General features: G+C 74.3%; 43 protein-coding genes (2 of these 43 cut by a window edge). 24 read left to right on the top strand and 19 right to left on the bottom strand.

Going from position 1 to position 57,671, the window contains the following annotated elements; translation table 11 throughout:
* Together ACFY0X_RS10485 and ACFY0X_RS10480 are read left to right on the top strand one after the other, a co-directional pair.
* Nucleotides 1-467, top strand: the 3' portion of a protein-coding gene (locus ACFY0X_RS10485; RefSeq protein WP_387751710.1) for a S26 family signal peptidase. 82 nt of this gene lie to the left of the window's left edge; 467 of the gene's 549 nt are visible here — the last part of the coding sequence; the start codon falls outside the window, past its left edge; it ends in the stop codon at nt 465-467.
* Between the two features lie 155 nt (nt 468-622).
* Nucleotides 623-1,567 (top strand): DUF5995 family protein, encoded by a 945-nt coding sequence (locus tag ACFY0X_RS10480; protein WP_387751707.1) that lies wholly within the window; start codon nt 623-625, stop codon nt 1,565-1,567.
* Here the strand turns inward: ACFY0X_RS10480 and ACFY0X_RS10475 are convergent.
* On the bottom strand, nt 1,528-2,967 hold the full coding sequence (locus tag ACFY0X_RS10475; RefSeq protein ID WP_387751704.1) for a GuaB1 family IMP dehydrogenase-related protein: 1,440 nt from the start codon (nt 2,965-2,967) through the stop codon (nt 1,528-1,530). The two genes, ACFY0X_RS10480 and ACFY0X_RS10475, sit on opposite strands and share 40 nt — an antisense overlap.
* A 318-nt stretch (nt 2,968-3,285) precedes the next feature.
* Between ACFY0X_RS10475 and ACFY0X_RS10470 the strand changes: the two genes are divergently transcribed.
* From ACFY0X_RS10470 to ACFY0X_RS10460, 3 genes are all read left to right on the top strand, one after another.
* Nucleotides 3,286-4,788, top strand: coding sequence for an SDR family NAD(P)-dependent oxidoreductase (locus ACFY0X_RS10470; RefSeq protein ID WP_387751929.1), 1,503 nt, complete (start codon nt 3,286-3,288; stop codon nt 4,786-4,788).
* Between the two features lie 21 nt (nt 4,789-4,809).
* Complete coding sequence (locus ACFY0X_RS10465) at nt 4,810-5,271, top strand: NUDIX hydrolase (RefSeq protein ID WP_387751701.1); 462 nt, start codon at nt 4,810-4,812, stop codon at nt 5,269-5,271.
* Nucleotides 5,272-5,674: 403 nt separating this feature from the next.
* Entirely contained in the window at nt 5,675-6,352 is a 678-nt protein-coding gene (locus ACFY0X_RS10460; protein WP_387751699.1) for a hypothetical protein, read from the top strand.
* 123 nt (nt 6,353-6,475) lie between these two features.
* Here the strand turns inward: ACFY0X_RS10460 and ACFY0X_RS10455 are convergent, their stop codons facing one another.
* Both ACFY0X_RS10455 and ACFY0X_RS10450 read right to left on the bottom strand, forming a co-directional pair.
* On the bottom strand, nt 6,476-7,147 hold the full coding sequence (locus ACFY0X_RS10455; RefSeq protein ID WP_387751696.1) for a YoaK family protein: 672 nt from the start codon (nt 7,145-7,147) through the stop codon (nt 6,476-6,478).
* A gap of 94 nt (nt 7,148-7,241) precedes the next feature.
* Nucleotides 7,242-7,976: an MgtC/SapB family protein gene (locus tag ACFY0X_RS10450; protein WP_387751693.1), complete on the bottom strand. Its 735-nt coding sequence runs from the start codon at nt 7,974-7,976 to the stop codon at nt 7,242-7,244.
* 455 nt (nt 7,977-8,431) lie between these two features.
* On the opposite strand from ACFY0X_RS10450, the gene ACFY0X_RS10445 reads away from it, so the two are divergent.
* The 3 genes from ACFY0X_RS10445 to ACFY0X_RS10435 all read left to right on the top strand — a co-directional run bounded on the left by ACFY0X_RS10445 (nt 8,432) and on the right by ACFY0X_RS10435 (nt 12,536).
* Entirely contained in the window at nt 8,432-9,202 is a 771-nt protein-coding gene (locus ACFY0X_RS10445) for an ABC transporter ATP-binding protein (protein WP_387751690.1), read from the top strand.
* A complete protein-coding gene (locus ACFY0X_RS10440; protein WP_387751687.1) occupies nt 9,199-11,937 on the top strand; it encodes an FtsX-like permease family protein in 2,739 nt (912 codons plus the stop codon). The genes ACFY0X_RS10445 and ACFY0X_RS10440 overlap by 4 nt, the downstream gene beginning before the upstream one ends.
* A 227-nt stretch (nt 11,938-12,164) precedes the next feature.
* On the top strand, nt 12,165-12,536 hold the full coding sequence (locus tag ACFY0X_RS10435; protein ID WP_387751684.1) for a BlaI/MecI/CopY family transcriptional regulator: 372 nt from the start codon (nt 12,165-12,167) through the stop codon (nt 12,534-12,536).
* A gap of 182 nt (nt 12,537-12,718) precedes the next feature.
* Here ACFY0X_RS10435 and ACFY0X_RS10430 read toward each other — a convergent pair whose 3' ends face one another.
* From ACFY0X_RS10430 to ACFY0X_RS10420, 3 genes are all read right to left on the bottom strand, one after another.
* Nucleotides 12,719-13,738, bottom strand: coding sequence for an acetamidase/formamidase family protein (locus ACFY0X_RS10430; protein WP_387751682.1), 1,020 nt, complete (start codon nt 13,736-13,738; stop codon nt 12,719-12,721).
* Nucleotides 13,735-15,258 carry an APC family permease gene (locus tag ACFY0X_RS10425; protein WP_387751679.1) on the bottom strand — a complete coding sequence of 508 codons (1,524 nt, stop codon included), beginning with the start codon at nt 15,256-15,258 and terminating at the stop codon, nt 13,735-13,737. Before ACFY0X_RS10425 ends, ACFY0X_RS10430 begins: the two co-directional genes overlap by 4 nt.
* Before the next feature lie 156 nt (nt 15,259-15,414).
* Nucleotides 15,415-16,491: an ABC transporter substrate-binding protein gene (locus tag ACFY0X_RS10420; RefSeq protein ID WP_387751677.1), complete on the bottom strand. Its 1,077-nt coding sequence runs from the start codon at nt 16,489-16,491 to the stop codon at nt 15,415-15,417.
* 56 nt (nt 16,492-16,547) lie between these two features.
* On the opposite strand from ACFY0X_RS10420, the gene ACFY0X_RS10415 reads away from it, so the two are divergent.
* Entirely contained in the window at nt 16,548-17,051 is a 504-nt protein-coding gene (locus ACFY0X_RS10415; RefSeq protein ID WP_387751674.1) for a MarR family winged helix-turn-helix transcriptional regulator, read from the top strand.
* A gap of 97 nt (nt 17,052-17,148) precedes the next feature.
* Here ACFY0X_RS10415 and ACFY0X_RS10410 read toward each other — a convergent pair whose 3' ends face one another.
* On the bottom strand, nt 17,149-18,234 hold the full coding sequence (locus tag ACFY0X_RS10410; RefSeq protein ID WP_387751671.1) for an NlpC/P60 family protein: 1,086 nt from the start codon (nt 18,232-18,234) through the stop codon (nt 17,149-17,151).
* A 449-nt stretch (nt 18,235-18,683) separates the two neighbouring features.
* Between ACFY0X_RS10410 and mutA the strand changes: the two genes are divergently transcribed.
* Genes mutA through meaB form a run of 3 tightly spaced genes read left to right on the top strand, consistent with a single transcriptional unit; the run spans nt 18,684 to nt 23,752 of the window.
* Entirely contained in the window at nt 18,684-20,552 is a 1,869-nt protein-coding gene (gene mutA / locus ACFY0X_RS10405; RefSeq protein WP_387751669.1) for a methylmalonyl-CoA mutase small subunit, read from the top strand.
* Nucleotides 20,549-22,753 carry a methylmalonyl-CoA mutase gene (gene scpA, locus ACFY0X_RS10400; RefSeq protein ID WP_387751667.1) on the top strand — a complete coding sequence of 735 codons (2,205 nt, stop codon included), beginning with the start codon at nt 20,549-20,551 and terminating at the stop codon, nt 22,751-22,753. Before mutA ends, scpA begins: the two co-directional genes overlap by 4 nt.
* A 12-nt stretch (nt 22,754-22,765) precedes the next feature.
* On the top strand, nt 22,766-23,752 hold the full coding sequence (meaB, locus tag ACFY0X_RS10395; protein ID WP_387751665.1) for a methylmalonyl Co-A mutase-associated GTPase MeaB: 987 nt from the start codon (nt 22,766-22,768) through the stop codon (nt 23,750-23,752).
* Nucleotides 23,753-23,808: 56 nt separating this feature from the next.
* On the opposite strand, the gene ACFY0X_RS10390 is transcribed toward meaB, so the two are convergent.
* Together ACFY0X_RS10390 and ACFY0X_RS10385 are read right to left on the bottom strand one after the other, a co-directional pair.
* Nucleotides 23,809-24,849: a glycosyltransferase family 2 protein gene (locus ACFY0X_RS10390; protein WP_387751662.1), complete on the bottom strand. Its 1,041-nt coding sequence runs from the start codon at nt 24,847-24,849 to the stop codon at nt 23,809-23,811.
* 249 nt (nt 24,850-25,098) lie between these two features.
* Nucleotides 25,099-25,701 carry a superoxide dismutase gene (locus ACFY0X_RS10385; RefSeq protein WP_387751659.1) on the bottom strand — a complete coding sequence of 201 codons (603 nt, stop codon included), beginning with the start codon at nt 25,699-25,701 and terminating at the stop codon, nt 25,099-25,101.
* A 163-nt stretch (nt 25,702-25,864) separates the two neighbouring features.
* On the opposite strand from ACFY0X_RS10385, the gene tsaD reads away from it, so the two are divergent.
* The 4 genes from tsaD to ACFY0X_RS10365 all read left to right on the top strand — a co-directional run bounded on the left by tsaD (nt 25,865) and on the right by ACFY0X_RS10365 (nt 32,042).
* Nucleotides 25,865-26,908: a tRNA (adenosine(37)-N6)-threonylcarbamoyltransferase complex transferase subunit TsaD gene (tsaD, locus tag ACFY0X_RS10380; RefSeq protein WP_387751656.1), complete on the top strand. Its 1,044-nt coding sequence runs from the start codon at nt 25,865-25,867 to the stop codon at nt 26,906-26,908.
* Nucleotides 26,909-27,105: 197 nt separating this feature from the next.
* A complete protein-coding gene (locus ACFY0X_RS10375; RefSeq protein ID WP_387751654.1) occupies nt 27,106-29,379 on the top strand; it encodes a M9 family metallopeptidase in 2,274 nt (757 codons plus the stop codon).
* A gap of 528 nt (nt 29,380-29,907) precedes the next feature.
* Nucleotides 29,908-30,954: a cytochrome P450 gene (locus ACFY0X_RS10370; protein ID WP_387751651.1), complete on the top strand. Its 1,047-nt coding sequence runs from the start codon at nt 29,908-29,910 to the stop codon at nt 30,952-30,954.
* A gap of 80 nt (nt 30,955-31,034) precedes the next feature.
* Nucleotides 31,035-32,042 carry a JmjC domain-containing protein gene (locus ACFY0X_RS10365; protein WP_387751648.1) on the top strand — a complete coding sequence of 336 codons (1,008 nt, stop codon included), beginning with the start codon at nt 31,035-31,037 and terminating at the stop codon, nt 32,040-32,042.
* Between the two features lie 12 nt (nt 32,043-32,054).
* Here the strand turns inward: ACFY0X_RS10365 and ACFY0X_RS10360 are convergent, their stop codons facing one another.
* Entirely contained in the window at nt 32,055-34,016 is a 1,962-nt protein-coding gene (locus ACFY0X_RS10360; RefSeq protein ID WP_387751645.1) for an ATP-binding cassette domain-containing protein, read from the bottom strand.
* Between the two features lie 352 nt (nt 34,017-34,368).
* Here ACFY0X_RS10360 and ACFY0X_RS10355 point away from each other — a divergent pair, with 352 nt between their 5' ends.
* Complete coding sequence (locus ACFY0X_RS10355) at nt 34,369-34,914, top strand: hypothetical protein (RefSeq protein WP_387751642.1); 546 nt, start codon at nt 34,369-34,371, stop codon at nt 34,912-34,914.
* Between the two features lie 55 nt (nt 34,915-34,969).
* Here the strand turns inward: ACFY0X_RS10355 and katG are convergent, their stop codons facing one another.
* Nucleotides 34,970-37,207: a catalase/peroxidase HPI gene (katG, locus tag ACFY0X_RS10350; RefSeq protein ID WP_387751639.1), complete on the bottom strand. Its 2,238-nt coding sequence runs from the start codon at nt 37,205-37,207 to the stop codon at nt 34,970-34,972.
* A gap of 286 nt (nt 37,208-37,493) precedes the next feature.
* Here katG and ACFY0X_RS10345 point away from each other — a divergent pair, with 286 nt between their 5' ends.
* Together ACFY0X_RS10345 and ACFY0X_RS10340 are read left to right on the top strand one after the other, a co-directional pair.
* Nucleotides 37,494-37,907 carry a Fur family transcriptional regulator gene (locus ACFY0X_RS10345; RefSeq protein ID WP_387751636.1) on the top strand — a complete coding sequence of 138 codons (414 nt, stop codon included), beginning with the start codon at nt 37,494-37,496 and terminating at the stop codon, nt 37,905-37,907.
* A gap of 105 nt (nt 37,908-38,012) precedes the next feature.
* Complete coding sequence (locus tag ACFY0X_RS10340; RefSeq protein WP_387751633.1) at nt 38,013-38,633, top strand: L-threonylcarbamoyladenylate synthase; 621 nt, start codon at nt 38,013-38,015, stop codon at nt 38,631-38,633.
* A gap of 68 nt (nt 38,634-38,701) precedes the next feature.
* On the opposite strand, the gene ACFY0X_RS10335 is transcribed toward ACFY0X_RS10340, so the two are convergent.
* Complete coding sequence (locus tag ACFY0X_RS10335) at nt 38,702-41,446, bottom strand: helix-turn-helix transcriptional regulator (RefSeq protein ID WP_387751631.1); 2,745 nt, start codon at nt 41,444-41,446, stop codon at nt 38,702-38,704.
* A gap of 257 nt (nt 41,447-41,703) precedes the next feature.
* Here ACFY0X_RS10335 and ACFY0X_RS10330 point away from each other — a divergent pair, with 257 nt between their 5' ends.
* Nucleotides 41,704-42,660, top strand: coding sequence for a helix-turn-helix domain-containing protein (locus ACFY0X_RS10330; protein WP_387751628.1), 957 nt, complete (start codon nt 41,704-41,706; stop codon nt 42,658-42,660).
* Between the two features lie 73 nt (nt 42,661-42,733).
* Here the strand turns inward: ACFY0X_RS10330 and ACFY0X_RS10325 are convergent, their stop codons facing one another.
* A complete protein-coding gene (locus ACFY0X_RS10325) occupies nt 42,734-44,074 on the bottom strand; it encodes a cytochrome P450 (RefSeq protein WP_387751625.1) in 1,341 nt (446 codons plus the stop codon).
* 329 nt (nt 44,075-44,403) lie between these two features.
* On the opposite strand from ACFY0X_RS10325, the gene ACFY0X_RS10320 reads away from it, so the two are divergent.
* On the top strand, nt 44,404-48,336 hold the full coding sequence (locus ACFY0X_RS10320; RefSeq protein WP_387751622.1) for a hypothetical protein: 3,933 nt from the start codon (nt 44,404-44,406) through the stop codon (nt 48,334-48,336).
* A 198-nt stretch (nt 48,337-48,534) separates the two neighbouring features.
* Nucleotides 48,535-50,538, top strand: coding sequence for a tetratricopeptide repeat protein (locus tag ACFY0X_RS10315; protein WP_387751620.1), 2,004 nt, complete (start codon nt 48,535-48,537; stop codon nt 50,536-50,538).
* Here ACFY0X_RS10315 and ACFY0X_RS10310 read toward each other — a convergent pair.
* Both ACFY0X_RS10310 and ACFY0X_RS10305 read right to left on the bottom strand, forming a co-directional pair.
* Nucleotides 50,466-51,302 carry a helix-turn-helix domain-containing protein gene (locus tag ACFY0X_RS10310; protein WP_387751617.1) on the bottom strand — a complete coding sequence of 279 codons (837 nt, stop codon included), beginning with the start codon at nt 51,300-51,302 and terminating at the stop codon, nt 50,466-50,468. The two genes, ACFY0X_RS10315 and ACFY0X_RS10310, sit on opposite strands and share 73 nt — an antisense overlap.
* 120 nt (nt 51,303-51,422) lie before the next feature.
* Nucleotides 51,423-52,193 carry an SDR family NAD(P)-dependent oxidoreductase gene (locus ACFY0X_RS10305; RefSeq protein WP_387751614.1) on the bottom strand — a complete coding sequence of 257 codons (771 nt, stop codon included), beginning with the start codon at nt 52,191-52,193 and terminating at the stop codon, nt 51,423-51,425.
* A 152-nt stretch (nt 52,194-52,345) separates the two neighbouring features.
* Here ACFY0X_RS10305 and ACFY0X_RS10300 point away from each other — a divergent pair, with 152 nt between their 5' ends.
* Nucleotides 52,346-53,008: an NADPH-dependent F420 reductase gene (locus ACFY0X_RS10300; protein ID WP_387751611.1), complete on the top strand. Its 663-nt coding sequence runs from the start codon at nt 52,346-52,348 to the stop codon at nt 53,006-53,008.
* Between the two features lies 1 nt (nt 53,009).
* Here the strand turns inward: ACFY0X_RS10300 and galK are convergent, their stop codons facing one another.
* Together galK and galT are read right to left on the bottom strand one after the other, a co-directional pair.
* Complete coding sequence (gene galK / locus ACFY0X_RS10295; RefSeq protein WP_387751608.1) at nt 53,010-54,137, bottom strand: galactokinase; 1,128 nt, start codon at nt 54,135-54,137, stop codon at nt 53,010-53,012.
* On the bottom strand, nt 54,134-55,255 hold the full coding sequence (gene galT, locus ACFY0X_RS10290; protein WP_387751605.1) for a galactose-1-phosphate uridylyltransferase: 1,122 nt from the start codon (nt 55,253-55,255) through the stop codon (nt 54,134-54,136). The genes galK and galT overlap by 4 nt, the downstream gene beginning before the upstream one ends.
* Nucleotides 55,256-55,360: 105 nt before the next feature.
* Here galT and ACFY0X_RS10285 point away from each other — a divergent pair, with 105 nt between their 5' ends.
* Nucleotides 55,361-56,197 (top strand): DeoR/GlpR family DNA-binding transcription regulator, encoded by an 837-nt coding sequence (locus ACFY0X_RS10285; RefSeq protein ID WP_387751603.1) that lies wholly within the window; start codon nt 55,361-55,363, stop codon nt 56,195-56,197.
* Nucleotides 56,198-56,219: 22 nt separating this feature from the next.
* On the opposite strand, the gene ACFY0X_RS10280 is transcribed toward ACFY0X_RS10285, so the two are convergent.
* The gene (locus ACFY0X_RS10280; protein WP_387751600.1) at nt 56,220-57,299 is read right to left on the bottom strand and encodes a LacI family DNA-binding transcriptional regulator; all 1,080 of its coding nucleotides are present in this window, start codon (nt 57,297-57,299) and stop codon (nt 56,220-56,222) included.
* Between the two features lie 99 nt (nt 57,300-57,398).
* On the bottom strand, nt 57,399-57,671 hold the 3' end of the coding sequence (locus ACFY0X_RS10275; RefSeq protein WP_387751597.1) for a glycoside hydrolase family 36 protein. It continues 1,476 nt past the right edge of the window; only the last 273 of its 1,749 coding nucleotides appear in the window; its start codon lies off the right edge, out of view; the stop codon is at nt 57,399-57,401.

Raw genomic sequence — 57,671 nt, 5'->3', positions numbered from 1 at the left:
TCGTGACGGTCCGGGGGGAGAGCATGCTCCCGGCGCTCCGCGACGGTGACCGGGTCCTCGTGCTGAGAGCCTCCGGCCCGGCGGTCGGTCAGGTCGTCGTGATCGAGCACGCGGACGCCCACGGGCGTTGGCCGGACCGTCCGCTGCGGCGCCTCGGGCCCGTCGGCGCGGGCGGAGGCCCGGCCGGACGGCGGTGGGCGATCAAGCGCGTGGCGGCACTCCCCGGGGATCCCGTACCGGCCACGGCCCGCTCGGGACCGGCGGGCGACGGCCCGGTCCCGCCGGGCGCACTGGTACTCCTGGGCGACAATCCGGCGGCCAGCGTCGACTCCCGGCAGGCCGGCTGCTTCCCCCTCGACCGCGTCCTCGGCCGCGTGCTCCGGCGCCTCCCGGCCTCCCGCGCCGCCGGTCGAGGGGGCGGCACGGCGGCGCCTGCGCACCGTCAGGTCCAGGGGCACTGCGGGTAGTGGCGGCCGTGGTCCACGCCCTCGACCACGGTCGAGCCGGCGACGGCCTGACCGCGTGACACCGGCCCGACGCGAACGTGCCGCGTCCGCCGGGCGCCCCGCTCACGCTGTCACGATGATGCGATCAGTGCACGATCGACATCGGAGGGTGGCACATGCCCGACACCGCGGTGGATTGCAGGACGGCGGTGACCGCGCAGGCGGCCCCGGAAAGGGCCGGGATCGAGCGGGTGGTCGGCCGGCTGCGGCGGATCGGGGCCGCACTGCCCCCGGCCGACGGGGTGGCGGTCTTCAACCGGATCTACCTCGCCGTGACGGAGGCCGTCCGCGACCGGCTGGGCGACGGGTACTTCGCCGACCCGCCGGCCGTGGCCGAGCTGGACACGGTGTTCGCCCGGCGCTACCTCCGAGCTGTGGCCGCCGACGCGGCCGGGCGGGAGCCGCCCGCCTGCTGGCGGCCGCTGTTCGCGCTGCGCGCCCACCCGGGGGTGCACCCGCTCCAGTTCGCGCTGGCCGGGATGGCCGCCCACATCCAGCACGACCTGCCGCTGGCCGTCCTGGACACCTGCCGCCGCCGGGGCTGCGAGCCGGCCGTCATCGAGGAGGACTACCGCCGGATCAACCGGGTGCTGGCGGAGGTGGAGGCGGCCGTCCGGGAGCAGCTGATGCCCGGGCCCGACCTGCTGGAGCTCGCCGAGCCGCTCACCCACCTGCTCGGCGTCTGGTCGGTCGCGGCCGCCCGGGAGGGTGCCTGGAGCGCCGCCGACGCGCTGTGGGAACTGCGCCACCTGCCGGACGCGGCCCGGGCGTTCACCATCGCACTGGACGCTTCGGTCGGGCTGCTCGGCCGCGCCCTGCTGCTCCCGCTCGGAGCGCTGCTCCCGTCCGGGCCGGACGACGGGCCCGCCGCTCCCCCGGCGGGGCGCCCGGACGACGGCCCGGACGATCGCCCCGGCACCGGGCGGAACGCCCCCGCAACGGCCGCCGCCCGGCTCCCCGAGGCGAGGAACCGGACGGCCGGCGGTACGGACGCGGGCGGCGCGGCGGCCGCCGGCGGCGATCAGGCCCAGCTGGAGTGCAGCGGCTTGCCCTCGGCGTAGCCGGCCGCGCTCTGGACGCCCACGATCGCCTTCTCGTGGAACTCCTCCAGGCTGCCGGCGCCCGCGTAGGTGCAGGAGCTGCGGACGCCCGCGATGATCGAGTCGATCAGGTCCTCGACGCCCGGGCGGGCCGGGTCCAGGAACATCCGGGAGTGCGAGATGCCCTCCTCGAACAGCGCCTTGCGGGCCCGGTCGTACGAGGAGTCCTGGGCGGTGCGGTTGCTGACCGCGCGGGCCGAGGCCATGCCGAAGCTCTCCTTGTACTGCCGGCCGTCGGCGGCGGTCTGGAGGTCGCCCGGGGACTCGTAGGTCCCGGCGAACCAGGAGCCGATCATCACGTTCGAGGCGCCGGCGGCCAGCGCCATCGCGACGTCGCGCGGGTGGCGCACACCGCCGTCGGCCCAGACGTGCTTGCCGAGCCGGCGGGCCTCGGCGGCGCACTCCAGGACGGCGGAGAACTGCGGCCGGCCGACGCCGGTCATCATCCGGGTGGTGCACATGGCGCCGGGGCCGACGCCGACCTTGAGGATGTCGGCGCCCGCCTCGACCAGGTCGCGGACACCGGCGGCGGAGACCACGTTGCCGGCCACGATCGGGACCTGCGGATCCAGGCCGCGCACCGCGCGCAGCGCGGTGATCATGGACTCCTGGTGGCCGTGCGCGGTGTCGACCACCAGCACGTCGGCGCCGGCCTCGATCAGCGCCTTCGCCTTGCCCGCGACGTCGCCGTTGATGCCGACGGTGGCGGCGATCCGCAGCTTGCCGGCCGCGTCCACGGCCGGGGTGTACAGGGTGGCGCGCAGCGCGCCCTTGCGGGTGAGGATGCCGACCAGCCGGCCCTCGCCGTCCACGACCGGGGCGAGCTTGCGGTGCGCCTCGGTGAGCTTCTCGAACGCGGCCCGCGGGTCGATGCCCTCGTCCAGCACCAGCAGGTCGCGGGACATGACGTCGGCCAGGCTGGTGAAGCGGTCCACGCCCTGGCAGTCGGACTCGGCGACCACGCCGACCGGCCGGCCGTCCTCGACCACCACGAGGGCGCCGTGCGCGCGCTTGGGCAGCAGCGAGAGCGCCTCGGCGACGGTGGCGCCCGGGTCGAGCGTGATCGGGGTGTCGAAGACCAGGTGGCGCTGCTTGACCCAGGAGACGACCTCGGCGATGACCTCGGTGGGGATGTCCTGCGGGATGGCGACCAGGCCGCCGCGGCGGGCGACGGTCTCGGCCATCCGACGGCCGGCGATGGCGGTCATGTTGGCCACGACCAGCGGGATGGTCGTGCCGGTGCCGTCGTTCGAGGAGAGGTCGACGCCCTGCCGGGAGCCCACGGCGGAACGGCTGGGGACCATGAAGACGTCGTCGTACGTCAAGTCGTACGAGGGCGTGAGGTCGTTCAGGAAGCGCATGAAGAAGGGCTCTCTGGCTGGGGGATACACCTCGGGTGCGGTTGCGGCGATGCCGCCGGAGCGCACTCGGGCGCCCGGCACCCAGCGTTCGATTCTCCGGGAAGAGCGGGGGCAAAAGCCAGTCCGAGGAGCATCGCTGGGGCTGTGCACAAACCCCGCGGAATGCTCCGCGCGTAGACATGGAGGATCGTCCAAGGACCCCCTCCGACGTCCGGTTTTCGCCCCGGTCCCGGCCCCTCCCGTAGCATTCACGCGGTAACGGGCATGGCTTCACGCGTGTGGGCGTGGCGAGACGGGAAAGCGGCAGCAGGCGTGAGCATCGGGCAGACGGACATCGAGCAGGACCTGATCGAGGGCACCGAGGAGGAGATCGACTACGGTCCCGGCCTCGACCCCGAACGGCTGAGGCTCTGCCTGGAGGTGCTCGCCGAGCTCGACGAGCTGCACGTGGACCACCCGGACGCGATCACCGTCCGCAAGGCCGTCGGCGGCATATTCCGGACCCTCAAGCAGCGCCGCCGCCAGGAGACCCGGGCCCGCAAGACCGCCAACGACCGCGCGGTCACGGCTCGCACCGCCACCGGCGCGCCCACCCGGATCGACGACGAGACGGCGGGCGCCTTCGGCCTGACCACCGTCACCACCACCGAGATCGCCGGCGTCCTGGAGCGTCCGCGCTCCTGCTACACCTGCAAGCAGCGCTACGTCGAGGTCGACGCCTTCTACCACAACCTGTGCCAGAAGTGCGCGGTGCTGAACCGCTCCCGCCGGAACGCCCGCGCCGACCTCACCGGCAAGCGCGCGCTGCTCACCGGCGGCCGCGCCAAGATCGGGATGTACATCGCGCTGATGCTGCTGCGCGACGGCGCCCACACCACCATCACCACCCGCTTCCCCAACGACGCGATCCGCCGCTTCAAGGCGATGCCGGACAGCGCCGAGTGGCTCCACCGCCTCAAGATCGTCGGCATCGACCTGCGCGACCCCGCCCAGGTGATGGCGCTGGCCGACGAGGTCGCCGCGGACGGCCCGCTGGACATCCTGATCAACAACGCCGCGCAGACCGTGCGCCGCCCGCCGGAGTCCTACCGCGAGCTGGTCAACGCCGAGTCCGCGCCGCTGCCGGCCGGCGAGCTGCCGCAGTCCACCACGATCGGCCGCTTCGGCAGCGGCGGCGTCGAGCTGCCCGCCCTGCCCCACCAGGCGGGCGGCGACGCGCGGCCGATCGCCGCGGAGGACGTCACCTCGCTCGCCCTGGTCACCGGCTCCGCCACGCCCGCCCGGATCGCGGCCGGCACCGCGATCGACGCCGGCGGCCTGGTGCCCGACCTCGCGGACACCAACAGCTGGGTGCAGACCGTCTCGGAGGTCGGCCCGGTCGAGCTGCTGGAGGTCCAGCTCTGCAACTCCACCGCGCCGTTCATCCTGATCAGCCGGCTCCGCCCGGCGATGGCCGCCTCCCCGTCCCGCCGCAAGTACGTGGTCAACGTCTCCGCGATGGAGGGCGTGTTCTCGCGCGGCTACAAGGGCGCCGGACACCCGCACACCAACATGGCCAAGGCCGCGCTGAACATGCTCACCCGCACCAGCGCCCAGGAGATGTTCGAGGCCGACGGCATCCTGATGACCGCCGTCGACACCGGCTGGATCACCGACGAGCGCCCGCACCCGGACAAGATGCGGCTCGCCGAAGAGGGCTTCCACGCCCCGCTCGACCTGGTCGACGGCGCGGCCCGGGTGTACGACCCGATCGTGCGCGGCGAGGCGGGCGAGGACCTGTACGGCTGCTTCCTCAAGGACTACGAGCGCGCCAACTGGTAACCAGCTGAAGGAGATGGCGAGTTGAGCACAGCACCGACCGCACCGCTGCTCGGCGCCGGGATCGTCGTACCCACCGGGGACGGCCGGGTGCTGGTCGGCCGGCGGATCACCGCCGGCGAGCCGCCCACCTGGAGCCTGCCCGGCGGCAAGGTCGACCCGGGCGAGTCCTTCGAGCAGACCGCGGCCCGCGAACTCGCCGAGGAGACCGGCATCGTGCTGCCCGCCGAGGGGATGCGGGTGCTCGCCGTCCACCTGGACCACGAACTCGGCCGGCCCCGGCTGACCGCCGCCGTACTGGCCCCGCCCAGCCTGGCCGAGGCCGTGGTCACCGAGCCGCACGCCTGCGCGGGCTGGGAGCGCTTCCCGGTGGACGCGCTGCCGGAGCCGATGTTCTACCCGTCCGCGCTGGTGCTCGGCAGCTGGCTGCCGGGGCTGGACGTGGTACGGGCGGACGGGACGCACGGCTACCCCGTCGCCCGCTGAACGCCGAGTGCTGACGGCTCACGGCTGACAGCTGACGGCTCCCGGCCGTCGTCAGGGAAGCGGGCCTCCCGGCCGGGACCGGACGGGAACGGGACGCGCGGCACAGGCAGGGGGTGACCCCACGACCACCCCCTGCCCCGTACCCGGCCCGGCGCCCCCACGGTCGACCGGGCCACGGCCGCGCCCAGGCACAGGGAGCGCCGCCACAGCCCCAGCCTGCCGGGAGCGAACGGCGGGTGCCGAGGGCCGAACGTCCCGGCCGTGGGGCCGAGCGGCCCTGGCGGCGGCGCCGAGTGGCCCAGGCGGTGCTACGGACGCGCACGACTCTTGTGCGCGAGGGGTCGCCGGGTGGACATTGGGGCGCAAACACCGTGCGTTCCCGCGTCCCTGAGGAGCCCTCACCGTGTCCAGCACGCCCCGTCCGGCCCGGCCCGGGCCGCCCCCGCGGCGCACCGGCCGGCGGCTGCGGCGGGCCCTCGGTGCCCGGCACGAGCCGCTCGTCCGCCCCGTCGACCGCTCCCGGGCCCGGGCCTGGCTGTCCGCCGTGCTCGGCGCGGTGCTCGCCCTCGCGCTGTCCGCGGGCGCCGCCCTGCTCCTCTACCGCGCCACCGTGCACCAGGCCACCGTCGACCGCGGACGGCTGCGCCAGGTCGACGCGGTGGTCCGCGCCGTCCCGGGCCGCGACGCCACCGCCGCCGGCACCGCAACCGCCTCCGGGAGCCGCTTCGCCGGCGGCTACAGCAACCGGATCGACGTCGACGCCGCCTGGACCGGGCCCGACGGCACCGAGCGCCGAGGCACCGTCCAGGCCCCGCACTCCGCCGCCGTCGGCGGCCGCGTCCCCGTGTGGGTCGACCCGTCCGGCGCCGCCTCCGCTCCCCCGGCCGACCGGGTGGCCCTGGCCGTCTCCGCCGCCTGCACCGGCGCCGGCGCCCTGCTCGCCCTGCTGGCCGTGCTCGCCCTCGCCCTCCGTCTGCGCCTCCGCGCCCTCGACCGCCGCGCCGAATCCGCCTGGACCGCCGACTGGGCCCGCCTCGAACCCCTCTGGAGCGGCCGCGCGGGCCAGCGGCACGAGGACTGACCCGCCGACAGCCCCTGGTGGAACGCCGGCGGCCGGTCGGTGCCGAGCGGCTCCCCGGCCTCGGCCCCCGCCACCCGCCTGGATCCCTCCCCGCTGACCGAGCCGCGCCGGGAGGCGGCCCGGTCAGCGGGGACGGGTCCAGGCGGGAGCGGCCCTGGCGGCGTGGTGGGTGAGGGCGGCGACGGCGAGGAGGAGGGCGAGGGCCAGGGCGAGGGCGACGGGCACGCCGGCGTGGAGGACCAGGAGGGCGCCGAGGAGGGCTCCGGCGAACATCCAGACGGCCGAGGCGAGGCGGCGGCTGCCGGTGAGGTCGGCGGCGAGGGCGGTGATGGTCATGGTCAGCACGGTGGTGGTGAGGTCGGGCACCTTCAGGGCGCGGACCACCGCGTTCTGGCCGCCCATGGCGAAGCCGAGCAGCCCGATCAGGGTGTAGCGGGCCGGGTCGGAGGTGTGGCCGGCCGCGGCCGCCAGCACGGTGGCCGCCGCGACCAGCACCGACTGGACGACGACGGCGGCGGTCAGCAGCTGCCCGCGGTGGCCGGGCAGCCGGCGGGCGAGGTGGCCGCCCGCGAGGGCGCCGAGCAGGAAGGCGGCGAGGGCGGCCAGCGAGGCGGTGGCGGAGAGGTTGGCCGCGCCGGCCAGGGCGAAGCCGAGGAACACCACGTTGCCGGTCATGTTGGCGACGAAGACGTGGCCGAGTTCCAGGTAGCTGACCGCGTCCACCACCCCGGTGACCACGGTCAGCACCAGCAGCATCGGGACCAGCGGCCCGTGCTCGGGGTCGGGGGTCGGCATCGGGCCTCCAGTCGGTTCGGGCGGGGTCGGACCAGGGTTCGGGTGGGGCGCGGACGAATGCCCGGACGGTTACGGGTGGACTCCGTACGGCCCGTCAGGCGAGCGCCGGGTTGCCGGGGTCCTCCGGTTCGTCCTCCAGGTGCCAGTGCAGGTCGCGCACCCCCGGTTCCAGCGACAGCCGGGTGACGACCTGTTCGAGCGCCGGGGCGACCGATCCGGTGATCGCGACGGTGGCCCGCAGGCTGGTGGCGTCGCCGCTGTCGGTGCGGCGGGCGCGCAGTCCGGTCGGGGCGAGCCCGGAGGCGGAGAGGGCCTGGAGCAGCAGGGCCCGGATGTGGGTCTCGGACTTGCGGTCGCACTCCAGGTGGACGGTGGCACGGCTGGTGGAGTCCGGGTCGCTGCCGGACTGCGGGGCCCGGTCGAGCAGCCGGCCGGCCGGGCGCAGCACCAGGTGGACGACGAGCACGGCGAGCGTGCCGAGGACGGCGAACTCCAGCTCGCCGGAGGCGGCCAGTACCCCGACGGCGGCCGAACACCACAGCGTGGCGGCGGTGTTGAGGCCGCGTACGCCGGCGCCGTCGCGCAGGATGACGCCACCGCCGAGGAAGCCGATGCCGGAGACGACGTACGAGGCGACCCGGGTCGGGCTGCCGGCGTCGCCGACGGCCTCGCTGTACAGCACGAACAGGGTGGCGCCGGCGGCGACCAGGGCGTTGGTGCGCAGGCCGGCCATCCGGGCCCGCCACTGGCGTTCGACGCCGATCAGCGCGCCGCAGGCGACGCCGGTGGCGAGCCGGATCAGGAAGTCGGCGGTGGTCAGGGTGTGCACGACGGCACCTCCTTCACGGGAGGAGGGGAGGGGCGGGTGGCCGCCGCCCTCCGGCCGTCCGTGCGGACGGTGGCACCGGAAGGCGGCACGTGGTCGGCGCGGTCGGCCGTCCGGCGCGCGGTCCGGACGACCTCGATGATGGCGACCGCCGTCGCGGCCGGTGGGTAGGCGCGCAGGGGCGCCCGGGGGCGTGAGCTGTGAGCCGCAAGCCGTGAGGCGTGAGCTGCGAGCCGTCCCGAGCTTAGACCGGCCGCGAACGACCCCGACCGGGTTTCCGCTCCATCCTCGACAGCTTTGTAGAAGTTTGACCGAAGCCGACCGCCGCGCCCCGGAGTCCCGTCGGGAGCCCCGGAAGCCCAGGGAGCCCGCACGGGAACCATCCGGCCTTGCGTCACGTCCTCCGGCATATATAGTTCACCGACATATGCAGTTGAGCAGCTTCACGAGGGGGAAGTGTGTCCCACGCCGATCCGACCCGGCCCGCGCCCGTCCTGCGCCTGGCCAACGTCACCCGTGTGCACGGGCGGGGCGCCGCCGAGGTGCACGCCCTGCGCGGCATCGACCTGTCCGTCCACCCGGGCGAGTTCGTCGCCGTCATGGGCCCGTCCGGCTCCGGGAAGTCCACCCTGCTGACCCTGGCCGGCGGGCTGGACCAGCCCAGCGGCGGTGAGGTGCTGGTGGAGGGGGTCGCGCTCGGCGGCCTCGGCCGCGGCAAGCTCGCCGACCTGCGGCGCCGTTCGATCGGATACGTCTTCCAGGACTACAACCTGATCCCGGCGCTGACCGCCGCCGAGAACATCGCGCTGCCCCGCGAACTGGACGGCGTCCCGGGACGCCGGGCCCGCCGGGAGGCGCTGGCGGCGCTGGAGGAGCTGGGCATCGGCGAGCTCGCCGACCGCTTCCCCGACGACATGTCCGGCGGCCAGCAGCAGCGCGTCGCGATCGCCCGGGCGCTGATCGGCGAACGCCGGCTGGTGCTCGCCGACGAGCCGACCGGCGCCCTCGACTCGGCCACCGGCGAGGCGGTGCTCGCCGTGCTGCGCGCCCGCTGCGACGCCGGCGCCGCCGCGATGATGGTCACCCACGAGGCGGCGCACGCCGCTTGGGCGGACCGGGTGGTCCACCTGCGGGACGGCGCGGTCGCCTCGGAGGCCGCCGGCCGCCGGGCCTCCGCCCACCTCGCCGCGGTGCGCCCGTCCGGCGCGGTCGGCGAGGTGGCGCAGTGAGGCTCGGAGCCTGGCGGGTCGCCCTGCGGATCGCCCGCCGCGACGCGCTGCGCGCCAAGGGCCGCAGCGCGCTGATCGCCGCCATGATCGCGCTGCCCGTGCTCGGCGTCACCGGCGCCGACGTGGTCCACCGCAGCGGGCAGTTGACCCCGGCCGAACGGGTGGAGCGGGTGGTGGGCGGCGCGGACGCCCTGGTCACCTCGCTCGACCCGGGCCAGCTGGTCGAGCAGGCCCCGATCGCCGAGGACGGCGCCTTCTCCGTCCCGCTCCGCCCGGGGGAACAGCCGACGGCCGAACAGCAGAAGGGCGCGAGCACCGACCCGGTCACCCTGATCGGTTCGCTGCTGCCGCCCGGCAGCGTGCTCGTCCCGGCCCGGCCCGGCCCGGAGGCCGGCGCGACCTCGCCCGAGGGCCTGGTCCGCGCCCTCACCACCGAGGCCGACCTCGGCGACCCGGTCTGGCGCGGCCGGCTCGACCTGGTCGAGGGCCGCGCCCCGGCCGCCCCGCGCGAAGTGGCCGCCACCCGGGCCTTCCTGGACCGCTCCGGGCTCAGGACGGGCTCCACCACCACCCTCCAGGGCCTGGAGGGCACCACCTACACCATCACCGGTGTGGTGGAGCACCCGAGCGAGCTGGGCCGGGTCGAACTCGTCGCCCGGCCGGGCGAGTTGATCGATCCGCTGAGCACCGCGCTGGCCGCCGGCGGCGCCGCCGCGGAGAAGCCCGCGACCACCCGCTCCAGCTGGCTGGTCCGGCTGCCGTCCGGTGCGGCCCTCGACTGGGCCGGGGTCCAGCGGTTCAACGCCCACGGCTACACGCTGACCGCGCGTTCGGTGGCGATCGCTCCGCCGCCGGAGCGGGCCGTCCCCTACTACCGCGACTCGTTCCGCTACAGCGACCCGGCGCCCGCCATGAACACCAGGATCGTCGTCGCCACCGTGACCGGCCTGGCGCTGCTGGAGGTCGCCCTGCTCGCCGGGCCCGCCTTCGCGGTGGGCGCCAACCGCTCGCGCCGCCAGCTCGCCCTGCTCGGCGCGGCCGGCGGCAGCCGCGCCCACGTCGGTGCGGTGGTGCTCGGCGGCGGCCTGGTCCTCGGCGCGGCCGGGGCACTGGTCGGCGTGGTGCTCGGCACCGCGGTGGTCGCCGTGCTGCGCTCCCGGATCGAACAGTTCGGCGGCGTGCGCTTCGGGCACCTCGCGCTCCCCCCGCTGGACCTGCTCGCGATCGCCGGGATCGGCCTGTGCACCGCGCTGCTCGCGGCCGCGCTGCCCGCGCTGCAGGCCGCCCGCCGCAGCGTCACCGCCGGGCTCACCGGCCGGGACACCGTCCGCGGGCCCAGCCGCCGGGTCACCGTCGCGGGCGTGGCGCTGGTCGCCCTCGGCGCCGTGCTCGCGATGTACGGCGCGACCGCGGTCCCGCGCGAACAGTCCGGCGTGGGCGGCTACGGCGGCCGGGTGCTCACCGTGCTCGGCGGATCGGTGGTCGCCGAGATCGGCCTGCTGCTCTGCACCCCGATGCTGGTCGCCCTGATCGGCCGGGCCGCCGGCCGGCTGCCGCTCGGGCCGCGGCTCGCGCTGCGCGACTCCGCCCGGCACCGCTCGCGCACCGCTCCGGCGGTGGCCGCGGTGATGGCCGCGGTGGCCGGTGCCGTCGCCATCGGCGTCTACACCACCAGCACCGACGCCGAGAACCGGCGCGACTACGAGCCGGAGGCCCCGTACGGCGCCGTCCAGCTGATCAGCCACGCCGACGGGCCCCGGCTCGCCGAGGAGCGCGCCGAGGTGGAGAAGCAGCTGACCGGGCTCGGCCCGCGCGGCGACCTCGACCAGGTGGTGTACCGCTTCTGCGACAACTGCACCAGCGTCGTCCAGCTCAAGGCCCCGGAGGTGCGGCGCGGCCTCGTCGCCCCGCCGCACCTGGCCGCCGGTGACGTGAACGTGCTGCACAACCTGTTCGCCGTCCACGACCCGGCAGCCGAGGAGGCGCTCGCCGCCGGCAAGCTGCTGGTCTTCGACCCGGCCGTGGTGGGCGCCGACGGCAAGGCCGTGATGGTGCTGCGCGGCGGGGGCGCCCCGGTGCGGCCGGGCGAGGTGCCCAAGCCGGACGTGCAGGAGGTCCCGGTCGAGGTGGTGCTGGTGGACAACCCGGCCGCCGCCAAGTTCGCCCAGGGCCTGGTGCTGCCCTCCGCCCTGCCCCGGCTCGGGCTCTCCACCCAGCCGACCGGCTCGGTCTGGCTGCCGGCCACCCCGCCCGACCGCAAGGCGCAGCAGCGCGCCGAGGCGGCCACCGGCCAGCTGGACCGCTTCGCCAGGCTGCAGGTGGAACGCGGGTACCAGCCGAAGAGCGACGCGCTGACCCTGGCGCTCACCGGCTTCGCCGCGCTGGTCGTGCTCGGCGCCGCCGGGATCGCCACCGGCCTGGCGGCCGCCGACTCCCGGCAGGACCAGGCCACCCTGGCCGCGGTCGGCGCGCCGCCGAGGATCCGGCGGACCATGGCGGGCCTCCAGTGCATGCTGATCGCCCTGCTGGGCGCGCTGCTCGGGGCGGTCAACGGGTTCGTGCCCGCGGTGGGGCTGTTGAAGTCCCGGGCCGGCGGGTTCGGGGCCAAGCCGGCGCTGATCGCCGCGCCCTGGGGCGAGTTGCTGCTGATCGTGCTGGCGCTGCCGGTGCTCGCGGGGCTGCTCGCGGCGCTGTTCACCCGGTCCCGCGTCCCGCTCGGTCGGAGGCTGTCCTGAGCGGTCGGCCGTTCTGAGGCCTGGCCGTCCCGGACGCTTCCGACACGGCTTGGACACGCCCCGGTCACCGGCCGACACCACTTGGGCACCACCCGGGCACCACCCGGAACACGCCGGGCGTCCACCCCCTTCACCCGGGGGCGGGCGCCCGGCGCTCGCCGTACCATGGGCCGCGTTCCGGCGGGCGAAGGGCGCCGGTGGTCGGCTCGGCGAGGGAGAAGAGGGCGGTGCTACGGGGGTTCGGCGATCTCGAGGCCGAGATCATGGACCGGTTCTGGTCCTGGGGCCGGCCCGCCACGGTGCGCGAGGTGGTGGACGACCTCCAGCAGGACCGCGCGGTCGCGTACACCACCGTCACCACGGTCGCGGACATCCTGCACACCAAGGGCTGGCTGCGCCGCGACAAGGTCGGCCGCGCCTGGGTGTACGAACCGACCTGCACCCGCGAGGAGTACACCGCCCGCCTGATGCACCAGGCCCTGGCGACCACGCCCGACCGCGCCGGCGCGCTGCTCCGCTTCGTCGACCGGATCACCGGGGACGAGGCCTCGGCCCTGCTCCTCGCGCTCGAACAGGTGCGCTCCCGGGCCGCCGGCTGACCCGCGGGCCCCCTGGAAGACGCCCCGCGGGCCCGTCGGCGACCGGTGCCGACCGGGGCCGACGGGCCCGGGGTGGGGGTCCGTGGAGATTTGCCGGGACCTTGACCGGCGCACCTGAACCCGCGCTTCGGCCCGCACGTCCGAGCCGGCGCTTCAACCAGGCGCGCCCGGCCCGGCGGCGCCTACCGGTGCCGCAGGTACGCCCCGGCGGCCTCGCGCAGCCGGTCGTGCAGCCCGTCGTAGGCGCGGGCCCGGCCGAGCAGGCTCTTCGGCAGCTTGGCGACCATCGTGTAGTTGGTGTCGCATACGTTCGCCGCCGGCGCCAGCCCGGCCTGGCTGACCAGCTGGTACGCGTCCAGCTGGTCCAGCCCGAGCAGTCCGCCGGTCCAGCCGACCAGGTCGTGCTGGCTGATCCGGAACGCGTCCTCCAGCGGACGGGCCGAGCCGGTGCTGATCAGGAAGTCGTCGTTCTCCAGCCGGGGCCAGGCCGGGCCGCCGCCCTTGACCAGGTCGACGATCACGGTGGTCCGCATCGCCGCCTCCACCGCCGTGCCGCACACCTCGCCCTCGCCCTGGCGGGCGTGGCCGTCGCCGACGGCGAGCAGGCCGCCCTCGACGTTGACCCCGAAGTAGGCGGTGGTGCCGGCCCGCATCTCGGGGGTGTCCAGGTTGCCGCCGTGCGCGCCCGGGGTGATCGAGGCCAGCACCTCGCCGGCCGCCGGGGCGACGCCGACCGTGCCGTGCATCGGGTCGAGCGGCAGGTCCACCGTGAAGCCGCCGTTGCGGGCCCGGAACCGGCACAGGCCCGCCTTGACGTCCAGGTCGTAGACCCAGACCCGCTCCTCCAGCGCCGGGTGCAGCATCGCGGTGCTGTGGGTGGCGGTCAGCGCGCCGAAGTGCGGGAAGGTGCTGGAGATGCCGTAGTCCCGGGCCGGGGTGATCTCCACGAAGTGCACCGCGAGGACGTCCCCGGGCTCGGCGCCCGCCACCGCGATCGGGCCGGTGACCGGGTTGAGGTAGGGGAAGGCGCAGACCTGGCTGGGCAGGTCGCCGGTGCCGCGCACCCTGCCGCCGAAGCAGTCCTCGGTGGTCAGTTCGACGACGGTGCCGGGCCGGACGGTGACCAGCGGGGCGCGGCCGCCGAAGGTGTAGGCGTAGTCCTCCGGGGTCGGGGACAGCGTGACGATCTCGGGCAGGCTCACTGCTTCTCCTCGGCAGGGGTGGTGGCGTTCGGTGCGGCGGTGTTCGTCGTGTCGGCGCTGGTCGCGGCGGCGTTCGTCGTGTCGGCACTGCTCGCGGCGGCGTTCGTCGCACCGGTGCCGGGGGCCGCGGCGGACTCGCCCCCGGTGACGGCCAGTCGGGGCGTGCGGCCGGTCGCCGTCAGCCCGGCGAGCACGATCCCGCCGACGAGCAGCCAGACGAAGCCGAGCCGCTGGGCCGCGATGTCGGCGTTGACCACGACGTACGCGAGGATCGCGAAGCCGAGCGCCGGGGCGATCAGGTGCCGCCAGTAGTCCTTGCTGCGCCGGCGGATCAGGTAGTGGACGACGACGGCGACGTGCAGGACCAGGAAGGTGGTCAGCGCACCGAAGTTGACCAGGGTGCTCAGCAGCGTGATGCCGTCGTCGCGGGAGGCCGTGTAGAGGCCGAGCACCAGCGAGATCCCGGCGGTCAGCAGGGTCGCGTTGACCGGCACCCGGCGGGTGGGGTGGATCCGGGCCAGGAACGAGGGCAGCTGGCGGTCGCGGGCCATCGCGAACAGCAGCCGGGAGGTGGCCGCCTGGGCGACCAGCGAGTTGGCGAAGCCCCAGGCCACGGCGGTGGAGGCGGCGGTCAGGGTGGCGAGCCAGCCCCCGGCGGCGGTGCGGGCCGCGTCGTAGAAGGCGGTGCCGTTCGGGTCGCCGTCCCGGATCAGCGCGTCGGGGTCGGCGACCAGCAGCGAGGCGACCCAGGTCTGCACGATGAACAGGGTGCCCGCGAGCAGCAGCGCGGCGACCATCGACCTGCCGATGGCCTTGGTGGAGTCCCGGTTCTCCTCCGAGAGGGTGGAGATGCCGTCGAAGCCCAGGAAGCTGAGCACCGCGATCGAGACCGCCCCGAAGGCCAGGCTCCACGAGAAGGTGTGCGGGTCGTACAGCGGCGTGAAGTCGAAGCCGCGGCCCTTGCCGTCGGCCAGGGCGATCACGCCGATCACCACGAACACGGCCAGCACGACGAGTTCGCCGACCAGCATCGCCTTGTTGACCTTGCTGGTGGTCTCGATGCCGAGGTAGTTGACCACGGTGTTGAGCAGCACGAAGCCGACCAGCCAGAGCCAGACCGGGACGGACGGCACCAGCGAGTTCATCGCGACGCCGGCGATCAGGTACAGCAGCCCCGGCACCAGCACGTAGTCGAGCAGGATCATCCAGCCGGACAGGAAGCCGACCGGGGCGGCGATGCCGCGGCCCGCGTAGGTGTAGACCGAGCCGGCCATCGGGAAGGCCCGGGACATCTGGGCGTAGGACAGGGCGGTGAACATCATCGCCACCATGCCGAGGACGTAGGCCAGGGCGACCATGCCGCCGGAGCCCTGGAAGACGCCGCCGAAGATGCCGAACGGTGCGATCGGCACCATGAACACCAGCCCGTAGACGAGCAGGTCGGTGAAACCGAGCGAGCGGCGCAGCTCCTGCTGGTAGCCGTAGCTCTCGATGCCCTGGGGCGCGGGTGTGTCGGCCATGGTGCTCTCTCTCCGTGACGACCCTGCGGGTGTGTGGGGAGACTGTAGAGGCAACTATTTCCAGATGGAAGGGTTTTGCCGGGGTTCCCCCTGACGGGAACCAGGCGACCGGGGCCGCCGGCGGGGCACTCGGGGCTCCCGGCGGAAGGCGCGGGGCTACCGCGACAGGACGGTGAAGCCGAGGCCCTCGGCCCGGGCGAGGTGGATCGGCGCCCGGCCCGCACCCGCGCGGTGCAGCAGCCGACCGGCGGCCGTCAGCAGGCCGTCCGGGGCCAGGGCCCGCCGGGCCGCCAGCTCGGCCAGCAGGCGCAGCCCCTCGTACAGGCCCACCGCGTAGGCGTCCAGGACCGGCGCCCACGGGCCGCACAGCGCCCGGTGCCGCTCGGCGAGGCTCTGCCGGTGCTCCTCGGCCAGCGTCGCGAAGGAGGGCATCGCCGCGTACAGCGTCCCGGTGTCGTCGCCGCCGAGCGCGAGCAGGCCGTTCTCCTCCAGGGCGCCGGAGAGCCGCACCATCCGGCGGTCCAGCCCGCTGCGCCGCAGCGCCCGGTTGAAGTGCACCAGGTCGCGCCCGATCAGGCTGAGCAGCAGGGCGTCCGCGCGGGCGGCGCGCAGCGCGTCCAGCAGCGGTTCGAGCGCCTCCTCGACCGCCCCGAACGGGATCCTCCGCTCCAGCACCACCCGGGCGCCGGCCCGCGCCGCGAGCTCCTCCGCGGCCCGGTGGACGGAGCGCGGCCAGATGTAGTCGTTGCCGATCAGCGCCCACCGTCCGATGCGGTGACGCACCGTCAGTTCCGTTACCGCTGAACTTAGTTGACGGGACGGGCCGAGGCCGGTGCAGAGCACTCCGGGCAGCCGGGAGCCGCCCTCGTGCGGCGGGGTGTAGACGTACGCGACGCGGCCCGCGGCGACGGCCTCCACCGCCCGGTGCACATCGCTGGTGTGGCACCCGGCGAGCGCGTCCAGCGCCCCGGCGTCCAGCAGCCGCCGCACCTCCCCGGCGACCGGCCCCGGGGCGCCGCCGCCGTCCACCAGCACCAGCTCCAGGGGGCGGCCTCGCACCCCGCCGCCCGCGTTGACCTCGTGTGCGGCGAGCAGGGCGCCGTCCAGCGCGGACGGGCCGGTGAGCCCGAGCGGGCCGGACTGCGGCACGACGAGGCCCACCCGAAACGCCGCCTCCTCCCGGGCCGAGTGCAGCGCGTCGAGCGGATCGATCAACCTCACCTCGACGCTCACAGGGCGAGTATCGTCGTACCACCGATATCGGGAAAGGCCGGGAAGGGGAGCGTCCGATGACCGCAGCTGGTGCCGCACCGGGAGTCGACACCCGCCCCGGCGATTCCGTCGACCGGGCCGCGGACCGGCCCACCGGCGACCCGGCGGACCGTCCGGCCGTCCCGGAACCGCTGCTGGTCGAGCTGGTCACGCTGGCCCAGCGCAGGCTCTCCGGCGGCCTCGCCGCCGCGCTGGCCGAGGAGGACTGCACCGTCGACCAGTGGCGGCTGCTGCGCGCCCTCGCGGACGGCCGGGGGCACCCGATGGGCGAGCTGGCCCAGGCCCTGCTGATCCCGCAGGCGAGCCTGAGCCGGCTGGTGGACTCGCTGGCCGACTCCGGCTGGGCCTACCGCCGCCAGGACGACCAGGACCGCCGCCGGATCACCGCCCACCTCTCCCGCCAGGGCCGCGCCCGGCTGACCCGCCTGGACGCCCTCGCCGCCGCCCACGACGCCGCCGTCCGCCGGGCCTGCGGACTCACCGACCCGGCGCACCTGCTGCGACGGCTCGCCGCGCTCTGACCCGCCCGATCGGCCGCCGAGTCCCCCTCCCCACCCAGAACGACGGTGGCCCGCCCCCGCCGAAGCGGGAACGGGCCACCGGAGGCGTACCTACCCGTCAGGCCGGGCGGACGGCGCCCATGTAGGGCATCGCGGAGATCGGCAGGACCTCGATGTTCTTGCCCGTGCGCGGGGCGTGGATCATCTTGCCGTCGCCGATGTACAGGCCGACGTGGTGCAGATCGTTGTAGAAGAAGACCAGGTCACCGGGCTGGAGGTTGGCGCGGTCGACGTGCGGGCCGTCCTTCCACTGCTCCTCGGACGTCCGGGAGATCCTGACGCCAGCCGCGCGGTAGGCCTGGCTGGTGAGGCCGGAGCAGTCGAAGCTGGCGGGGCCGGACTTGCCCCAGCCGTACGGCTTGCCCAGCTGGGCCTGGGCGAACGCGATGATGTCGGCGGCCCGGCCGGAGGCCGCCGGCACCGGGGCGTTCATGTCCGGGCGGTCGGCGGAGCGGGAGGCGCGGTCCTTGGCCGCCGCGGTGGCGGCCTGCTGGGCCTCGGCCTTGGCCTTCTCGGCGCTCTGCTGGGCGTTGATCTTGGCCCGGTCCTCGGCGCTGAGCTTGTTCAGCATCTCCTGGGCCTGGGCCAGCTTGGTCTGGATGTCCTTCTTCTGCTCCGCCAGCTGGGTGCCGACCGAGTCGAGCGCGGCCAGGGTGGCGGTGGCCTCGGCGCGGTCCTGGTCGAGCTTGCGCTGCTCGTCCTGGGCCTGCTTGAGCAGGTTCGCCTGGGAGTCGGAGACCTGGTTCTGCACCGCGGCGCGTTCCAGGTAGGCGGACGGGTCGGAGTCGAGCATCAGCTGGACCGACGGGTCGATGCCGTTGGTGCGGTACTGGTCGGCGGCGACCGCGCCGAGCCGGGTCCGCAGTTCGTTCATCGTCTCCTGGCCGCGGACGACCTTCTCCTGGATCTGGTTGGCCTCGGCCTGGAGCTTCTGCTGCCGCGCCTGGAAGCCGTTGTGCTTCTCGATCGCCTGCTCGGCCTCCTCGTTGAGCAGGTCGACCTGCTCCTTGACGGAGGCGAGGTTCGGGGAGGGCTCGGCGTGGGCGGTGCCGGAGGCGAGGACCGCGCTGCCGGCCGCCATGGCCGTGGTGAGGACCGCCATACGGGCCCGGCTCGGGGGGCTGGGCTTGCGACGCTTTCCCATGCCGGTCGCTCTCCTTCGGGGGAATCTGGGGACGGTCCGGACGGGCCGGGGGAACGGCTCGGCCGGGGCCGGTGGACGGCGAAGGCGGGCAGGGCGAGCAACGGGGGGGTGCTGCCCCGCCCACCTTCTTCGAAGTAACTTAATAGATGAGGGGCCGGGTTCCGCAATCCCCCTGATCATGACGTTCCGGCAGCATGACGGGCCATCGATCGCGTTCCGTGCCATCGGCGTTGACCGCGGACACCGGCCACCGCCGACGGCGGCCGGCCCGCACCCGCCCCGCACCTCCGGCCGCCCGTCGCGGCACCCCCTCCCGACCCGGGTGCCGGCCGCCCCGGCACCCCGTGGCACTCCCCGCCCCGAGGAGTGCTCGAAATCAGCCAAATCGAGGGAAAGGTCACACGGGCTCCCCCTCCTGCGGCCCTGCGAACGGGCGCTAACCTGCGCACATGAAGGTCCCGCCCGAAAGGCTCCCCCTCGCTGCCGAGTTCCCGGCCGCGCACCGTGAGCAGTGGCAGCAGCTCGTCCAGGGTGTGCTGCGCAAGTCCGGTGCCCAGCCCGAGGACGGCCCCGCCGCCGAGCAGGCGCTCACCACCCGGCTGCAGGACGGGCTGAGCGCCCGCCCGCTGTACACCGCCGAGGACACCGCCGCCGACCCGGGCTTCCCGGGCTTCCCGCCGTTCGTGCGCGGCGGCCGGCCGCAGGGCGCCGCCGTGACCGGGTGGGACGTTCGCCAGCGGCACGCCGACCCGGACCGCCGTCGCGCCAACGAGGCCGTGCTGGCGGACCTGGAGCACGGCGTGAGCTCGCTCTGGCTGGAACTGGGCGGCGCCGGCCTCCCGGTCGACGCCCTGCCCGAGGCGCTGGCCGGCGTGTACCTGGACCTGGCCGCCGTGGCCCTCGACGCCGGACCCGAATTCACCCACGCCGCCGAGCAGTTGTTCAAGCTGTACGAGGAGCGCGAGGTCTCCCCCGGCGCCGCCGCCGGCAACCTCGGCGCCGACCCGCTCGGCCTCCAGGCCCGTACCGGCGACGGCGACCGCACCGAGGCGCTGCTCGCCGAGGCCACCGCGCTGGCCGCCCGCTGCGCCGCCGGGTACCCGGGCCTGCGGGCGCTCACCGTGGACGCCCTGCCGTACCACGAGGCGGGCGCCTCCCCCGCCCAGGAACTCGGCTGCTCGCTCGCCGCCGGCGTCGCCTACCTGCGCGCGCTGACCGCCGCCGGGCTCACCGTGGACGAGGCGCTCGGCCAGCTGGAGTTCCGCTACGCCGCGGACGCCGACCAGTTCCTCACCATCGCCAAGTTCCGTGCCGCGCGCCGCCTCTGGGCCCGGGTCGCCGAGGTCTCCGGGGCCGGCGCGACCGCCTCCGCGCAGCGCCAGCACGCCGTCACCTCCCGGGTGATGATGACCGCCCGCGACCCGTGGGTGAACATGCTGCGCACCACGGTCGCCTGCCTGGCCGCGGGCGTCGGCGGCGCCGACTCCGTCACCGTGCTGCCCTTCGACAGCGCCCTCGGCCTGCCGGACGCCTTCGCCCGCCGGATCGCCCGCAACACCCAGGCGATCCTGCTGGAGGAGTCCCACCTGGCCCGGGTGATCGACCCGGCCGGCGGCTCCTGGTACGTCGAGCAGCTGGGCGAGGAGCTGGCGCGGGCCGCCTGGGCCTGGTTCCAGGAGATCGAGCGGGCCGGCGGCCTGCGCGCCGCCCTGTCCACCGGGCTGGTCGAGGAGCGGATCGCCGCGACCTGGGCGGAGCGCTCGGTGAAGCTCGCCAAGCGGCGCGAACCGATCACCGGCGTCAGCGAGTTCCCGCACCTGGACGAGCAGCCGCTGGTCCGCGAGCCGGCCCCGGCCGCACTCGGCGGCGGGCTGCCGCAGGTGCGCCGCGCCGAGGCCTACGAGGCGCTGCGGGACCGCTCGGACGCCCACCTCGCCGCGACCGGCGCCCGTCCGACGCTGTTCCTCGCCTCCATCGGCACCGCCTCCGCACATACGGCGCGCACCACCTTCGCCGCCAACCTGTTCCAGGCCGGCGGCATCGCGACGGTCTCCGCCGAGTCCGTCGACCCGGCGGCCCTCGCCCAGGCGTTCACCGCCTCCGGCGCGACCGTCGCCTGCCTCTGCTCCAGCGACGCGCTGTACGCCGAGCACGCCGCCCCGGTCGCCGGGGCCCTGAAGGCGGCCGGCGCCGACCGGGTGCTGCTGGCCGGGCGACCCGCCGAAGTACCCGACGGCGTGGACGAGTTCATCTTCGCGGGGGGCGACGCGGTCGCCGTCCTCACCTCCCTGCTGGACCAGATCGGAGCCGCTCGATGATCCCCGACTTCACCGGAATCGGGCTGGACGGCGGCCCCGCCGCCGGCATCACGGACGAGCAGTGGCAGGCCGCCTGGCGCCGGTCCACCGGCAAGGACGTCGACGAGCTGCTCTGGGACACCCCCGAGGGCATCGGCGTCAAGCCGCTGTACACCGGCGCCGACCTGGCCGGGCTGGACTTCCTGGAGACCTACCCGGGCGTCGCCCCGTACCTGCGCGGGCCCTACCCGACCATGTACGTCAACCAGCCGTGGACCGTCCGCCAGTACGCGGGCTTCTCCACCGCCGAGGAGTCCAACGCCTTCTACCGCCGCAACCTCGCGGCCGGCCAGAAGGGCCTGTCGGTCGCCTTCGACCTGCCGACCCACCGCGGCTACGACAGCGACCACCCCCGGGTCACCGGCGACGTCGGCATGGCGGGCGTGGCGATCGACTCGATCTACGACATGCGCCAGCTGTTCGACGGCATCCCGCTGGACCGGATGTCGGTGTCGATGACCATGAACGGCGCCGTGCTGCCGGTCCTCGCGCTGTACATCGTCGCGGCCGAGGAGCAGGGCGTACCACCGGAGAAGCTGGCGGGGACCATCCAGAACGACATCCTCAAGGAGTTCATGGTCCGCAACACCTACATCTACCCGCCGCAGCCGTCGATGCGGATCATCTCGGACATCTTCGCGTACACCTCGCAGAAGATGCCCCGGTACAACTCGATCTCCATCTCCGGCTACCACATCCAGGAGGCGGGGGCGACCGCCGACCTGGAGCTGGCCTACACCCTGGCCGACGGGGTGGAGTACCTGCGCGCGGGCCTGGACGTCGGCCTGGACGTGGACGCCTTCGCGCCGCGGCTGTCGTTCTTCTGGGCGATCGGCATGAACTTCTTCATGGAGGTCGCCAAGCTGCGCGCGGCCCGGCTGCTGTGGGCCAAGCTGGTCAAGCAGTTCGACCCGAAGAACCCCAAGTCCCTCTCGCTGCGCACCCATTCGCAGACCTCCGGCTGGTCCCTCACCGCCCAGGACGTGTTCAACAACGTCACCCGCACCTGCGTGGAGGCGATGGCGGCGACCCAGGGCCACACCCAGTCGCTGCACACCAACGCCCTGGACGAGGCGCTCGCCCTGCCCACCGACTTCTCCGCCCGCATCGCCCGCAACACCCAGCTGCTGCTCCAGCAGGAGTCGGGCACCTGCCGGGTGATCGACCCGTGGGGCGGCTCGGCGTACGTCGAGAAGCTCACCCACGACCTCGCCGCCAGGGCCTGGGAGCACATCCAGGAGGTCGAGGCGGCCGGCGGCATGGCCAAGGCCATCGACGCCGGCATCCCCAAGCTGCGCGTCGAGGAGGCCGCCGCCCGCACCCAGGCGCGGATCGACTCCGGCCGCCAGCCGGTGATCGGCGTCAACAAGTACCGGGTGGAGAGCGACGAGCAGATCGACGTGCTCAAGGTCGACAACTCCTCGGTGCGCGCCCGCCAGATCGAGAAGCTGCGCCGGCTGCGCGCGGAACGCGACGAGGCCCTCGTCCAGGACTCCCTGCACGCCCTCACCCGGGCCGCCGGGGCCGGTCCGCAGCGCGGCGGCTCGCTGGACGGCAACCTGCTGCACCTGGCCGTCAACGCGGCCCGGGCCAAGGCCACCGTCGGCGAGATCTCGGACGCCCTGGAGAAGGTGTACGGCCGCCACTCCGGTCAGATCCGTACCATCTCGGGTGTGTACCGAGACGAAGCGGGCCCGTCGGCCTCCCTCCAGCGCACCCGCGACCTGGTCGAGCGGTTCGAGCGGGCCGAGGGCCGCCGGCCGCGCATCCTGGTCGCCAAGATGGGCCAGGACGGCCACGACCGCGGCCAGAAGGTGATCGCCACGGCGTTCGCCGACATCGGCTTCACCGTGGACGTCGGCCCGCTGTTCCAGACCCCGGCCGAGGTCGCCCGCCAGGCCGTCGAGGCGGACGTCCACATCGTCGGCGTGTCCTCGCTGGCCGCCGGCCACCTCACGCTGGTGCCCGCGCTGCGCGCCGAACTCGCCGAGGCGGGGCGGGAGGACATCACCATCGTGGTGGGCGGGGTCATTCCGCCGCAGGACTTCGACGCCCTGTACGAGGCGGGCGCGGCCGCGGTCTTCCCGCCCGGGACGGTCATCCCGGACGCCGCGTACGACCTGCTGAAGTCCCTGGCGGCCGACCTCGGCCACGAGCTGTGATCGCCTGATCGTATGCCTCCGCGGACGATCGACCTCGACAGCTACGTGACGGGTGTGCTGGACGGCTCGCGCGCCTGGATCGCGCGCGCCGTCACCCTCGTCGAGTCCTCCCGGCCCGACCACCGCGCGCTCGCGCAGCAGTTGCTCCAGCGGCTGCTGCCGCACGCGGGCGGGGCGGTCCGGGTGGGCATCACCGGGGTGCCCGGTGTCGGCAAGTCGACCTTCATCGACTCCTTCGGCACCATGCTGACCGGGCAGGGCCGCCGGGTCGCGGTCCTCGCCGTCGACCCGACCTCCAGCCGGACGGGCGGCTCCATCCTGGGCGACAAGACCCGGATGGAGCGGCTCGCCGTCGACCCCGCCGCCTTCGTCCGGCCGTCGCCGACCTCGGGGACGCTGGGCGGCGTCGCCAAGGCCACCCGGGAGTCCATGGTGGTGATGGAGGCGGCCGGGTACGACGTGGTGCTGATCGAGACGGTGGGCGTCGGGCAGTCCGAGACGGCGGTGGCCGGGATGGTGGACACCTTCCTGCTGCTCAGCCTCGCCCGGACCGGCGACCAGCTGCAGGGCATCAAGAAGGGCGTGCTGGAGCTCGCGGACGTCATCGCCGTCAACAAGGCGGACGGCCCGCACGAGACCGACGCCAAGGCGGCGGCCCGCGAACTCGCGGGCGCGCTGCGGCTGTTGCAGGCACCGGACGCGGCGTGGACGCCGCCCGTGCTGACCTGCAGCGGCCGCGACGGCGCCGGCCTGGACGCGCTGTGGGAGCGGCTCCAGCAGCACCGCAAGGTGCTGGACGCGACGGGCGCGCTGGCCGCCAAGCGCCGCGACCAGCAGGTCGAGTGGACCTGGTCCATGGTCCACGACCAGCTCTACGCCCGCCTCCACGAGAACCCCGAAGTGCGGCGCCTGACCCCCGAACTGGAGGCCCAGGTCCGCGCCGGCACCCTCCCGGCCGGCCTGGCCGCCCAGCAGATCCTGGACGCCTTCTTCACCTGACCCTGCGCGCACTAGTCGAGCGCCGTGCCCCACCCCTGCGTGGGGCACGGCGCCGGTCAGCCCCGGCGGACGGCCTGGCGGGTGCGGCGGGCGAGGCGGTGGGCGCGTTGGACGGCGACGAAGGCGGGCATGGCGCCGGCCTGGGTGAGGCGGTACTTGAGGCGGAGTTGGGGGCTGAGGCCGGCCTGGGCCTCGGGGCCGATGGCGCGCAGGAGGCGGGTGACGTGCTGCTGGTAGGCGGCGCGGTAGGCGCGATCGCCGTCGGGGACGGTCCAGAAGAACATCGGGATCTCCTCGACCAGGCAGTTGCGGTCGTAGGCGCGCAGGTGGTCGGCGAAGACGGGTTCGGGGCGGGCGAGGAGCCACTCGCGGACGAGTTCCATCGAGCGGACGCGGTCGACGACCCCGCGCGGGTCGGTCTTCTTCTGGGTGATGGAGAGGTCGCCGTCCTCGCGCACGCGCCAGTGGTAGACCGGGTCGGCGAGCACGTCGACGCGTTCGGCGAGGAAGTGGTGGGGCACGCTGACCGGGGCGTCCTCGTACAGGATGCCCTCGGGGTACAGGATGCCCGCGCCGTCGAAGAAGGAGCGCCGGTAGACCTTGTTCCAGGCGGTGCGGTCGGTGACGAGCGCCGGCAGTTCGCTGACGTGGGTGCGCAGCCGGGTCTCGCGGAACGGGCGGCGGTGGCCGTGCGAGGGGGTGAGGCCGGTGGTGCGCAGCCGCAGGGCGTTGCCGGCGGCGAAGTCGGAGCCGGTCCCGTCCAGGGTGTCGATCATCAGCTGGTAGGCGTCCGGCGGCAGGGTGTCGTCGCTGTCGACGAAGGCCAGGTACTCGGTGCCGGGGGTGAGGTGGCGCCAGCCGGTGTTCCGGGCGGCGCCGAGGCCCTGGTTGTCCTGGCGGACCAGCCGGAAGCGCCGGTCCTTTTCGGCGTACGCCTCGGCGATGCGCGGGCCGCCGTCGGTCGAGCCGTCGTCGACCAGGACGCACTCGAAGTCCCCGAAGGTCTGCGCCGCGATCGAGTCCAGGCACTCCCGGAGGTAGCGCTCGACGTTGTAGACCGGGACGACCAGGGAGAGACGCGGGGCCAGCGGGGCCATCGGGCGCCCTTTCGCTCAGGAGCGGACGGGCCGGGAGGCCGTTGCCGGCCGGTCACCGGCGGTGGTCCCAGCGAGCGTAGGGAGCACACGCGACCGGCAGGCGAACGGCGGGTGGCGTCCGGCCTGCGGCGGGGTGCATCGGCTGTGTCCGGGGTCAACTCCGGTACCGGGAAACCCCCGTGGGAGGGGAACAAGGGAAAGGGCCCGGACCGCCCGACCGGCCCGGGACCTTCCGTCACCCGATGCTGATCAGGCGCTCTTGACGGCCGCGAAGCGGTCCGAGACGTCCTGCCAGTTGACGACGTCCCACAGGCGGGTGACGTAGTCCGGGCGGACGTTGCGGTACTGGAGGTAGTAGGCGTGCTCCCAGGCGTCGAAGGCCAGCAGCGGAGTGGTGTTCTGGCCGACGTTGCCGTGGTGGTCGTAGACCTGCTCGACGATCAGGCGCTGACCCAGCGGCTCCCAGGACAGGATGCCCCAGCCGGAGCCCTGCACGCCGGTGGTGGCGGTGGTGAGCTGCTTCTTGAAGGCCTCGAAGCTGCCGAAGTGCTCGGTGATGGCGTCGGCCAGCTCACCCTCGGGGCGGTCGCCGCCCTCGGGCGAGAGGTTCTGCCAGAACAGCGAGTGCAGCACGTGGCCCGACAGGTGGAAGGCGAAGGTCTTCTGCAGGCCGACCAGGCCGCCGAACTGCTCCTTGTCGCGGGCCTCGGCCAGCTGGTCCAGGGTGTCGTTGGCGCCCTTGACGTACGCGGCGTGGTGCTTGGAGTGGTGCAGCTCCAGGATCTCGGCCGACATCGCCCGCTCCAGCGCGGAGTAGTCGTACGGCAGGTCGGGAAGCGTGTAGGTGCCCATCAGGACACGGCCCCTTTCGGCGGGTTGAACGGTGGTGATCGTGCCGGGACAACACTATTGCGTATCAGTTGCAAGAACGAAGCATGGGCTCCTGCTTATTCCTCACACCCCGTCGGGCACAATGGTCACCGTTCCGCGTAATGACCGACAAGGGTGAGTGACTGTGACAGGGTCGCCGGTGGTGCTGGGCATCGAGTCCTCCTGCGACGAGACGGGAGCGGGCCTGGTCCGTGACGGCGTGCTGCTCGGGCAGGCGGTGGCCTCGTCGATGGACGAGCACGCCCGCTACGGCGGGGTGGTGCCCGAGATCGCCGCCCGGGCGCACGTCCACGCGATGGCGCCGGTGGTCCGGGAGGCGCTGGACCGCGCCGGACTCACCCTCGCGGACGTCGGCGCGGTCGCGGTGACCACCGGTCCAGGGTTGGCCGGGGCACTGCAGGTGGGCGTGGCCGCCGCCAAGGGGTACGCCTTCTCGCTCGGCGTCCCGCTGTACGGCGTGCACCACCTCGCCGGGCACGTCGCCGCCGCCACCCTGGACGGCGGCCCGCTGCCCGACCCGTGCGTGGTGCTCATCGTCTCCGGTGGCCACACCTCGCTGCTGCTGGTGCGCGACCTGGCCCGGGACCGGATCGTCCACCTCGGCGACACCCTGGACGACGCGGCCGGCGAGTGCTTCGACAAGGTCGCCCGGGTCCTGGGGCTCCCCTACCCGGGCGGTCCGGCGATCGACCGCGCGGCGCGCGAGGGCGACCCGACGGCCGTCCGGCTGCCGCGGCCGCTGACCGGGCCGCGTGACGACCCGTACGCGTTCTCCTTCTCCGGCCTGAAGACCGCCGCCGCCCGCTGCGTCGAGGCCGGACGCGAGCCCCGGGTGGCGGACGTGGCGGCCGCGCTGCAGGAGGCGATCGCGGACGTGCTGACCCGCAAGGCGGTGCGGGCCTGCCTGGACCACGGGATCGGCACCCTGGTGGTGGTCGGCGGCGTCGCGGCCAACTCCCGGGTGCGGGCGCTGGCCGAGCGGCGGTGCGCGGCGGCCGGGATCGCGCTGCGGGTGCCGCCGCTGCGGCTGTGCACGGACAACGGCGCGATGGTGGCGGCGGTCGGCGACCTGCTGGTCCGCTCGGGCGCGGAGCCGGCCCCCGCCGACGTGTCGGTGGATCCGTCGGCTCCGCTGGAGTTCGCGGCCCTCGCCCCGCGGGCGACCTGAGAGGAACCCGCCCGGGACGGCCACCGGCCCGGCCCCAGCCCGGACCTGACAACGTTTCGGTCTCGCAGCCCGGCAATCCGTTCCCGGGGCTTCCCTCCGCGTTCTCCGGTGTGCCATTTTACATGTCACACAGCAAGGCCCGTGCGCCCCACCCAGCACGGCCACCCCCACCCCGACGGCCCCGGAGGCCCCCACAGATGCGTCCCTCCTCGATGGCGAAGGACGGCGCGCGCAGACTCCCTGCGCTCGGCACCGCCCTCCTCCTCTCGCTCGGCCTGTTCGCACCGGCGGCGCACGCCGCCACCACCGCCGCCGCCCCGGCCGGGCAGCCGCCCGCCCCGGCCGCCTCGGCGGGCAAGGCCGCGCCGCGCGCGATACCCGTCCCGAAGTCCCCCGACACCCCCAAGGACGCCCGCCCGCTCGCCTCGGACCCGCAGGCCAGGGCGACCGCCCCGACGGCGGGCAGCTCCGTCGGCGCCGCCCCGGCGGCCCGGGCGCTCACCGCCGCCTGCGACGTCTCCGCCTTCACCGGCAAGTCCGGTGCCGCGCTGGTCCAGCAGGTCGAGGCGGCCGGGCTCGACTGCGTCAACTCCCTGTTCACGCTCACCGGAAACGACGCCAAGGGCGCCTTCAACGAGGCCCAGATGGTCACCGTCGCCAACGCCCTGCGCGACACCGCCGCCACCTACCCCGGCGACAACTCCACCTCAGCCGGGCAGCTGGTGCTCTTCCTGCGGGCCGGCTACTACGTGCAGTGGAACAACGCCGACGCCGTGGGCCCGTACGGGGCCGGCCTCAAGACCGCCATCCGCGGCGCGCTGGACGCCTTCTACGCCGCCCCGCACAGCAAGGACGTCACCGACGCCAACGGGGCGACCCTCGCCGAGGCCGTCACCCTGATCGACAGCGCCCGGGAGAACGCCCGCTACACCGGCGTCGTCAAGCGGCTGCTGAACGACTACACCGGCAGCTGGCCCACCGCGATGACCAGCGCCGTCGCCAACACCGAGACGGTCATCGAGCGCGGCTTCGAACTGCCGGAGTTCGTCTCCGCCCTCCAGGCCGACCCCGCCTTCGCCACCACCGTGTCCTCCTTCGTCACCCGCAACAGCGCCGTGATCAACGGCGGTGACGTGGTCACCAGGGTCGGCATCCAGCTGGGCAACCTGGTCGCCCACGACGCGCTGCGCGCCCAGGGCCGGCCGGTCCTCAAGGACCTGATCAACCGCTACCCGCTGGTCGGCGCCACCGGTCCGCTCACCATGAACCTGCTCTGGTTCACGGAGAACAAGGACAGCGGCAACTGCTCCTACTACGGCACCTGCGACGTGCCGGCCAAGCTCGTCCCGCTGGTGCTCACCGTCGACCACACCTGCAACGCCAACCTGCGCGTCCGCGCCCAGGACATGACCGCGCAGCAGCTCGCCGACACCTGCGCCAGCCTGGTCAACCAGGACGCGTTCTTCCACAAGGTCGTCAAGGACAACGGCGCCGTCCCCGGCGACAACAACACCAGCCTCGAGGTCGTCGTCTTCGACGACTACTACAACTACAGCCTGTACGCCTGGGAGATGTACAAGATCGCGGTCGACAACGGCGGCATGTACGAGGAGGGCGACCCGGCCAAGGCCGGCAACCAGGCCCGCTTCATCGCCCACGAGGCCTCCTGGCTGCGCCCGTCGTTCCAGATCTGGAACCTCAACCACGAGTACACCCACTACCTCGACGGCCGCTACGACATGTACGGCGACTTCGAGGCCGGCATGACCACCCCGACCATCTGGTGGGTCGAGGGCCTCGCCGAGTACGTCTCCTACAGCTACCGCGCCGCGCACTACGACGACGCGGTCGCCCAGGCGGCCAAGGGCACCTACGCCCTGAGCACCCTGTTCGACACCACGTACGACAACGCGGACTCCACCCGCATCTACAACTGGGGCTACCTGTCCGTCCGTTACATGCTCCAGTCGCACCCGCAGGACGTCGCCGCGCTGCTCGCCAAGTACCGCGCCGGCGACTGGAACGGCGCCCGCACCCTGCTGAAGACCACCATCGGCACCCGGTACGACGCCGACTTCGCCGCCTGGCTCAAGCAGTGCGGCGCCGACGCCTGCGGCTCGCTGCCCACCGACCAGGCCCCTCTGTGCACCGCCGCCGACGTCCGGCAGTACGACAAGAACTGCCGCCGGGACGACGTGGCCGCCACCACCGGGAACTACGCCTACAGCTTCCTGTACCTGCCGGCCGGCGTGCGGCAGCTGACCGTCACCACCAGCGGCGGCACCGGCAACGCCGACCTGTACTACAACGGCGGGGCCTGGGCCACCACCGGCTCGTACCTGGCCAAGTCCACCAACAGCGGCAACTGGGAGACCCTCACCATCACCAACCCGCCGTCCGGCTGGGTGTACTTCAGCCTCTTCGGGCAGCAGGGCTTCGGCGGCGTCACCGTCACCACGACCTACAACTGACCGTTCGCACCGTTCACGACGTATCGCACAGCAGGGCCCCGCGGCTTCGCGGGGCCCTTCCGCGTTCCCGTTCCGGGCCCCCACCGCACTTTCCCGGAGGTTATAACGATTCGACCACCGAATAGCCCGTCAACAAGGCGCAGAGATCGCATACTTCTCTGCGGAAGGGGTGTCCGGACGGCGAACTTTCGGTTAGGGTCCATGAACAGATCAACCGTTCGGCGGCCGGCAACGGAATGCCGAATATCTCTGACGGCACGGGCGCGGCATTTCCGCCGGGCCCGCGATCCCAGAAATGGAGAGTAGTCATGAAGATGATCAAGGCGCTCGTGAAGAAGTTCAAGAAGGACGAGGACCTCGCGAACCACGCGTGGGTGCTGCACGTCATCTGACGTGGTCAGCCGTCGGCGGGGGCCCGGGTCGGCCGATCCCCCGCCGGCGCCGCGGCGCGTCCGGAATTCCCCCGGAGGCCGCCCCGAAAGCATTTCCCAGGCATTTCGAAATGGAGGCCGGAGTCCCGTGGAAGAAATGACGACGGCGACCGCACCCAGCCATTCCATCGTGTTCGCCCCGAGGATTCAGGACCTGCTGGCCAGGACCGGCAAGGTGTTCCGGATCGACCCGGCCAAGGTCGGCGTCGCGGACTCCCGGCTGATGGCCGAAATCGTCGCGGCCCGCCCCGTGCTTTCCACCGAGCGGTCGGTCTACAAACCCGCCGCCGGCGCCGACATCCCCCACGACAGCGCGACCCGGACGATCCGGGCGCTGGGGCAGGACGCCATTGCGGGCATCCGGACGCCCCCGCCGCCGGCCCGCGCGATGGCCGGCCCCTGGCCGTACGCGGGCACCTCCTATCTGCGCCGCTGGCTGTTCTCCGCCGACCCGCTGCCGGTCTCCCTGCTGTCGAAGCGCGGCGTCACCCGCTCCGACGCCCTCTCCCGGCTGGTCGACCGCGCCGTCACGCTCTGGCCCGGCTCCGCCGGCCAGGACGGGCGCACCGCGCTGGCCGGGCTGATCCGCGACGCCGACGACCCGCTGGAGCGCAAGCAGGCCGTCGCGATGTACCGGCGGGCGACGGCCACCCTCTGCGACGGCGTCGCCGCGCTGACCGGAAACGCCCTGTGGCTGATGGGCCCCGACCGGGACCGGCCGCAGGCCCGCGCCGGGCTCACCGCGGTCCTCTGGGAGACCCTGCGGCTCCTCCCGCCGGCCTGGATGCTGTACCGCGACGGCGGCGCGGCGTACGCCGGACTCCACCCGGAGATCCGGCCGGAGGACGACGTCGCGCTCTTCCCGCTGCTGATGCACCGCCACCGCGACTACTGGGCGGACCCGCTGGAGTTCCGCCCCGAGCGGTGGGACGGCGTCGCCGACCCGGAGAGGACGCCCGGGTTCATGCCGTTCGGCTTCGACGGCGCCCGCTGCTGGGCCAAGCACCTGGTCGTACCGCTGGCCGAACGGCTGCTGACCGTCGCCCTGGACAACCGCCTCGTCGTCCACACCCCCCAGCCGCAGGCCCAGGTGCCGCTGCGCTCCCTGCTCTCCGTACGGTTCGAGGCGCGGGTCGGCACCTGACGCCCCGGCACCCCGGTGCACCCCCGGCGCCAGGCGCACCCCCGGCGCCCCGGAAGACCCTGACCACCACGGGACACACCATGGAATCGCCCACACTGGCCGACTGGGTCGGCGACGTCCGCGGCTTCACCGGCCGCCAGTGGCAGCGCGAGCCCGCGCTCTTCCCCCGGGAGGACCCCGGGGCCTGCGCCCCGCCGTTCGACCTCAACGAGCTGGACGCCGCCTTCGACGGCGGGCTGCTGCGCACCCCCTACCTGGAGCTGGTCCGCTCCGACAAGGTCACCATCCCGCCCGAGGCCTTCACCACCCCGCGCGTGGTCAACGGCGTCACCCACCACGGCTTCGCCGACCGCGCGAAGGTGCTCGCGCTGCTGCGCGGCGGGGCGACCCTGCTGCTGCGCCGCGTCGACCAGTGGCACCGCCCGACCGGCGACCTGGTGGCCCGGCTGTCCGAGGAACTCGACCGGCCGGTGGAGGCCTTCTTCTTCGTCACCCCGGCCGGCGGCCAGGGCCTCGCGGTGCACCGCGACGACGCCGACGTGTTCGTCCTCCAGGCCGCCGGGCGCAAGACCTGGTACGTCCACGACGCACCGGCGACGGCGGACTGGCGGCTCGGCGAACTCCCGGACGGCGAACGCTCCCCGCTGCGCCTGCACGGCGTCCTCGAACCCGGCGGCGTGCTCTACGTCCCGCGCGGCTTCGCGCACCGCGCGGTCGGCGCCGGAGGCCTGTCCGCCCACCTGTCGCTGACCGTCCGCGACCTCTCCGTCCAGGACCTGCGCACCGCCCTGGCGGGACAGTTGGCCGAAGGCCTCGGCCTGCCCGACCGCCCGCTCGGCGAGGCCGCGATCACCGAGGCCTGCGCCGCCCTGCTCGACCACGCCCGGGCGCGCCTCGACGCCCTCCGACCGGAGGACCTGCTGCGCGCCGCCCGGGCCCGCCCGCCGGCCCCCCGGGCCACCACGGAGACCCTCGCCGAGGCGGCCCGGACCTGGGAGCCCGGTGCGCCCGCCGCCGGACGCACCGGGCCGTCCTCCGTCAGCCGGACCTGGCGCAAGCTGCGCGGCGCGGCCCGCGCCAGGGGCTGACGGCCGGACCGGTCAGCCGTTCTCCCCGGCCCGCTGGGCGGGGATCGAACGGTCCCGCTGGAGGTCCAGCAGTTCGCGGAACAGGCCGTCCGGGCGGGCGGCCAGCTCGGCCCAGGTGCCGGACTGGACGATCCGGCCCTGGTCCATCACCAGCACCCGGTCCGCGACCGCCGCGTTGGCGATGTTGTGGGTGACCAGCAGGATGATCCGCCCGGGGGCGAGGTCGCGCAGCGCGTGCAGGATGCGGTGCTCGGCACGCGGGTCCAGGTCGGAGGTCGGCTCGTCCAGGATCAGCAGGCCGGGGCTGCGCTCCGTACGGTAGAGCGCCCGGGCGACCGCCGCGCGCTGCCACCCGCCGCCGGACAACTCGGCGCCGCCCCACCACCCCTGGGCCAGCAGGGTGCGCCAGCCGGAGCGCAGCCGGGCGACCACCTCGTCGAAGCCGGTACGGGCCGCGGCCTGCTCGACGTCCGCCATCGGCCGCTCGGTGAGGTGCCCCAGGTGGACGTTCTCGGCGGCGCCCAGCGGCCAGCGGGCGAACTCCTGCGGCACCCGGGCCACCCGGGCCCACATGGCGTCCGCGTCCAGCTCCTCCACCGGGACGCCGTCCCAGGTGATCCGGCCGGACTGCGGCAGGTAGAGGCCGGAGAGCAGCTTCAGCAGCGTCGACTTGCCGCTGCCGTTCTGCCCGATGACGGCGACCACCTCGCCGGCCCGCAGGGTCATGCTGACCCCGCGCAGCGCCGGCTCCTGCTGCTCGCCCGGGTAGCGGTGGACCAGGTCGGTGACCTCGACCGACGCCGGCGCCGCGGGCACCAGTGCACCGCGCCGGATGCGGTGGCCGCCGGCCTCGTCCAGGAAGGTGAAGTAGTCGTCCAGGTAGAGGCCCATCCGGTAGAGCCGGGCGCCGTTGCCGACCAGGCCGTGCAGACCGGTGGCGGCGGTGCGCAGCGCGAAGGTGGCGGTGCCGGCGGCGGCCAGGTCGATCCGGCCGCTCGCGACCAGGTAGAGCAGGGTGCCCCAGATCAGCGCGCTGCCCGCGCCGGTGCCGAGCGCGGCCAGCAGCGAGACCCTGGCGGCCTGCCTGGTCGCCCGGTCGGTGGCGGCGACGATCTTCTCCTCGGCGCGCCGGTACTTGGCCATCAGGAACGGCGTGACCTGGTCCGAACGGACCTGGTCGGCCCGGGTCTTGTCGACCAGGAACCAGCGGTAGACGCGCAGCGCCCCGCGGTCCTCGTTGGTGGTCACCGCCGCCAGGTAGTGGATCCGGGCGGTGCGGACGGCGCCGACGCCGGTCGGCACCGAGCCGAGCAGCAGCAGCGGCACCAGCCAGGGGTGCAGGGTGGCCAGGACGCCCGCGGCGGCGGCCAGCGAGACAGTGGAGGCGATCACGTCCTGGGCGTTGGAGAGCAGGTCGGGCGTGGTGGAGGCACCCCGGTCGGCGGCCTCCCACTGCTCGTTGTACGCGGGCTCGTCGTAGGCCTCCAGCTCGGCGGCGCACCCGGCCGCGATCAGCGCCAGCTCCGCCTCCCGGGTGATCCGCGGCGAGACCCGACCGGACAGGCCGACCACGGCGATGCCCAGGACGGCGCGCAGCGCGGCCGAGACGGTGAGCAGCAGCAGCGAGGGCGCGGCGGTGCGCAGGTGCTCGGTGACCGGGCCGGGCACCAGCAGCGCGCCGAGGGTGCCGGTGGTGGCGTACAGCGCGAGCGCCCCGAACACGCCGGCCAGCGCCTGGCAGACCAGCAGCAGCACGGTGGACGTCCGGTCCGCCGCCCAGGCCAGCGTCAGCGCCCGCCGCACCAGGTTCGGCAGGCGGCGCAGCATGGCGCTCGCCGACATCGCGGCGCCGGCCCGGGCGCGGCGGTCGCCGGGGAAGCGCAGGCGCAGCTCCTCGTCGTGCTCGGGCTCGTCGTGCTCGGGCCCGTCCGTCCGGTCCGGGGTTCGGTGGGGATTCACGTCCTGCTGGGACACGGTGTTCCTCCCTGGTACGGCGGCCGGGGCCGCGGTGGATCCGCACCCGGGCAGCCCTCGGCGCCGGGTGGGTGCGCCGGGGCGGCAGCGGTGCCGGCGGGCACGCCGCGAGGGGCGGTCCGCCGGTGCGGACCCCGATCCTGGCAGCGGCCCGCGGGGCCGACCGGCGTGTCCCGGGCGGTCTCACTCGATCCGGGCAAATCCGTGTCGGCGACGGCGAGTTGGTGGCAGTCGATCACCGGGGAGGTCCGTGATGTTCGATTCGCCCCGCGGGCGCCGGGGTGGCAGCGGGCCGTACCGAGGGTCACGATGGAAGCCCGGCCACCGCCGGTCCCGGCCCGATCGGAGCGCCATGAGCGACCAGCACAACGTCGTCCTGCTGACCTTCCCCGACGCCGGTGCCTGGCGCCCGGCGTTCGACGAGGCGCAGCACCTGCCGGGCCTGCGGATGGTGGCGGCGATGGAGCGCAGCGCCGACGGACTGCTGGAGGTCAGGGACACCTACACCCGGGGCGCGGGCATGGCCACCGTCGGTTCGGGGGTGCTGGGCGGCCTGATCGGGCTGCTCGGCGGGCCGGTCGGCGTGCTGCTGGGCTTCGCGGCGGGTGCGGCGCTCGGCAACGCGGCCGAGGAGCACCAGGCGGCCGAGGGCGGCGCCGGGCTGATCGTGCTCTCGCCCCGGGTGCCGGACAGCGGCGCGCTGCTCGTTCTGGAGGTCAGGGAGTCCGCGCCGGGACCGGCCGACGAGCTGGCCGCCCGGCACGGGGCCGCGGTCGAGCGGATCGACGCCCACGACTTCGCCGAGCGGATCCGGGCGGCCGAGCAGCGGGCGGAGGAGGAGACGGCGGCCGGGCAGGCGGCCGGCAGTGAGGGCCCGGGCCGGAAGGGTGAGGGATAGCGACGGCGGGAGCCCGGGGTCGACGTCCCCGGGCTCCCGCCGTCGGCTGCCGCTGCTACGGCCGATCAGCCGCCGGTCGGACGAGGTCGAAGCGGTCCGCGTTCATGACCTTGACCCAGGCCGCGACGAAGTCCTCGACGAACTTCTCCTTGGCGTCGTCGCTCGCGTACACCTCGGCGACGGCCCGCAGCTCGGCGTTCGAGCCGAAGACCAGGTCGGCGCGGGTGCCCGTCCAGATGACCCGGCCCGACTCGTCCCGGCCCTCGAAGGTGTGGGCGTCCTCCGAGGTGGCCGTCCAACTGGTGCCGAGGTCCAGCAGGTTGACGAAGTAGTCGTTCGTCAGCACGCCGGGGGTCCTGGTGAACACGCCGTGCGCGGACCCGCCGTGGTTGGCCCCCAGCACCCGCAGGCCGCCGACCAGCACGGTCAGCTCGGGCGCGCTGACGCCCAGCAGGTTGGCCTTGTCGAGCAGCAGGTACTCGGCCGGCAGCCGGTTGCCCTTGCCGACCCAGTTGCGGAAGCCGTCCGCCCGGGGCTCCAGGGCGGCGAAGGACTCGGTGTCGGTGAGCTCCTGCGGCGCGTCCACCCGGCCGGGGGTGAACGGCACCTCGACGGCGACGCCGGCCGCCTTGGCGGCCTGCTCGACGCCGACGCCGCCGGCCAGCACCACCAGGTCGGCGATCGAGACCTGCCTGTCGCCGGCCTGCGCGTTGAACTCCTGCTGCACGCCTTCCAGGGCGCGCAGCACCGGGGCCAGCCGGTCGGGCTCGTTGACCTCCCAGCCGATCTGCGGCTGGAGCCGGATCCGGCCGCCGTTGGCGCCGCCGCGCTTGTCGCTGGAGCGGAAGGAGGAGGCGGCCGCCCAGGCGGCGAAGACCAGGTCGGACACCGGGAGGCCGGTGGCGGTGATCCGCCGCTTGAGGTCGGCGACGTCGGCCGCGCCGATCCGCTGGTAGGTGACCTCCGGCAGCGGGTCCTGCCAGAGCAGCTGCTCGCTCGGGACCTCCGGGCCGAGGTAGCGGACCACCGGGCCCATGTCGCGGTGGGTCAGCTTGTACCAGGCACGGGCGAAGGCGTCGGCGAACTCCTCCGGGTTCTCCAGGAAGCGCCGGGAGATCGGCTCGTAGACCGGGTCGAAGCGCAGCGACAGGTCGGTGGTGAGCATGATCGGCACGTGCCGCCGGGCCGGGTCGTGGGCGTCCGGGACGGTGCCCTCGCCGGCGCCGTCCTTGGGCTTCCACTGGTGGGCGCCGGCCGGGCTCTTGGTGAGCTCCCACTCGTAGCCGAACAGCGTCTCGAAGAAGCTGTTGTCCCAGGTGATCGGGGTGGGCGTCCAGGTGCCCTCCAGACCGCTGGTGATGGCGTCGCGGCCGACGCCGGTGCCGTAGGTGCTCTTCCAGCCGAGGCCCTGCTGCTCGATCGGGGCGTCCTCGGGGGCCGGGCCGACGTTGTCCGCCGGGCCGGCGCCGTGGGTCTTGCCGAAGGTGTGGCCGCCGGCGATCAGCGCGACGGTCTCCTCGTCGTTCATCGCCATCCGGTGGAAGGTCTCGCGGATGTCGCGGGCGGCGGCGATCGGGTCCGGGTTGCCGTTGGGGCCCTCGGGGTTGACGTAGATCAGGCCCATCTGGACGGCGGCCAGCGGGTTCTCCAGCTCGCGGTCGCCGGTGTAGCGCTCGTCGCCGAGCCAGGTGGTCTCGGGGCCCCAGTAGACGTCCTCGTCCGGCTCCCACTCGTCGACCCGGCCGCCGCCGAAGCCGAAGGTCCGGAAGCCCATGCCCTCCAGGGCCACGTTGCCGGACAGGACGATCAGGTCGGCCCAGGACAGGGCGCGCCCGTACTTCTTCTTCACCGGCCACAGCAGGCGGCGGGCCTTGTCCAGGCTGGCGTTGTCGGGCCAGCTGTTCAGCGGGGCGAAGCGCTGCTGGCCGCCGCCGGCGCCGCCGCGGCCGTCGCTGATCCGGTAGGTGCCCGCGCTGTGCCAGGCCATCCGGATGATGAAGGGGCCGTAGTAGCCGAAGTCGGCCGGCCACCAGTCCTTCGAGGTCGAGAGGACCTCCTGGATGTCCCGCTTGACGGCCGGGAGGTCGAGCGTCCGGAAGGCCTCGGCGTAGTCAAAGTCCGCACCGAGCGGATTGGCCACGGCCGGGTTCTTCGCGAGGATCTTCAGATTGAGCCGTTCCGGCCACCACTGGCGGTTCCCGCCGCCCTGGGTGGGGTGCGGCGCGCGCCCGTGGACCACCGGGCAGCCCTCCGCCTTCGCCTCTACGCCGGTTGCATCGTGGATGTCAGACATGGGAATCCTTCCCTCACAAGGCGGATCACGGTGTCTTCTGCTACCTACGGCACCTACTGCTGCTGTCTCGTCCTGGCGCGCCACGTGCTGCTCCTGCTCGCCGCCGGGTACGGCGGTGACGGGAGTCACGTGTGCTGCTACCCAGGCTAGCGCCGGAGCCGATCCTACGATGGACGGAATCCAAGTCAAGAAAGACACCAAAGCCATATCCGATCGGGATTCGGAAGGGACCGGATCCGCATTGGTAAACTCCGGTCCTCCCCTTGACCTGAATAGGTGAACCGTTATGAGTGACCTGCTGGAGCGGCTGCGCGGGCGCGGCTGGCGTCTCACCTCGCAGCGGCGTGTCGTGGCCGAGGTCCTGGACGGCGAGCACGTGCACCTGACCGCCGACGAGGTGCACGCCCGGGCGGCGGAGCGCCTGCCGGAGATCTCCCGGGCGACGGTCTACAACACGCTCGGTGAGCTCGTCACCCTGGGTGAGATCATCGAGGTGTCCACCGACGGGCGCGCCAAGCGTTACGACCCCAACGCCCACCGCCCGCACCAGCACCTGATCTGCACCGGCTGCGGCGCCATCCGCGACGTCCACCCGCAGGGCAACCCGCTGGCCGACCTGCCGGCCGAGCAGCGCTTCGGATTCGCCGTGTCCCAGGCGGAGGTCACCTACCGGGGGCTGTGCCCGGCCTGCTCGGGCTGAGCGTTCCGGCACACGGCGGGGCCGCACCGTCGCCCGCGCCGGCGGCCGGTCGCGACGCGTCGCGGCTGCGCCCGTCGACCGCCGGCATCCCGTAGGGTCGGCCAGATGGCGAAGTACTTCGACGTGCACCCCGACTCCCCCCAGCCGCGCACCATCGGCACCGTGGTCGACAGCCTCCGCTCCGGGGCCCTCATCGCGTACCCGACCGACTCCTGCTTCGCGCTGGGCTGCCGGCTGGACAACCGCGACGGCCTCGAACGGATCCGGTCGATCCGGCGCCTCGACGACCGCCACCACTTCACGCTGATGTGCGTGGACTTCGCGCAGCTGGGCCAGTTCGTCCAACTCGACAACGCCGTCTTCCGCGCCGTCAAGGCCGCGACCCCGGGCAGCTACACCTTCATCCTCCCGGCCACCAAGGAGGTCCCGCGCCGCCTGATGCACCCGAAGAAGAAGACGGTGGGAGTCCGGATCCCCGACCACGCCGTCACCAGGGCGCTGCTCGCCGAACTCGGGGAGCCGCTGCTCTCCAGCACCCTGGTCCTGCCCGGCGACGACGAACCGATGACCCAGGGCTGGGAGATCAAGGAGCGCCTCGACCACGTACTGGACGCCGTGGTGGACTCGGGCGACTGCGGCACGGAACCGACCACCGTCGTCGACTTCTCCGGCGGCGCACCGGAGATCACCCGGCGGGGGGCCGGCGACCCGTCCCGCTTCGAGTGACGGGCCGGGCGCACCCGAGGGGCAGCCTCGGCTCCGCGGTGCCCGCCCGGGCACCGACCGGGCCGCGCTCAGTCCGCGAGCTTGTCGCTCAGCTGGCTGCGGGAGGTGATCCCGAGCTTCGGGAAGATCCGGTACAGGTGGGTGCCGATCGTCCGCGGCGACAGGTGCAGCTGACGGCCTATCTCCTTGTTGGACAGGCCTTGCGCCGCCAGCTGGGCGATCTGGACCTCCTGGGGCGTGAGCAGGTCCCGGCCGACGGGGCTCTGGCTCCTGCTGCCCTCGCCGGCCGAGCGGAGCTCCTGGGCCGCCCGTTCCCGCCAGGGCTCCACGCCCATGGCCGCGAAGGACTCCCGGGCCGTCCGCAGCGGATTGCGGGCCTCCGTCACCCGGCGGCGGCGCCGTAGCCAGGTGCCGTAGGCGAGCATGAGCCGGGCGCGGACGAAGGGCGTACGGGACATGTCCAGCTCGAACGCCGACCGGAAGTGCTCCTCGGCGTGCTCGTCGTCGGCGAGCAACGCCCGGGCGAACCCCAGGTTCACCCGGACCGTCTGGACCTCGCTCGCCCCGGCGGACGCGACGAGCTGTCGCAGGGCGGTCCTCGCCAGGGCCCGCTGCTCGTCGCCGGTGGCCGCCTCGGCCAGCTCCGTGATCGCCATGGTCTGCATGAACGGGTGGTAGGAGGGATCGGCGGGGTCGAAGACCCGCCAGACGCAGGAGAACGCCTCGGCGTGGTGGCCCGCGGCGAGGCCGATGAGGCCGCGCGTGATCTGGACGTACGCCAGCTTGGACGGGTCGACCACCGTCAGCCCCTGGCCCTCCGCCTCGCCGATCGCGACCAGCGCGGTGTCCAGGTCCCCGCTCAGGGCGGCGAACTGCGCCCGCGCCACCCGCGCGCCGGTCAGCCAGCGCGGCTGCGCGTTCTCCTCGGCCAGCCGTGCCGCCTCGGCCGCCGCCGGGAGCCCGGTCTCCCGGTCGACGGTGTGCACGGTGGCGAGGGCGAGGAACACCAGGCTCTGGGCCAGCGGGCCCAGACGCCCCTGCCTGCGCAGGCCGTCCGCCGCGTGGCGGACGAATCCGGTGACCTGGTCGTAGGCGTTCACCATGATGGCCGCATTGGCCAGGGCGGCAGCGGTCAGGACGTCGTACCCGCCCTCGCGTTCGAGGCGCCGCAGCCGGTCGAGCACCGTCGCCGACGCCTCCACCGGGGCGGCGGCCGCCAGCGTGCACACCAGGTCCGGGTGGAGTTCCGGCACCGGCAGCCGCTCGGCGGCCGCCACGACCCGCTCCCGCAGTTCCCGCCCCGGGTCCGCCCACCAGCAGCGCCGCGCGGCCGCGCGCAGCAGCCGCAGGGCGAGTTCGGGATCGCCCGCCTCGGCGGCCTGCTCCGCCGTGGCGACCAGCAGGTGGAGCCGGGACGTGCTCGTGTCGGACTCCGACTCGAGCCAGTCGCGCAGCAGGACCACGCGGGCTCGCTCCAGCCCGGCCGGGCCCAGGGATTCGGCCTGCTGCACCAGGTCCGACGCGCGACCCGTCTGGCCGAGTTCGAAGCGCAGTTCCGCGGCGCCGAGGAGGCGGGCCACCCTTCCCGCGGGGGCCTCGCTCAGCGCGGTGGCGCGTTCCAGTGCGGTCAGGGCCGTCGCGGGGGCACCGAGCTCCCGCGCGTCGAGAGCCGCCTGGTCCAGTTGCCGTGCCACCGCCTCGTCGGGGCGACCGCCGGCCGCGGCCCGGTGCCACGCCTGCCGGTCGGGGTGTCCCCGCAGGGTGCGGGCGAGCGCGCCGTGGGCGGCCAGACGGTCCGCGAGCGAGGCCGACCGCAGAACGGCGGAGCGCAGCAGGGGGTCGGTGAAGTCGGCCCGGAGCCTGTCGATGCGCACCAGGCCGGCGGCCATGGCGGGCTCCAGGGAGCCCGCGGACACCTCGGTGCCCGTCAGGGCCGAAGCCGCGGCGAGCACCTCGGCCAGCGCACCGTCCTCGGCGGTGGCCGCGACCAGCAGCACACGGCGCGTCTCGGACGGAAGACCGGCCAGCCGCGAGGAGTAGGCACGCTCGAGTCGGGCGGTGAGGGGAAGCTCCGGCGACGCCGGGAAGTCCGACGGCACGCCGTTCGTCCCCAGGGCGACGGGCAGCTCGGTCAGTGCGAGGGGGTTGCCGGCCGACACCTCCGCCACCAGGCGGCGCGTCCCCGGCGCGAGACCGGGGTTGCGGGCGTCCAGCAGGGCGTCGACCGCGCTCCGGTCCAGGGGCTTGAGGTGGAGTTCGTCCAGGTCGGGGGCGCCCGGCCACGCCGTACGGTCCTCGCGGACGGCGACGAGCAGGCCGAAGGGCGCGGAGCCGACGCGGCGCGCGAGGAACCCGAGGACGTCCAGGGTCGGCGTGTCCATCCACTGGGCGTCGTCCACGACCAGCAGCACGGGAGCCTCGGCGGCCGCGTCGCCGAGCAGGCCGAGGACGGCCAGGGCGATCATGAAGAACCGGGGACCTGAGGTGCTGTAGGACGGATCCGCCATGCCGAAGGCGTCGAGCAGCGCCTGTGCCTGCGCGGAGGGGAGGCGCGAGACGCGACCCGTCATGGCGTGGGTCAGCTGGTGCAGCCCCGCGAACGGCAGATCGGTCTCGGACTGGACACCCGACGCCCTCAGGACGGTGAACCCCGAGGCCCTGGCCCGGGCGACCGCGTGGTCCAGGAGGGCGGACTTGCCGATCCCGGGAGCCCCGCGCAGCAGCAGCGCGTCGCCGCGCCCGGGGAGCCCGTCGACCAGTTCGTCGACGACCGACAGCTCAGCCTCCCGGCCGAACAGTCCGGAGCCTGACATCCGATGTTCCTCTGCGCCCGCGCCAACGTCCTGACCTGGACCGTTGCAGTGTACGTGCGCGCAGAGCACCGCCGGAACGCGCCGGCAACCATGTGTCCGGCACCACACCGACCGCAGTCGCTTCGCAGTCATCCGGCCGCCGACGTAAGTCATCCGGTGTTCCATGCTGGATGCGCCGGCGGGCCGACGATTCGCCCGTGGCACCGTCCAGGGCCCGGTGTCCTGATGCCCCTTCGACCTGACCTGGGAGGAACCCGGTGTCCGCATCTCTCTCCACCGCCCAGCTGTCCGCCTCCGACCGGGCGGAGAGCTGGCACGACGCCGTGTCCCACGCCTTCGTGCCGATGGCGGTGAGCCTCCTGGAGGAGGTGCCCTCGCCCGGGGAGATCGTCGGCCACCAGCTGGGCCCGGTGCGGATATCGAGGGTCCAGGCCGGGCCGCAGGTGGTGACGCGCAACAGGCGCCTGATCACCGACGGCGACTCGCCGTCGCTCATCGTCAGCCTGCAGGAGCGGGGCACCGCGATCAAGGAGCAGGACGGGAGGGAGGCGCTCGTCCGGCCCGGCGAGTTCTCCATCACCGACACCTCGCGGGTCTTCCGGAAGACGCTCGAGGACGACTTCGCCTTCACCTCCTTCCACTTCCCCCGCACGGAACTGGACGTGCCGGAGAAGGACCTGCGGGAACTCACCGCGACGGTGTTCAGCGGAGCCGAGGGCAGCGCCGCACTGCTGGGGACCTACCTGTCGAGGATGGCGCGCGAGGCACCGGGGCTGGACGAGGCCGTCGGGCGCCGGGCCGCGGCGACGGCGCTCGACCTGCTGGCGCTCCTGGTCGACGACCGGCGCGGGCGCGCCCGCACGCGGGGTTCGCGGACCGCGGCCTCGCTGGAGCGGGTCAAGGACCACATCCTGCGCCACCTCCGCGATCCGGACCTGTCTCCGTCGGGGATCGCGGAGGCGAACTTCATGTCGGTGCGCCTCCTCCACAAGCTGTTCCAGCAGGAGGGCGTCACGGTCGGCGGGTGGATCCGCACGCAGCGGCTGGAGCGCTGCAGCCGGGACCTCCTGCGGCCGCTCGCCGAGGAGCTCGGGGTGGCGGGGATCGCCCGACGGTGGGGCTTCGCCAACTCCAGCCACTTCAGCCGCGCCTTCCGCGACGCCTACGGCATGACACCGAGGGACTGGCAGACCAGCGGCAGGACACCGGGGTGACGCCCGCCGTACGCCCGGACGACTCATCGGTGCGGACCGACGCACGGGACCGGTACCCGAAGTCGTACGGCGTTCACCGGTCCACCACCGTACGGCCGGCGGAGCGCCCTCCCCGGCGCCAGCGGACGGGCAGGCTCTTCAACCCGTTCTGGAAGTTGGAGACGAGCCGCGTCGGCGGTACGCCCGGAGTGAGTTCCAGGTCGGGCAGCTCGGCGACGACCCGCCGGAGCAGGGCCGACATCTGGATCCTGGCGAGTTGCGCTCCCACGCAGAAGTGCGGGCCGTAACCGAAGCTGACGTGGTCGTTCGGCGTACGGGTGATGTCCAGGCGGTCCGGTTCGGCGAACACCGATCCGTCGCGGTTGGCGGAGGCGTGGTACACGACCACCTTGTCACCACGGCGGATCGGCTGCCCCCCGAGCTCCACGTCCCGCTCGGCGGTGCGCCGGAACTCCATGACGGGCGGCCAGAACCGCAGCAGCTCCTCCACCGCCGACCCGACCAGGTCCGGCCGTCGGCACAGCAGACGGTACTGGTCGGGGTGGGTGAGCAGGGAGTACAGCCCACCCGGCAGACCGTTGCGCAGGGTCTCGTTGCCGGCCACCGCGAAGAGGAAGAACATCGTCTCGAACTCGGCGACGCCCAGCCCGGCTTCCCGCATCCGGGCCACGATGCTCCCGGGCGGCGGCTGTTCGGCCAGCGCGTGCGCGTAGGCGAACATGTCCGCGAGGGCGGCGCGCGAACGCGGGTCGACCGGGCGGCCGTCGGGGGTGGTGAGCGCCTCCGGGCGGCGGGCCAGCGCGGCCCGGCCGAGGTCGGTGAGCCGGGACGGGTCGGCGGTGCTGGACCGGGCGTGGTCGGGGTCCTGGTAGCCGATGACCCGGTTCGACCAGTCGACCAGCAACTGCCGGTCCTGCTCGGGCACGCCCAGGATCCGGGCCAGTGTCCACACGGGCAGGTCGGCGGCGAGCGGCACGAAGTCGGCCTCGCCGAGCGGGCGGACGGCGGCGACGAGTTCGGCCGCCCGCCGCTCGATGCCCTCGCCCAGCTCCCGGAGCGCCCGCGGGGTGAACGCGGCCGCGACGGCCCGGCGCAGCCGGGAGTGGTCGGGCGGGTCCTGGTTGAGCATCATCGCCCGGGCGAACTCCAGGTCCGCCGGCGTGTCGGGGTCACGGATCTGGGTCGCCCCCAGGTGCGAGGAGAAGTCCCCCGGGCTGCGCAGCACGTGCTTCACGTCCGCGTGCCGCAGCACCGCCCAGTACCCCGGCCCGCCGGGCCAGCCGCCGACGGGCGGCTCCTCGACCCGACAGACGGGAGCGGACTCCCGCAGCTCCCGGAGGAGTTCGTACGGCACGCCGCGGGCGTAGGTGTCCGGGAGGAAGATCTGGTTCACGTACGCCTGGTCGAGGGTCACGTGCACGGACGGTACGGCAGGGCCGCCACGATGTCATGGACGGCGGCGAGTTGGTCGCCCCGACGGGCCGCCGGCCCGGCCGGTCGCCGCCTCGACGGCCGCCGTGGGCGCTGCGGCGGCACAGCCCGCCGACGTCGTGGTATTCCGTGGCCTGGTCCGTATGCGCCCCGCTAGACTCCGCCCGCTCGACCACGTGTGTGGTTTCCGTGAGCACGATCCGACCAAGGCGGGGGGAGTAGATGAACGTGCTGCCGATCGGCAGACGAGCACGACGAAGGCGGGGTGGAGGCGGGCCCGCAGCCGCCTGTGGGGCCCTGCTGTTGGCCGTCGTGGCCTCGTTGGTGGTCCCGACCGCACCGGCCCGGGCCGCGGCGCCGGAGCCGACGGCGGCCGCTGCCTCGCCGCAGGCGGGCGCCCCGGCGGGTCCGACCTCGACCCCTGACCCGACCCCGACCCCGGCGCCGGGCGCGACCGCGGGCGCCACGCCCGCCGCGCCGGACCGGAAGGCCGACCAGGAGGCGCTCGCCCGCGACCTGCGGGAGGCCGACCCGAGCGGCCCGTGCCCGGCCTCGCTCCAGCCCGGTACCGTGACGGACTGCGCCGTCGACGCCAACACGACCACGGCCTTCAGCCTCGACCTGCCGCAGCAGAAGGACCTGCTGCTGGTGCAGATCGTGGCCGCCCAGGGGTCCGTGACCCCGAGCGTGGTCGCACCCGACGGCACCGCCGTGGCCTGCGACGACCCGGTCGGCCCCAGCTGGAGCAGCAACCGGACCCTGCGGTGCGCCACCACCCGGGCGGGCACGTACACGCTGAAGGTCGGCACCGGCGGCTCGGCGACCGCGCTCGCGCTGTCCTACCTGCCGCTGCTGTCCACCACGGCCTGCCGCACGGTCGGCGGCACCGACCTGGCCTTGGGCGCCCCGACCGTGTTCCACGCTTCCCTGGCCCTCGGCGCGGCCGCCGACTGCTACCAGCCGAGCGGCCTCGCCGCCGGCGACGTGCTCCGCACCGAGGCCACCCAGCCGGGCGTGACCATCGTCGTCTACGACGCCACGGGCGCCGAGGTCTGCGGCAAGTCCGTCTACCCCGACTGCCGGCTCACCGGGACGGCGCCGTTCCGGATCACCGCCCAGCGCTACAACGGCGCGGCCCAGACCTACGACCTCTCCACGGCCCGGCTCTCCCACCCGGACGGCTGCGCGCTGGTCGAGCCCCAGGCCTTCGGAGTCTCCCCGGACCTGACCTCCACCGCGCGGTGCCGGACGCTGCGCGTCACGGAGGCCGCGCGGTACCTCTTCGGCTCGGTCAAGGGCGACGGCTCCGGCGTCGCCGGAAGGCTGTTCGCGGTCGACGGCACCGCACAGAACGTGCTCTGCCTTCCGCCCTCCTGCGACCTGACGCCGGGTGACTACACCTGGACCGTGGATGCGTACACCGCCCCGGCGGGCGCGTTCGGCATGGCACTCCACTCGGCCAGGGAGACCCGGGGCTGCGTCGCCGCCGGCGATACCGGTCTGACGACCGGTCCCGCCACGGGCACCTTCGACGGACCCGGCCAGCGGCTCTGCCTGACCCTGCCGACCGCCTCCGGCAAGGGCGTCTACCTGCTCAACCGGCCGCCCGCCGACGGCGCGGCGGTCGTCGGCGAGGTCACCGACGCCTCGGGCGCCAAGCAGTGCGACTTCGGCAACGCGACCACCGTCTGCCGGCTGACCGGCACCGCCCCGTTCCGCGTGGTGCTGACCGGCTCCCCGTCCAAGGCCTACGGGCTGGTGGTCCACCGGACCGAGGAGACCGCCGGCTGCACCGCCTGGCCGCGGACCGGGTTCGACGGCAGCTGGGGCGTCGAGGTCCCGATGCCGCAGGGCTCGACCCAGGCCGCCTGCCTGAGCCTGCCGGCGGACGGGCACTCCACGTCCGAGGTGATCGACTACACCAACCTCAAGAACGCGCTGAACGCCGAGCTGAAGATCGTGGACAGCCGGGGCGGCGAGGCCTGCTCGTTCATCTCCTCCGGCAACTCGGCCAAGTCCTGCACCCTGACCGCCGACGTCGCGTACACCGCGCTGCTGATCCCGATCCGGACCTGGGAGGCCGACAGCTACAAGCTCACCCGGCGGGACATCTCGCCGCAGGCGCAGTGCCTCTCCCCGTCCTCCACCGCGTTCGGCGGCCCGTCGCTCGGGTTCGACCTGACCTCGACCCTCGACGCCCAGTGCGTCCGGGTCGACGCCGCGGCCACGGACAGGTTCTGGATCGGCTCGCGGCCGGGCTCGAACCGCTACGGTCCGGGGATCCTCGCCGCCGTGTTCGACACCGGCGGGAAGAACGTCTGCACCCAGTGGGGGACCAGCTGCCTGGTCACCGGCTCGACCTCGTACACCATGGTCCTGTTCGCGGCCGGCTACCGGGACAAGCCCATCCGCACCAGCGTGGACACCTGGAAGGTCGGCACCGCCGACGGCTGGGCCCGGGAGTGCACCGCCCACCCGGTCTCGATCGACGGGTTCCCGCAGCACAGCGGGGTGTTCACCGAGGACTCGACCGGCTACTGCGCGGTGGTCGACATGAAGCCCTCGCAGTCCTTCAACATCGTCGGCAACAGCAGCGCCCCCTCCGGCCAACAGCCCACCATCAGCCTGCTGAGCGGCGCCCACTGGGACCGCGGCTACCTCGGTCACCAGTGCAACGCCGGCAGCGGGTTCGGTGCCCGGTGCCAGACCACGAGCAGCGCCGACGCCGGCCAGGCCGTCCTGGTCGTCGGCCCCGGCACGTCCGGCCTGCCGGTCGAGTACAGCCTGCAGGGCACCTGCGACTCCTCCTGTCCGCTCCCACGGCCGCGGCCCGTCCTCACCTCGGTCAGCCCGTCCGCCGGCGCCGCCGGGACGAGGGTCCAGGCCGTGATCCGGGGCACCGGGCTGAACCTCGGCAGCAAGGCGAAGCTGGTGGGCAGCGGTGTCTCCGGCACGCAGTACCTGGAGACGCTCTCGGTGAGCGCCGACGGCACCGCGCTCGACGTCCTGCTCGACACCAGGAGCGTGGCGCCGGGCCGCTACGGCATCGAGATCGACGGCGTCTACGGGGTCTCGCTCCCCGACGCCTTCACCGTCACCCCCGCCACCGCCCCGGCCAAGAGCCGCTTCGTCCCGATCGACGCGGCCCGTTTCCTGGACACCCGGGACGGCACCGGCACCGGCACCCCCGGCCGGCGGGTCGGCGCGGGCGGCGTGGTCAACCTCCAGGTGGCCGGCGTCAACGGCGTCCCGGCGACCGGCGTCACCGCCGTCGTCATGAACGTCACGGCCGTCAACCCGACCGGCTCCGGCCACGTCACCGTCTACCCCGACGGCCAGCCGCTGCCGTACGTCTCCAACCTCAACTACGAGGCGGGGAAGATCATTCCGAACCTGGTGACGGTGCCGGTCGTCAACGGCAAGGTCAACCTGCGCAACAGCGCGGGCGAGGTCGACCTGGTCGCCGACGTAGCCGGCTACTACACCGACGGGGCCACCGGCTCGGCCTTCTCCCTGATCACCCCGGCCCGTTTCCTGGACACCCGGGACGGCACCGGCACCGGCACCCCCGGCCGGCGGGTCGGCGCGGGCGGCGTGGTCAACCTCCAGGTGGCCGGCGTCAACGGCGTCCCGGCGACCGGCGTCACCGCCGTCGTCATGAACGTCATCGCCGTCAACCCGACCGGCTCCGGCCACGTCACCGTCTACCCCGACGGCCGACCGCTGCCGTTCGCCTCGAACCTCAACTACGAGGCCGGCCAGGTCGTCGCCAACCTGGTGACGGTCCCCGTCGTCAACGGCAAGGTCAACCTGCGCAACAGCGCGGGCGAGGTCGACCTGGTCGCCGACGTCACCGGCTACTACGGCGACTCCGGTGCGACCTACTCGCCGGCCACCCCGGTCCGCCTGCTGGACACCCGCAGCGGCCTCGGCGCCCGGGCCGGAGCGCTGAGCGGCCACGACGGCATGGTCAGCCTGCAGGTGGCCGGCGTGGAGGGCATACCGATCACCGGGGTCACCGCCGTGGTCCTGAACGTCACGGTCACCGAGCCGACGGGGGACAGCAACCTGACCGTCTACCCGCACGGCACCGCCCGCCCGGGCGTGTCGAACATCAACTTCGCGGCCGGGCAGACCAGGGCCAACCTGGTCGTCGTCCCGGTCGTGGACGGCCGGGTGACGTTCTCCAACAACTGGGGTGACGTCCACGTGGTCGCCGACCTGAACGGCTACTTCACGGCCTGACCCCGGACGGTCCCGGACCGTTCCGAACGCTGCCGTGGCGCCCGATCCCCGGGCGGCACGGCAGCGCCGTTTCCGGCTTCCATAATGGAGGCCACGACAACGCGGGGCGGTGGGGGCGAGCACGTGCGGCAGGGGTGGCGGGTCCGGAACGGGATCGACGGCGGGACCGTCAACGGCGATGCCTTCCAGGCCGGGGAGATGACTTTCAACCAGTACGCCGCGCCGACGGCCGAGGTGCGGTGGCCGGTGGTGATCGGGCGGATCCCGCCGAGGGCGACGGCCTTCCAGCCCCGCGCGGAGCTGCGGCGGGAGATCGACGAGGCCCGCGGGGAGTGCGGGACGGTCGTGCTGAGCCAGGTGCTGGCGGGCGGCGGGGGCGTCGGGAAGTCGCAGCTGGCGGCGCACTACGCGCGCGAGGCGATCGACGCGGGCACCGACCTGGTGCTGTGGGCCGACGCCGCCGAGCCGTCCGCCGTGACGGACCTGTACGCCCGGGCCGCGGCGGCGGTCCGGGCGCCGGGGGCGAGCGGCGAGGCCGAGCAGGACGCCGAACGCTTCCTGGCCTGGCTGGCCGCCACCGAGCGCGGCTGGCTGATCGTCCTCGACAACACCACGGAGCACACGCCCGAGCAGCTGTGGCCCGCCACCAGCCGGGGCGGCCGGGGCCGGGTGATCGCGACCACCCGGCACCGGGGCGCCGCCAGTACGGGCGGGGACCGGATGCTCGTGGACGTCAGCACGTACTCCGCCGCCGAGTCGGCCGCCTACCTGCGCGAACGGCTGGAGCGGGCGAAGTGCGCCCGCTTCCTGGACGGGCACGCGGAGGAACTGGCGCAGGAGCTGGGGCACCTGCCGCTCGCGCTGGCGCACGCGGCGGCCTACATGGTGAACACCCGGCGCAGCTGCGGCCGGTACCTGGAGCTCTTCCGCGACCGCTCGCGCAGCCTGGACGCCGTCCTGCCGGCCCGCTCCGGCGCCGACGGCTACCGGGGCCCGGTGACGGCGGCGCTGCTGCTGGCGCTGGACGCGGCGCGGCAGGAGGAGCCGGTCGGGCTGGCCGGGCCGGTGCTCCAGCTGGCCGCGCTGCTCGACCCGGCCGGGCATCCGGAGGAGTTGTGGGGCACGGAGGCGGTGCTCCGGCACCTCGGCGGCGTTCGCGGCGCGCCCGTCACGGCGGAGGACGCGTTGGACGCGCTGGCCGTGCTGCACAACTACAGCCTGGTCACCCTCACGGAGACCGCCGGCCGGGAGGTGACCCTGCACGCGCTCACCGCGCGGGCGGCCCTCGACATCGGCCCCGGCAGGCGACCGTCCACCCACGTGGCCGCCGATGCCCTCCTCGAACTCTGGCCGGCCGCGGACTACAGCGCGGCCGGTCTGGCAGCGGCCCTCCGGGCCAACGCCGACGTGCTCGCCGGGCACAGCGCCTCCGAGCTGGTCCAGCCGTCCCTGGGGATCCACCCGCTGCTGTTCCGGTGCGGACTCAGCCTCGTGGAGGCCGGGCTGTACTCGACCAGCATCCAGCACTGGCTCGGCCTCTCCACCACGAGCGGGCGCGTTCTGGGCGACGACCACCCGGACACCCTCACCGCCCGCAACAACCTCGCGCACTCGTACTGGGAGGCCGGACGCACCGACGACGCGATCACCCTCCAGGAGCAGGTCCTCGCCGACCGCCGGCGCATCTTCGGCGCCGACCACCCCGTCGTCCTCATGGCCCGCCACAATCTCGCCGCCAGCTACTCGGACACCGGCCGCGTCGAGGACGCGATCACCCTCCAGGAACAGGTCCTCGCCGACCGCCGGCGCGTCCTCGGCACCGACCACCCCGACACCATCACGGCTCGCAACAACCTCGCCGCCAACTACTCGGACATCGGACGCGTCGACGACGCCATGCGCCTCCAGGAGCAGGTCCTCGCCGACCGCCGGCGCGTCCTCGGCGCCGACCACCCCGCCACCCTGCTCGCCCGTCACAGCCTGGCCGTCATCTCCTGGAACGCCGGCCGCCCGGACCGGGCGGTGGAGATGATCCGCGAGACGGTGGAGGATCTCGACCGCGTCCTCGGACCGGACCATCCGTCGACCGTGCTGGCCAGGGAGGACCTCCTCGAAGTGACCCGGGGCCCTCAGCCCGACGCCGCCCAGGACAGCAGCAGCCGCAGTCCGTCGTCCGACGGCGAGCCCGGGTCGGCGGTGTAGGTGACCAGGGCCTGGCCGGGGTCGTCGGCGGGGCGGAGGGTGTCGTAGGCGAGGTCCAGGGTGCCGGCCAGGGGGTGGCGGAAGGACTTCCGGCCCGAGGTCTTGTCGGCGACCGGGTGTTCGGCCCACATCTGCTGGAACTCCCCACTGCCCAGGCAGAGTTGGCCGACGAGTTCGGCGAGCAGCGGGTCGTCGGGGCGGCGGCCGGCCTCCAGGTGGAGGAAGGCGACGTTCTCCCGGGCGCAGGTGGCCCAGTCGGCGTAGAGCTCGCGGGAGGACGGGTCGAGGAAGGTGATGCGGGCGATGTTGCGGTCCTCGACGGGCAGGGCGCCGTAGTCGCCGAAGAGCGCCACCGCGGCGCGGTTCCAGGCCAGGATGTCCATCCGATGGCCCATCACCATCGCCGGGGTGTCGTGGAGTCGCGCCAGCAGGTGCAGCAGGGAGGGGCGCGGCTGCTGGCGGGCGGCGGGGCGCCGGGGGCGGGCGGTGGGGCGGGCGAGGCGGTGGAGGTGGCCGGACTCGTCGGGCTCCAGGCGCAGGGCGCGGGCGACGGCGTCGAGGACGGCGTCGGAGGGGTTGCCGACCCGGCCCTGTTCGAGCCGGGTGTAGTAGTCGACGCTGACTCCGGCGAGGTGGGCGAGTTCCTCGCGGCGCAGCCCGGCGACGCGGCGGCGGCCGCCGTAGTCGGGGAGGTCGACGTCCTCGGGCCGCAGGCGGGCGCGGCGGGTGCGGAGGAATTCGCTCAGGGCGCTGCTCGGGTTCACGGTACGGATTGTCACCCGGACGGGCGCCTCCGTGCCTGGTCCTGCCAGGACCAGGCACGGGCGGCCACGGCAGAGCGGGCACCCGACGGTGCGGTCGGCCGCGGGCACCCGGGGGAACGGTCAGCCGGTCAGGGACGGGAAGGCCGGGACGAGGCCGCCGTCGATCACGACGTCCTGGCCGGTGATGTACGAGGAGCGCTCGGAGAGCAGGAAGGCGACCGTCTCCGCGACGTCCTCGGCGGTGCCCAGCCGGCCGAGCGGGACGTTGCCGCGGATCGGCTCGTGGTCGGCCGGGTCGGGGATCGCCTCGTGGAACATCTCGGTGACGATGTAGCCCGGGCTGACCGAGTTGACCCGGATGCCGCGCCCGGCCAGCTCGGCGGACAGGGTGCGGGCGAGGCTGAGCACGGCGGCCTTGGTGGCGGCGTAGACGGCGGCGCCGGGCAGCCCGCGGTGCGGGGTCCAGGAGGCGTTGAGGACGACCGAGCCGCCGCCGGCCGCGGCCAGCAGCGGCAGGGCGTGCTGGACGGTGAAGAAGACGCCCTTGAGGTTGGTGGCGACGATCCGGTCGAACTCGGCCTCCGCGACCTCCTCGACCGGCTGGAAGCCGGCCACGCCCGCGTTGGCGAAGACGCCGTCGAGCCGGCCGTACCGCTCCCGCACGGTGTCGGCGAGCCGGGCGAGGTCCGCCGGTACGGAGGCGTCGGCGCGGACGGCGAGCAGCCTGTCGCCGGCGTCGAGCGTCGCCGCGGCGCGGGCGAGCCGGGCGTCGTCGCGGCCGGTGATCACGACCCGGGAGCCGGCGGCGAGCAGGTGGCGGGCGGTGGCGAGGCCCATGCCGCTGGTGCCGCCGGTGACGAGGACGGTGGAGTTCGAGGAAGTGGAGTTCATGGCGTCCACCCTCGCGACCCGCGCCGGGCGGACACCAGGCCCGCTCCGACCCTGGGTCCGGCAGAACCACCCGCCGACCGGGAATCGGAGCGGCCGTACGGTGGTTGGCCCCAGGCGACGGTCCAACACGGCACTCGCGAACGGGGCTTCCCATGAAGATCGGCATCATCGGCGCGGGCAACATCGGCGGCAACCTGACCAGGCGGCTGACCGCGCTCGGGCACGACGTCTCGGTGGCCAACTCCCGTGGCCCGGAGACGCTCAAGGACCTGGTCGAGGAGACCGGCGCCAAGGCGGTGACGGTCTCCGAGGCGGCCCGCGGGGCGCAGGTCGTGGTCGTCACCGTCCCGCTGAAGAACGTGCCGGACCTGCCCTCCGGGCTGTTCGCCGAGGCCGCCGAGGGCGTCGCGGTGATCGACACCGGCAACTACTACCCGAAGGAGCGCGACGGCCGGATCGACGCGATCGAGGACGGCGGGCTCACCGAGAGCCGCTGGACGGAGCAGCACCTCGGGCACCGGGTGGTCAAGGTGTTCAACGGCACCTACGCGCAGGACCTGCTGGAGCGCCCGCGCCCGGCGGGGGACCCGGAGCGGCTCGCGGTGCCGGTCGCGTCGGACGACGAGGCGGCCAAGCGGGTGGTCCGGGCACTGGTCGACGAACTGGGCTTCGACACCGTGGACGCGGGCGGGATCGACGAGTCCTGGCGCCAGCAGCCGGCCACCCCGGTGTACGGGCTGCGCGCCGGGGTCGAGGCGGTGACCCGGGCGCTCGCGGAGGCTTCCCCGGAGCGCCCGGCGGCCCACAGGGCCTGAGTCAGCGGAGCCGGCGCGCCCCCTCCGCCGGGACGGCGGTGAGGGTGCGCGGCTCGGCGTACCCGGCTTCCCGGAACGCGGCGGTGGCTGCGGCGGCGACGCGCTCGGCGGCGTCCGCGTCCACCAGGGCGATGACCGAGCCGCCGAAGCCGCCGCCGGTCATCCGTGCGCCGTGGGCGCCGGCGGCCAGGGCGGCCTCGACGGCGAGGTCGGTCTCCGGGCAGGAGACCCGGTAGTCGTCGCGCAGCGAGGCGTGCCCGGCGGTGAGGACCGGTCCGAGCGCGGCGAGGTCTCCGGCGTCCAGCCGGGCGACGGCGGCCTCCACCCGGGCGTTCTCGGTGACCACGTGCCGCACCAGCCGGCGCAGTTCCTCCGGCAGTCGGGCGAGCGCACCGGCCAGCCCGGACGGCTGGAGCGAGCGCAGCGCGGGCAGCCCGAGCAGGGCGGCGGCGCGTTCGCAGCCGGCCCGCAGCGCGGCGTAGGCGCCGTCGCCGAGGTCGTGCTTCACCCGGGTGTCCAGGACCAGCAGGGCGAGGCCCGCGCCCGCGAGGTCGACCGGCACCTGACGTGCCGTCAGGTCGCGGGTGTCCAGGAAGAGCGCGGACCCGGGGCGGCAGCACATCGAGGCCATCTGGTCCATGATCCCGCAGGGCACGCCGACGAAGGTGTTCTCGGCCCGCTGGGCCAGGACGGCCAGGTCCGCGGCCGGAAGGCCCAGCCCGTACAGGTCGTTGCAGGCGGTGGCGACGACGCACTCCAGCGCGGCCGAGGAGGAGAGCCCGGCGCCGCTGGGCACGTCGCTGTCCAGCCGGACGTCCGCCCCGCCGACCGGGTGTCCGGCCTCGCGCAGCGCCCAGACCACCCCGGCCGGGTAGCCGGCCCAGCCGGGCACCGCGCCGGGGGCGAGGTCGTCGACGCGGAGCACCACGAGTTCGCCGCCCTGGGCGGACCAGAGCCGCAGCAGCCCGTCCTCCCGGCGGGCGACCTGGGCCCGGACGGTCTGCGGCAGGGCGATCGGGAGGACGAACCCGAGGTTGTAGTCGGTGTGTTCGCCGATCAGGTTGACCCGGCCGGGGGCGGCCCACTCCCCCTCGGAGGCACGGCCGAACAGCTGCTGGAAGGAGCTCATGCCGCGACCTCCCGCAGCCGGCGGGCCGCGTCCTCGGGGGCGACGTCGTTGACGAAGGCGTCCATCCCGGACTCCACCCCGGCCAGGTACTTGAGCTTGTCGGCGGTGCGGCGGACGGTGAACAGCTCCAGGTGCAGGGCGAGTTCGTCCCGCTGACCGGCGGGGGCCTGGTGCCAGGCGGAGATGTACGGGGTGCGGCCGGTGCCGAAGAGCCGGTCGAAGCGGCGCAGCAACTCCAGGTAGAGGGACGGGAACTCGTCCCGCTGGCCGGCGTCCAGGGCGGTCAGGTCGGGCACCCGGCGGTGCGGGTACAGGTGCACCTCGTACGGCCAGCGGGCGGCGAACGGGACGAAGGCCGTCCAGTGCTCTCCGGCGAGCACGACCCTGCCGCCGTGGGCGCGTTCGGCGGCGAGCAGGTCCTCGAAGAGGTTGCGGCCGGTGGCGGCGCGGTGTTCGGCGGCGCGGACGGCCATCCGGGCGGTGCGCGGGGCGGTGAAGGGCAGGGCGTAGACCTGGCCGTGCGGGTGGGCGAGGGTGACGCCGATCTCGGCGCCTCGGTTCTCGAAGCAGTAGACCTGCCGCACGCCGGGCCGGGCGGAGAGTTCGGCGGTGCGGTCGGTCCAGGCGTCCAGGACCAGCCGGGCGCGTTCGGGGGTGAGGTCGGCGAAGGAGGCGTCGTGGTCGGCGGTGAAGCAGACCACCTCGCAGCGTCCGGCGCCGGGGCCGCTGGTCCACAGGCCCTCGGCCGCCCGGACGGGCTCCGCGGGCGGGCCGGCCAGCGAGGGGAAGCGGTTCTCGAAGACGGCCACCTGGTAGTCGTCCGCCGGGATCTCGCTGAGCCTGCCGTCCCGGGACGGGCAGAGCGGGCACTCCTCGGCCGGCGGATGGTAGGTGCGCGCCTGGCGGTGGGCCGCGATGGTGACCCAGTCGCCGGTGGCCGGGTCCAGCCGGACCTCGGAGCCGGGGGCCTGCGGGTCGAGCGGCCGTTCGTCCACGGCGTCGCGGGGGGCGGCGGCGCCGCCGTCGTAGTAGATCAGCTGCCGACCGTCCGCGAGGGTGGTCACGGTCCTGACGGTGGGGCTGACGGGGGTGGGCTGGGTCAGGGACGTCCCGGGCATGGCCCTTCTTCCTCTGAGTGGAGCCATTGGAATCAACAGAAAGCTACAATCTCAAACATTATCCACCAGGACCACTCACCCGAAGTGGTCGAAGGAGGCGTCCCGATGGCTGACAGCGCCCAACCGCTCGCCGGGCAGCGCCGCGTGCTGATCCTGGAGCGGATCCGCGCGCGCGGCGGGGTCCGGGTCACCGAACTGGTCCGGGACCTCGGCGTGTCCGACATGACCGTCCGGCGCGACCTGGACGCGCTGGCCCGCCGCGGCCTGGTGCACAAGGTGCACGGCGGCGCGGTACGGGTCGAGGCGCCGGCCACCGGCGAGCCCGGGTTCGAGACCAAGGCCCACTGGGAGCTGCCCGCCAAGGACGCGATCGCCCGCGCCGCGGCGGCGCTCGTCCCGCCGGGTTCGGCGGTCGGACTGGCCGGCGGGACGACCACCTTCGCGGTCGCCCGGCACCTGCGCGCCGTCGAGGACCTCACCGTGGTCACCAACTCGCTGCGGATCGCCGAGCTGCTGGAGCAGCCCGCCGAGGACGGCACCCCGGCCACCGCCACGGTGATCCGCACCGGCGGCGTCCGGACCCCCTCGGACGCGCTGGTCGGGCCGGTGGCCGACCAGGCGATCCGCTCCCTGCACGTCAACCTGCTGGTCCTGGGCTGCCACGGCCTCTCCCCCGAGGCCGGGCTGACCACCCCGAACCTGGCCGAGGCGGAGACCAACCGCGCCTTCCTCCGGTCGGCCCGGCGGGTCGTGGTGGTGGCCGACCACACCAAGTGGAACTCGGTCGGCCTGGCCTCCTTCGCCGACCTGGACCAGCTGGACGTCCTGGTCACCGACGACGCCCTGTCCGCCGAGCAGCGGGCGGCCGCCGCCCGGCTGGTCGGCGAGCTGATCGTGGCGACGACGGCGGACCGCCCCGACCGGCCGGGCGGGGCGGACTAGCCGGGGGGGCGGGACGGACCGGCTAGTCCGTCCCGCCGGATCGCCCCGAACTCCCGCGCACCACCAGCTCGGTGGGCAGCTCCAGCCCCTGGGCCGGCGCCGCCTCGCCGCGCACCTGGTCCAGCAGCCGACCGACCAGCGCCGTGGCGATCGCCCGCAGCGGCAGCCGGACCGAGGTCAGCGCGGGATGGAGGTGCCGGCAGAGCGGCGTGTCGTGGAACCCGGTGACGGCCACCCCGTCCGGCCCGACCGCCAGCCCCTGCGCCCGGACGGCCTCGTACGCGTCCAGCGCCAGCAGGTCGCTGCCGGCCGCGAAGGCGGTGGGCCGGTCCGGCCCGGACAGCAGCGCCCGGACGGAAGCCGCCACGGCGGCGCCTGCCTCCGCCGAACCAGTCCCCGAACCAGTCCCCGCCGCGTCCGTCGTGACCGCGGACAGGCCCAGCCGGTGGGCCTCGGCGAGGAACCCGGCCCGCCGGGCCGCCATCCAGGGCAGCTCCTCGGCGCCCCCGAGGTAGCCGATCCGGCGGTGGCCGAGCGCCGCGAGGTGCCGCACCACCCCGGCCATCGCCGCCTCGTTGCCGATGTCCACCCAGTGCTGGGGCTCGCCGGGCCCGGTCCGCCCGAAGCTGACGAACGGCACGCCGAGCCGGGCCGCATGGGCGATCCGGACGTCCTCGCGCAGGACGTCCGCCAGCACCAGCCCGTCCACCTGACGGGCCGCCACCAGCTCGTCGATCGCGGCGACCGGGTCGGCCGCGCCCTGCCCCGGCCGGAACAGCAGCACCCGCTGCCCCGCCGCCCCGGCCGCGTCCACCAGGGCCTCCAGGAAGCCGGCCATCAGCGGGTTGGGGTCGAGCGGGTCGTCCACCGGCGCGAGGTAGCCGATGGTGCGCCGGGCACCGCTGCGCAGCGAGCGGGCCGACTGGTCGGGCTGGTAGCCGAGTTCGCGGATCGCCGCGTTCACCCGCTCCAGCGTCTCCGGGCGGACCCGCCGCGGCGCGTTCAGCGCGTTGGAGACGGTCTGTCGGGAGACCCCGGCCGCCCGGGCGACCTCCTCGATCGTGGTGGCGCCGCGGCGCGGCCGGTGCGGTCCCTCGGGCATGCGGTTCTCCAGGCGTGGTCGGGGTCCGGGACGGGCGCCGGCACCCGTCCCGGACCCCGAGCGGGTCGGCCTCGGCGCGGCGTCGGCCTCGGCGCGGGGTCAGGATCGGCGCAGGGTCAGCAGCCCGCCGCGCGGCACGGGGATCGCGTCCGCGCGGTCCAGCTCGACCTCGCCCTGCCGGACGATACGCCCCCGGGCGTCCCGCACCGTCACCGCCACCCGCCCGCGGCCGCCGGTGAGCCGGACGTCCGGGTCGGCGTCGGCGTTGGCCACCAGCAGGGTCTGCCAGTCGTCGCCGGAGGCGTCCACCGGCAGCGCGGCGTAGCGGGCCACGGCCACGGTGCCGTCGCCGTGCGCGGTGACCATGGGGTA

This window comes from Kitasatospora sp. NPDC001547 (assembly GCF_042894165.1).
Lineage (GTDB): Bacteria > Actinomycetota > Actinomycetes > Streptomycetales > Streptomycetaceae > Kitasatospora.
The sequence above is the reverse complement of the archived record's forward strand: the minus strand, read 5'-3'. Positions and strand labels throughout refer to the sequence as shown.

Bases quoted from the DNA above. Each gene is read 5' to 3' on its own strand.
- ACFY0X_RS10480 (WP_387751707.1), top strand. From the start codon at position 623: ATGCCCGACACCGCGGTGGATTGCAGGACGGCGGTGACCGCGCAGGCG.
- ACFY0X_RS10475 (WP_387751704.1), bottom strand. From the start codon at position 2,967: ATGCGCTTCCTGAACGACCTCACGCCCTCGTACGACTTGACGTACGAC.
- ACFY0X_RS10455 (WP_387751696.1), bottom strand. From the start codon at position 7,147: ATGCCGACCCCCGACCCCGAGCACGGGCCGCTGGTCCCGATGCTGCTG.
- ACFY0X_RS10425 (WP_387751679.1), bottom strand. From the start codon at position 15,258: ATGGCCGACACACCCGCGCCCCAGGGCATCGAGAGCTACGGCTACCAG.
- ACFY0X_RS10415 (WP_387751674.1), top strand. From the start codon at position 16,548: ATGACCGCAGCTGGTGCCGCACCGGGAGTCGACACCCGCCCCGGCGAT.
- ACFY0X_RS10410 (WP_387751671.1), bottom strand. From the start codon at position 18,234: ATGGGAAAGCGTCGCAAGCCCAGCCCCCCGAGCCGGGCCCGTATGGCG.
- mutA (WP_387751669.1), top strand. From the start codon at position 18,684: ATGAAGGTCCCGCCCGAAAGGCTCCCCCTCGCTGCCGAGTTCCCGGCC.
- scpA (WP_387751667.1), top strand. From the start codon at position 20,549: ATGATCCCCGACTTCACCGGAATCGGGCTGGACGGCGGCCCCGCCGCC.
- meaB (WP_387751665.1), top strand. From the start codon at position 22,766: ATGCCTCCGCGGACGATCGACCTCGACAGCTACGTGACGGGTGTGCTG.
- ACFY0X_RS10390 (WP_387751662.1), bottom strand. From the start codon at position 24,849: ATGGCCCCGCTGGCCCCGCGTCTCTCCCTGGTCGTCCCGGTCTACAAC.
- ACFY0X_RS10385 (WP_387751659.1), bottom strand. From the start codon at position 25,701: ATGGGCACCTACACGCTTCCCGACCTGCCGTACGACTACTCCGCGCTG.
- ACFY0X_RS10375 (WP_387751654.1), top strand. From the start codon at position 27,106: ATGCGTCCCTCCTCGATGGCGAAGGACGGCGCGCGCAGACTCCCTGCG.
- ACFY0X_RS10370 (WP_387751651.1), top strand. From the start codon at position 29,908: ATGACGACGGCGACCGCACCCAGCCATTCCATCGTGTTCGCCCCGAGG.
- ACFY0X_RS10365 (WP_387751648.1), top strand. From the start codon at position 31,035: ATGGAATCGCCCACACTGGCCGACTGGGTCGGCGACGTCCGCGGCTTC.
- ACFY0X_RS10355 (WP_387751642.1), top strand. From the start codon at position 34,369: ATGAGCGACCAGCACAACGTCGTCCTGCTGACCTTCCCCGACGCCGGT.
- katG (WP_387751639.1), bottom strand. From the start codon at position 37,207: ATGTCTGACATCCACGATGCAACCGGCGTAGAGGCGAAGGCGGAGGGC.
- ACFY0X_RS10345 (WP_387751636.1), top strand. From the start codon at position 37,494: ATGAGTGACCTGCTGGAGCGGCTGCGCGGGCGCGGCTGGCGTCTCACC.
- ACFY0X_RS10340 (WP_387751633.1), top strand. From the start codon at position 38,013: ATGGCGAAGTACTTCGACGTGCACCCCGACTCCCCCCAGCCGCGCACC.
- ACFY0X_RS10335 (WP_387751631.1), bottom strand. From the start codon at position 41,446: ATGTCAGGCTCCGGACTGTTCGGCCGGGAGGCTGAGCTGTCGGTCGTC.
- ACFY0X_RS10315 (WP_387751620.1), top strand. From the start codon at position 48,535: ATGACTTTCAACCAGTACGCCGCGCCGACGGCCGAGGTGCGGTGGCCG.
- ACFY0X_RS10305 (WP_387751614.1), bottom strand. From the start codon at position 52,193: ATGAACTCCACTTCCTCGAACTCCACCGTCCTCGTCACCGGCGGCACC.
- ACFY0X_RS10300 (WP_387751611.1), top strand. From the start codon at position 52,346: ATGAAGATCGGCATCATCGGCGCGGGCAACATCGGCGGCAACCTGACC.
- galK (WP_387751608.1), bottom strand. From the start codon at position 54,137: ATGAGCTCCTTCCAGCAGCTGTTCGGCCGTGCCTCCGAGGGGGAGTGG.
- galT (WP_387751605.1), bottom strand. From the start codon at position 55,255: ATGCCCGGGACGTCCCTGACCCAGCCCACCCCCGTCAGCCCCACCGTC.
- ACFY0X_RS10285 (WP_387751603.1), top strand. From the start codon at position 55,361: ATGGCTGACAGCGCCCAACCGCTCGCCGGGCAGCGCCGCGTGCTGATC.
- ACFY0X_RS10280 (WP_387751600.1), bottom strand. From the start codon at position 57,299: ATGCCCGAGGGACCGCACCGGCCGCGCCGCGGCGCCACCACGATCGAG.